This window comes from Flexivirga sp. B27, from assembly GCF_052905685.1.
Genome location: NZ_JBPYUM010000005.1, coordinates 111,618 through 168,284 on the forward strand (window position 1 = coordinate 111,618; position 56,667 = coordinate 168,284).

Annotated in this window: 54 protein-coding genes, 1 tRNA gene and 1 riboswitch (2 of these 56 running past the window's edge); of the genes, 23 read left to right on the forward strand and 32 right to left on the reverse strand. The window is 67.6% G+C overall.

The genetic code is table 11. The features are described 5' to 3' along the window. Positions 1–921, reverse strand: partial view of a serine/threonine-protein kinase gene (locus ACSZL9_RS17315; RefSeq protein ID WP_446666765.1) — the 5' portion only. The gene continues 60 nt to the left of window position 1, outside the view; the window shows 921 of its 981 coding nt (coding positions 1–921); the start codon lies at positions 919–921; its stop codon lies beyond the left edge, outside the window. Between the two features lie 122 nt (positions 922–1,043). Between ACSZL9_RS17315 and ACSZL9_RS17320 the strand changes: the two genes are divergently transcribed. Genes ACSZL9_RS17320 through ACSZL9_RS17330 form a run of 3 tightly spaced genes read left to right on the forward strand, consistent with a single transcriptional unit; the run spans position 1,044 to position 3,425 of the window. Continuing rightward, positions 1,044–1,349, forward strand: a complete 306-nt coding sequence (locus ACSZL9_RS17320; RefSeq protein WP_446666766.1) for a hypothetical protein — start codon at positions 1,044–1,046, stop codon at positions 1,347–1,349. Then, a complete protein-coding gene (locus tag ACSZL9_RS17325) occupies positions 1,340–1,978 on the forward strand; it encodes a hypothetical protein (RefSeq protein WP_446666767.1) in 639 nt (212 codons plus the stop codon). The genes ACSZL9_RS17320 and ACSZL9_RS17325 overlap by 10 nt, the downstream gene beginning before the upstream one ends. After that, positions 1,971–3,425 (forward strand): PGAP1-like alpha/beta domain-containing protein, encoded by a 1,455-nt coding sequence (locus ACSZL9_RS17330; protein WP_446666768.1) that lies wholly within the window; start codon positions 1,971–1,973, stop codon positions 3,423–3,425. Before ACSZL9_RS17325 ends, ACSZL9_RS17330 begins: the two co-directional genes overlap by 8 nt. 31 nt (positions 3,426–3,456) lie before the next feature. Here the strand turns inward: ACSZL9_RS17330 and ACSZL9_RS17335 are convergent, their stop codons facing one another. The 9 genes from ACSZL9_RS17335 to dcd all read right to left on the reverse strand — a co-directional run bounded on the left by ACSZL9_RS17335 (position 3,457) and on the right by dcd (position 12,692). Continuing rightward, positions 3,457–5,445, reverse strand: a complete 1,989-nt coding sequence (locus ACSZL9_RS17335; RefSeq protein WP_446666769.1) for an ABC transporter ATP-binding protein — start codon at positions 5,443–5,445, stop codon at positions 3,457–3,459. Then, complete coding sequence (locus ACSZL9_RS17340; RefSeq protein ID WP_446666770.1) at positions 5,445–7,181, reverse strand: ABC transporter ATP-binding protein; 1,737 nt, start codon at positions 7,179–7,181, stop codon at positions 5,445–5,447. Before ACSZL9_RS17340 ends, ACSZL9_RS17335 begins: the two co-directional genes overlap by 1 nt. Continuing rightward, entirely contained in the window at positions 7,182–7,856 is a 675-nt protein-coding gene (locus tag ACSZL9_RS17345; RefSeq protein WP_446666771.1) for a TetR/AcrR family transcriptional regulator, read from the reverse strand. It abuts the gene before it with no gap. Between the two features lie 64 nt (positions 7,857–7,920). Continuing rightward, positions 7,921–8,850 (reverse strand): ABC transporter substrate-binding protein, encoded by a 930-nt coding sequence (locus ACSZL9_RS17350; protein ID WP_446666772.1) that lies wholly within the window; start codon positions 8,848–8,850, stop codon positions 7,921–7,923. After that, entirely contained in the window at positions 8,847–9,611 is a 765-nt protein-coding gene (locus tag ACSZL9_RS17355; protein WP_446666773.1) for an ABC transporter permease, read from the reverse strand. Before ACSZL9_RS17355 ends, ACSZL9_RS17350 begins: the two co-directional genes overlap by 4 nt. Next, positions 9,608–10,252 carry an ABC transporter permease gene (locus ACSZL9_RS17360; RefSeq protein ID WP_446666922.1) on the reverse strand — a complete coding sequence of 215 codons (645 nt, stop codon included), beginning with the start codon at positions 10,250–10,252 and terminating at the stop codon, positions 9,608–9,610. Before ACSZL9_RS17360 ends, ACSZL9_RS17355 begins: the two co-directional genes overlap by 4 nt. An 11-nt stretch (positions 10,253–10,263) precedes the next feature. Beyond that, positions 10,264–11,409 carry an ABC transporter ATP-binding protein gene (locus tag ACSZL9_RS17365; RefSeq protein WP_446666774.1) on the reverse strand — a complete coding sequence of 382 codons (1,146 nt, stop codon included), beginning with the start codon at positions 11,407–11,409 and terminating at the stop codon, positions 10,264–10,266. Between the two features lie 57 nt (positions 11,410–11,466). Next, a complete protein-coding gene (locus ACSZL9_RS17370; RefSeq protein WP_446666775.1) occupies positions 11,467–12,120 on the reverse strand; it encodes an alpha/beta hydrolase in 654 nt (217 codons plus the stop codon). Continuing rightward, positions 12,117–12,692, reverse strand: coding sequence for a dCTP deaminase (gene dcd / locus ACSZL9_RS17375; protein ID WP_446666776.1), 576 nt, complete (start codon positions 12,690–12,692; stop codon positions 12,117–12,119). Before dcd ends, ACSZL9_RS17370 begins: the two co-directional genes overlap by 4 nt. Positions 12,693–12,807: 115 nt before the next feature. Between dcd and ACSZL9_RS17380 the strand changes: the two genes are divergently transcribed. Beyond that, positions 12,808–12,878: transfer RNA gene (locus ACSZL9_RS17380), tRNA-Gly, on the forward strand. 92 nt (positions 12,879–12,970) lie between these two features. Here the strand turns inward: ACSZL9_RS17380 and ACSZL9_RS17385 are convergent. Together ACSZL9_RS17385 and ACSZL9_RS17390 are read right to left on the reverse strand one after the other, a co-directional pair. Next, positions 12,971–13,270 carry a GIY-YIG nuclease family protein gene (locus ACSZL9_RS17385; RefSeq protein WP_446666777.1) on the reverse strand — a complete coding sequence of 100 codons (300 nt, stop codon included), beginning with the start codon at positions 13,268–13,270 and terminating at the stop codon, positions 12,971–12,973. 711 nt (positions 13,271–13,981) lie between these two features. Next, positions 13,982–14,791 (reverse strand): phage tail tip lysozyme, encoded by an 810-nt coding sequence (locus tag ACSZL9_RS17390; RefSeq protein ID WP_446666778.1) that lies wholly within the window; start codon positions 14,789–14,791, stop codon positions 13,982–13,984. 260 nt (positions 14,792–15,051) lie between these two features. Next, positions 15,052–15,250, forward strand: a riboswitch (cobalamin riboswitch). 128 nt (positions 15,251–15,378) lie between these two features. Between ACSZL9_RS17390 and ACSZL9_RS17395 the strand changes: the two genes are divergently transcribed. The 5 genes from ACSZL9_RS17395 to ACSZL9_RS17415 all read left to right on the forward strand — a co-directional run bounded on the left by ACSZL9_RS17395 (position 15,379) and on the right by ACSZL9_RS17415 (position 21,693). Further along, complete coding sequence (locus ACSZL9_RS17395) at positions 15,379–17,943, forward strand: ribonucleoside-diphosphate reductase subunit alpha (RefSeq protein ID WP_446666779.1); 2,565 nt, start codon at positions 15,379–15,381, stop codon at positions 17,941–17,943. Beyond that, the gene (locus ACSZL9_RS17400; protein WP_446666780.1) at positions 17,940–18,959 is read left to right on the forward strand and encodes a ribonucleotide-diphosphate reductase subunit beta; all 1,020 of its coding nucleotides are present in this window, start codon (positions 17,940–17,942) and stop codon (positions 18,957–18,959) included. Before ACSZL9_RS17395 ends, ACSZL9_RS17400 begins: the two co-directional genes overlap by 4 nt. An 11-nt stretch (positions 18,960–18,970) precedes the next feature. Then, positions 18,971–20,209 (forward strand): Nramp family divalent metal transporter, encoded by a 1,239-nt coding sequence (locus ACSZL9_RS17405; protein ID WP_446666781.1) that lies wholly within the window; start codon positions 18,971–18,973, stop codon positions 20,207–20,209. Positions 20,210–20,440: 231 nt separating this feature from the next. Continuing rightward, positions 20,441–21,046: a hypothetical protein gene (locus ACSZL9_RS17410; RefSeq protein WP_446666782.1), complete on the forward strand. Its 606-nt coding sequence runs from the start codon at positions 20,441–20,443 to the stop codon at positions 21,044–21,046. A gap of 32 nt (positions 21,047–21,078) precedes the next feature. After that, positions 21,079–21,693 (forward strand): TetR/AcrR family transcriptional regulator, encoded by a 615-nt coding sequence (locus tag ACSZL9_RS17415; protein WP_446666783.1) that lies wholly within the window; start codon positions 21,079–21,081, stop codon positions 21,691–21,693. A gap of 10 nt (positions 21,694–21,703) precedes the next feature. On the opposite strand, the gene ACSZL9_RS17420 is transcribed toward ACSZL9_RS17415, so the two are convergent. Next, complete coding sequence (locus tag ACSZL9_RS17420) at positions 21,704–22,618, reverse strand: LysR substrate-binding domain-containing protein (protein WP_446666784.1); 915 nt, start codon at positions 22,616–22,618, stop codon at positions 21,704–21,706. A 112-nt stretch (positions 22,619–22,730) separates the two neighbouring features. On the opposite strand from ACSZL9_RS17420, the gene ACSZL9_RS17425 reads away from it, so the two are divergent. Then, positions 22,731–26,168: a bifunctional proline dehydrogenase/L-glutamate gamma-semialdehyde dehydrogenase gene (locus ACSZL9_RS17425; RefSeq protein ID WP_446666785.1), complete on the forward strand. Its 3,438-nt coding sequence runs from the start codon at positions 22,731–22,733 to the stop codon at positions 26,166–26,168. A gap of 63 nt (positions 26,169–26,231) precedes the next feature. On the opposite strand, the gene ACSZL9_RS17430 is transcribed toward ACSZL9_RS17425, so the two are convergent. The 8 genes from ACSZL9_RS17430 to paaA are packed head-to-tail and all read right to left on the reverse strand — an operon-like array spanning position 26,232 to position 33,045. After that, positions 26,232–27,077, reverse strand: coding sequence for a 3-hydroxyacyl-CoA dehydrogenase family protein (locus ACSZL9_RS17430; RefSeq protein ID WP_446666786.1), 846 nt, complete (start codon positions 27,075–27,077; stop codon positions 26,232–26,234). 49 nt (positions 27,078–27,126) lie between these two features. Continuing rightward, entirely contained in the window at positions 27,127–27,933 is an 807-nt protein-coding gene (locus ACSZL9_RS17435) for an enoyl-CoA hydratase/isomerase family protein (protein ID WP_446666923.1), read from the reverse strand. Next, a complete protein-coding gene (locus ACSZL9_RS17440) occupies positions 27,906–29,072 on the reverse strand; it encodes a thiolase family protein (RefSeq protein ID WP_446666787.1) in 1,167 nt (388 codons plus the stop codon). The genes ACSZL9_RS17435 and ACSZL9_RS17440 overlap by 28 nt, the downstream gene beginning before the upstream one ends. Before the next feature lie 60 nt (positions 29,073–29,132). Continuing rightward, positions 29,133–30,224 carry a 1,2-phenylacetyl-CoA epoxidase subunit PaaE gene (gene paaE / locus ACSZL9_RS17445; protein WP_446666788.1) on the reverse strand — a complete coding sequence of 364 codons (1,092 nt, stop codon included), beginning with the start codon at positions 30,222–30,224 and terminating at the stop codon, positions 29,133–29,135. A gap of 1 nt (position 30,225) precedes the next feature. Next, a complete protein-coding gene (gene paaD, locus ACSZL9_RS17450) occupies positions 30,226–30,741 on the reverse strand; it encodes a 1,2-phenylacetyl-CoA epoxidase subunit PaaD (protein ID WP_446666789.1) in 516 nt (171 codons plus the stop codon). Positions 30,742–30,743: 2 nt separating this feature from the next. Next, positions 30,744–31,667: a 1,2-phenylacetyl-CoA epoxidase subunit PaaC gene (paaC, locus tag ACSZL9_RS17455; RefSeq protein WP_446666790.1), complete on the reverse strand. Its 924-nt coding sequence runs from the start codon at positions 31,665–31,667 to the stop codon at positions 30,744–30,746. Between the two features lie 42 nt (positions 31,668–31,709). Next, positions 31,710–32,012 carry a 1,2-phenylacetyl-CoA epoxidase subunit PaaB gene (paaB, locus tag ACSZL9_RS17460; RefSeq protein WP_446666791.1) on the reverse strand — a complete coding sequence of 101 codons (303 nt, stop codon included), beginning with the start codon at positions 32,010–32,012 and terminating at the stop codon, positions 31,710–31,712. Then, positions 32,005–33,045, reverse strand: a complete 1,041-nt coding sequence (gene paaA, locus ACSZL9_RS17465; protein ID WP_446666792.1) for a 1,2-phenylacetyl-CoA epoxidase subunit PaaA — start codon at positions 33,043–33,045, stop codon at positions 32,005–32,007. Before paaA ends, paaB begins: the two co-directional genes overlap by 8 nt. A 107-nt stretch (positions 33,046–33,152) precedes the next feature. Here paaA and paaZ point away from each other — a divergent pair, with 107 nt between their 5' ends. Next, positions 33,153–35,165, forward strand: coding sequence for a phenylacetic acid degradation bifunctional protein PaaZ (gene paaZ, locus ACSZL9_RS17470; protein ID WP_446666924.1), 2,013 nt, complete (start codon positions 33,153–33,155; stop codon positions 35,163–35,165). 71 nt (positions 35,166–35,236) lie between these two features. On the opposite strand, the gene ACSZL9_RS17475 is transcribed toward paaZ, so the two are convergent. Next, positions 35,237–35,701 carry a Fur family transcriptional regulator gene (locus tag ACSZL9_RS17475; protein ID WP_446666793.1) on the reverse strand — a complete coding sequence of 155 codons (465 nt, stop codon included), beginning with the start codon at positions 35,699–35,701 and terminating at the stop codon, positions 35,237–35,239. Between the two features lie 160 nt (positions 35,702–35,861). Here ACSZL9_RS17475 and ACSZL9_RS17480 point away from each other — a divergent pair, with 160 nt between their 5' ends. Both ACSZL9_RS17480 and ACSZL9_RS17485 read left to right on the forward strand, forming a co-directional pair. Further along, the gene (locus tag ACSZL9_RS17480) at positions 35,862–37,721 is read left to right on the forward strand and encodes an acyl-CoA dehydrogenase (RefSeq protein WP_446666794.1); all 1,860 of its coding nucleotides are present in this window, start codon (positions 35,862–35,864) and stop codon (positions 37,719–37,721) included. A gap of 405 nt (positions 37,722–38,126) precedes the next feature. Further along, positions 38,127–40,199: a neutral/alkaline ceramidase gene (locus ACSZL9_RS17485; RefSeq protein WP_446666795.1), complete on the forward strand. Its 2,073-nt coding sequence runs from the start codon at positions 38,127–38,129 to the stop codon at positions 40,197–40,199. Here the strand turns inward: ACSZL9_RS17485 and aroQ are convergent. From aroQ to ACSZL9_RS17500, 3 genes are all read right to left on the reverse strand, one after another. Beyond that, positions 40,192–40,629 carry a type II 3-dehydroquinate dehydratase gene (gene aroQ / locus ACSZL9_RS17490; protein WP_446666796.1) on the reverse strand — a complete coding sequence of 146 codons (438 nt, stop codon included), beginning with the start codon at positions 40,627–40,629 and terminating at the stop codon, positions 40,192–40,194. The genes ACSZL9_RS17485 and aroQ overlap by 8 nt on opposite strands. 17 nt (positions 40,630–40,646) lie before the next feature. After that, entirely contained in the window at positions 40,647–41,177 is a 531-nt protein-coding gene (locus ACSZL9_RS17495; protein ID WP_446666797.1) for a hypothetical protein, read from the reverse strand. A gap of 128 nt (positions 41,178–41,305) precedes the next feature. Beyond that, the gene (locus tag ACSZL9_RS17500) at positions 41,306–43,129 is read right to left on the reverse strand and encodes an NHL domain-containing thioredoxin family protein (protein ID WP_446666798.1); all 1,824 of its coding nucleotides are present in this window, start codon (positions 43,127–43,129) and stop codon (positions 41,306–41,308) included. A 630-nt stretch (positions 43,130–43,759) separates the two neighbouring features. Between ACSZL9_RS17500 and ACSZL9_RS17505 the strand changes: the two genes are divergently transcribed. The 8 genes from ACSZL9_RS17505 to ACSZL9_RS17540 all read left to right on the forward strand — a co-directional run bounded on the left by ACSZL9_RS17505 (position 43,760) and on the right by ACSZL9_RS17540 (position 48,856). Further along, positions 43,760–44,611, forward strand: a complete 852-nt coding sequence (locus tag ACSZL9_RS17505) for a hypothetical protein (RefSeq protein WP_446666799.1) — start codon at positions 43,760–43,762, stop codon at positions 44,609–44,611. A 164-nt stretch (positions 44,612–44,775) separates the two neighbouring features. After that, entirely contained in the window at positions 44,776–45,225 is a 450-nt protein-coding gene (locus ACSZL9_RS17510) for an HNH endonuclease (protein WP_446666800.1), read from the forward strand. Between the two features lie 634 nt (positions 45,226–45,859). Then, positions 45,860–46,090, forward strand: coding sequence for a hypothetical protein (locus tag ACSZL9_RS17515; RefSeq protein WP_446666801.1), 231 nt, complete (start codon positions 45,860–45,862; stop codon positions 46,088–46,090). After that, complete coding sequence (locus ACSZL9_RS17520) at positions 46,087–46,440, forward strand: hypothetical protein (RefSeq protein WP_446666802.1); 354 nt, start codon at positions 46,087–46,089, stop codon at positions 46,438–46,440. The genes ACSZL9_RS17515 and ACSZL9_RS17520 overlap by 4 nt, the downstream gene beginning before the upstream one ends. Continuing rightward, on the forward strand, positions 46,437–46,613 hold the full coding sequence (locus ACSZL9_RS17525; RefSeq protein ID WP_446666803.1) for a hypothetical protein: 177 nt from the start codon (positions 46,437–46,439) through the stop codon (positions 46,611–46,613). The genes ACSZL9_RS17520 and ACSZL9_RS17525 overlap by 4 nt, the downstream gene beginning before the upstream one ends. Before the next feature lie 214 nt (positions 46,614–46,827). Beyond that, positions 46,828–46,977 carry a hypothetical protein gene (locus ACSZL9_RS17530; protein ID WP_446666804.1) on the forward strand — a complete coding sequence of 50 codons (150 nt, stop codon included), beginning with the start codon at positions 46,828–46,830 and terminating at the stop codon, positions 46,975–46,977. A 185-nt stretch (positions 46,978–47,162) separates the two neighbouring features. Next, complete coding sequence (locus ACSZL9_RS17535; RefSeq protein ID WP_446666805.1) at positions 47,163–47,498, forward strand: hypothetical protein; 336 nt, start codon at positions 47,163–47,165, stop codon at positions 47,496–47,498. Then, a complete protein-coding gene (locus ACSZL9_RS17540; RefSeq protein WP_446666806.1) occupies positions 47,495–48,856 on the forward strand; it encodes an AAA family ATPase in 1,362 nt (453 codons plus the stop codon). The genes ACSZL9_RS17535 and ACSZL9_RS17540 overlap by 4 nt, the downstream gene beginning before the upstream one ends. A gap of 728 nt (positions 48,857–49,584) precedes the next feature. Here the strand turns inward: ACSZL9_RS17540 and ACSZL9_RS17545 are convergent. From ACSZL9_RS17545 to ACSZL9_RS17560, 4 genes are all read right to left on the reverse strand, one after another. After that, complete coding sequence (locus ACSZL9_RS17545; protein ID WP_446666807.1) at positions 49,585–50,091, reverse strand: HIRAN domain-containing protein; 507 nt, start codon at positions 50,089–50,091, stop codon at positions 49,585–49,587. 113 nt (positions 50,092–50,204) lie between these two features. Then, positions 50,205–50,960, reverse strand: coding sequence for a translation initiation factor IF-2 N-terminal domain-containing protein (locus ACSZL9_RS17550; protein WP_446666808.1), 756 nt, complete (start codon positions 50,958–50,960; stop codon positions 50,205–50,207). Continuing rightward, the gene (locus ACSZL9_RS17555) at positions 50,906–51,157 is read right to left on the reverse strand and encodes a hypothetical protein (RefSeq protein WP_446666809.1); all 252 of its coding nucleotides are present in this window, start codon (positions 51,155–51,157) and stop codon (positions 50,906–50,908) included. The genes ACSZL9_RS17550 and ACSZL9_RS17555 overlap by 55 nt, the downstream gene beginning before the upstream one ends. A 251-nt stretch (positions 51,158–51,408) precedes the next feature. Then, complete coding sequence (locus tag ACSZL9_RS17560; protein WP_446666925.1) at positions 51,409–53,058, reverse strand: recombinase family protein; 1,650 nt, start codon at positions 53,056–53,058, stop codon at positions 51,409–51,411. Positions 53,059–53,287: 229 nt separating this feature from the next. Between ACSZL9_RS17560 and ACSZL9_RS17565 the strand changes: the two genes are divergently transcribed. Further along, on the forward strand, positions 53,288–53,578 hold the full coding sequence (locus ACSZL9_RS17565; RefSeq protein WP_446666810.1) for a YrhK family protein: 291 nt from the start codon (positions 53,288–53,290) through the stop codon (positions 53,576–53,578). 48 nt (positions 53,579–53,626) lie between these two features. Here the strand turns inward: ACSZL9_RS17565 and egtD are convergent, their stop codons facing one another. The 3 genes from egtD to ACSZL9_RS17580 form a co-directional block, all read right to left on the reverse strand. Next, positions 53,627–54,613 carry an L-histidine N(alpha)-methyltransferase gene (egtD, locus tag ACSZL9_RS17570; RefSeq protein ID WP_446666811.1) on the reverse strand — a complete coding sequence of 329 codons (987 nt, stop codon included), beginning with the start codon at positions 54,611–54,613 and terminating at the stop codon, positions 53,627–53,629. Further along, positions 54,610–55,905 (reverse strand): ergothioneine biosynthesis protein EgtB, encoded by a 1,296-nt coding sequence (gene egtB / locus ACSZL9_RS17575; RefSeq protein WP_446666812.1) that lies wholly within the window; start codon positions 55,903–55,905, stop codon positions 54,610–54,612. Before egtB ends, egtD begins: the two co-directional genes overlap by 4 nt. 162 nt (positions 55,906–56,067) lie before the next feature. After that, positions 56,068–56,490, reverse strand: coding sequence for a hypothetical protein (locus ACSZL9_RS17580; RefSeq protein WP_446666813.1), 423 nt, complete (start codon positions 56,488–56,490; stop codon positions 56,068–56,070). Positions 56,491–56,627: 137 nt separating this feature from the next. On the opposite strand from ACSZL9_RS17580, the gene ACSZL9_RS17585 reads away from it, so the two are divergent. Then, positions 56,628–56,667: the start of a LysE family translocator gene (locus ACSZL9_RS17585; protein ID WP_446666814.1), read on the forward strand. It continues 584 nt past the right edge of the window; the window shows 40 of its 624 coding nt (coding positions 1–40); it begins with the start codon at positions 56,628–56,630; its stop codon lies beyond the right edge, outside the window.

Below are 56,667 nucleotides of genomic sequence, written 5' to 3' on the forward strand. Positions count from 1 at the left end.
GGCCATCACCACGGTCAGGGTGCGCCGGCCGGCCGAGCCGTCGGCACTGCGCGCGGCCGGATCGTGGTCGGGCTGGGTCGGCGGGTTGCCGACCTGGGTCTGTGGGCCGGACGCAACGTCCGGCGGGGCGATCTGCTCGAAGACGTATGGCGGCTCCGGCTCGGCCAGCCACGGTGTGCCCGGCGGCACGAACGGCGCCAGCAGTCGTCGCACCTCCTGCGCGGTCGGTCGCCGCGCCGGATCAGGGTCGCTCAGCTGCTGCAGCAGCGGCCACAGCGCCGAATTCCCTTGCGGCGGAAGATGTTCGGCGTTCATGCCGGAGAGCAGCACCCGACCGAGCACGCCGACCGAGTAGATGTCCACTGACGGGGCCGGATCGGCCGTGGCCGTCTCGGGAGCGACGAAACCCGGTGTGCCGACACGGTGTCCGCGCTGGGTCAGCCGGGGTTCGCCTGCTCGTGCGGCCAGGCCGAAATCCGCCAATCGCACGAACGGCCGCTCGCTGCCGGTGGGTTCGAGCAGCAGGTTGGCCGGCTTCACATCGCGGTGCACCACACCCGCCCGGTGGATCGCGGCCAGTCCGTCGAGCAACTGGTCCAGGAGGACGGCGACATAGGTCTCGGGCAACGGGCCGTGGTCGCCGAGGAGGGTCTCCACCGACCCGCCCGGGACGAGGTCCATGGACAGTGCGATGTGCTCGTCGTCGGCGGCCCAGCCCTGCGGCGCCACCACGTGCGGGTGCTGCACCCGCAGCGACTGCTCGCGCACGAATCGCAGCAACGTGCCCGCCTCGGACTGCGTCAGCACCTTCACCGCAACCCAGCGGTCGTGCTTGCGGTCGTACGCGCGCCATACCGAACCCGTGCCGCCTGTGCCGATCTGCTGCTCCAGGTCGTAGCGCCCTGCGAACGGTGGTGGCATGTCGGCACCCTACTTCGCGAGCGGCCGGGTCGTCGTGCACATCTCGGCGCGGACGCCCGGTTGTCCACAGGCAGACCTCTCGAGCCAGCACGGGAGCCGTCGAAATGCCTACTGTCATCGACATGTCCGACGACCCAGAACAGATCCGAGCCCAAGCGCGGCGCGCTGCCCGGCTGGCGACAGACGCACGTGGTGCGGCCACCTCGGTGACCGGTAACCACTCCGTGAAGTGGCACAGCCAGGGTGCCGAGCGTTTCCGCAAGAAGCTGACCGCCCGGGCGACCGAGTTCCGCGACCGCGCCGACGATCTCGATCACCTCAGCCGACTGCTCAACAGCCACGCCCGGCACGTCGCCGATCACGAGAGCACGCTGAAGGACATCGTCCACTCCGTCGTGCCCGGCTCGAGGCTGCTGCCATGGCCGTGACAAGGGAGCTCACCGAAAGGGCCGTGCCGCCCGCCGAGTTCGAGGAGGTCACCCGGCGCCTGACGTCGGGTCCGCACGCGACGATCGGCGCGAGCACAAGGGGCCGGGAGCTGAACGTCCTCGCCCGGATCAGCGGCGACGCGTTCGAGATGCTCCTGCCGGCCCCGTCCGTATGGCGCCTGATCTCAGGGCCGGTCGATCGGCTGGCCGGCCAGCTCGTCGGGCTGGTGACCATGTTGGAGCAGACCACCGGGGTGACCCCGGCGACGGAGCCACCGCCGACCATCGACATACCGCCGCTCGCTCCGGGTGAATTGCTCGCCCTGTCGGAGGTGATCCGCGAGGGCGATCCCGAGCGACTCGACGCCGCGCTCGAGGAGCTGTCGATGGCCGGGATTCCTTGGTGGGTCACACAATTCGCTTGGGGAGCCGAGGCGATCCTGACGCTGCAACTCGTCGGCGGCGAGGGGGACGGCTACGCGACGATGCTGCACCTGCTCACCGACAGCTGGGGTCACCTGGCCGCGGATGCGGACGACGACCTGACCTTCTCACCCATGACGCCGATGGAGGTGCAGGCGCGCGTCAGCGCCTTCGCCGCGCTACTTCAGGAGAGCTCCGATGACTGACCCAGCCCCGCCCCCGCAGTGCACGGTCACCGGAGGATCCGGGTCGACCGAGGCCTATTTCCTCGACATGCGGATGACCGCGACCCGCCTGGACCGCTCCGGGGACGATGCGAGCAACCTGTGCAAAGGGGTGGTGTCGATCGGCGTGGCGCTGCCGAAGAAGAGCGCAATACTCTCCCCCGGGTCGGCGGCGAGCATCGCCACCGAGATCACCTCGCTGACGGTCAAGCTCGGCGGGCTGTCGCTGCGGATGGAGTTCGTGGCACGCCAGCTGCGCTGGAGTGCCACTGCATACGAAGTGGCCGACGCGACGCAGCGAGCGTTCTTCGCGGCGATCAACGTCGCCACGACGCCGACACGGCTGCAGGCCGCCGTCGTGAAGTCCGCAGCCAAGGCGGTGGCGACGACGAAGCTGCCGCAGGACGGGCCGTATGTCGGCAGCGACCTGGCCAGCTACGCCAAAGCGCTCGGCGGCAACTTCGCCGACGGGTTCCAGAAGGAGGTCGAGGACGATCCAGCACTGGTCGACGGTGCGATCGCGTGGACGCAGCTCTTCGTCACCACCGAGAGCTGGGCGCCGGGACCGGTCCGCTGGATCTTCGGCCCGTCACCGTCGCCCACGGACTACGAGGGCCAGATCGGGTGGCTGCTCGCCAGCGGTCGGCGTCTCGGCTGGTTCAAGGACTCCAAACCGTTGAGCGTCAAGCAAACCCATCGGACCAATCACGCGACCCACCGCCGGGCGCTGGGCACCATCGTCGGTGACGCGGCGGCCGCCGAGCACGAGTCGAACGGTGACCATTCGGTGGTGCACGTGCGCCGGATCGTCGGCGCCGACGGCAAGGGCTCCTGGGTGGTGTCCATCCCCGGCACCACTCACTGGAATCTCCACAGCGACCACGGGCCGTCGTCGACGGCAGCCAACCTGGCGAGCATGGCCGGCCAGAAGTCCAGCCTCTATCCGGCGATCGACAAGGCCATGAGCGCGGCCATGAAGGAGGCCGGGGTCCGGCCTGGCAGCGAGCCGGTGATGCTCGCCGGGCACAGCCAGGGTGGCATCGTCGCCGCCCGGCTGGCCGCGGACCAGCACTTCCGGGAGAAGTTCGACGTCAAGGAGATCGTCACCGCAGGCTCACCGATCGGGCGGGTCGCCCTGCCCAAGAGTGTCAACGCGATGTCCATCGAGAACATCCACGATCCGGTGCCACGCGCGGATGGTGTCCCCAACCCGGACAAGGTCAACCGGACCACCGCCGTGTGCGAGACCCCGAAGGGCGAGCACCTCGACAGCATCCTCGATGCACACGACGCGTCGCGCTACACCCGGACGGCGGGCGAGCTGACACCGGATCGGGCCGAGGGGCAGGTCAAGGAGTGGTATGCCCGCAACCACGGGTTCCTGAACGGGAAGGAGACCGACTTCGTCTTCCAGCTGCGCAGGCCGTGACCCTCGGAGATCACCTCGAGGATGTGCTCGGTCAGGCCGGGTTCAGCGCATTCGGGTCGGTCTCGGTCATCGCTCCCTCGAACTGCGACATGTAGAGCCGGTGGTAGGCACCCTCCGCGGCGAGCAGGCTGTCGTGATCACCCTGCTCGACGATGTGCCCGTCCTCCATCACCAGGATCGTGTCGGCGTCACGGATCGTCGAAAGCCGATGTGCGATCACGAAACTCGTGCGATCGGAGCGCAGCGCCGCCATCGCCTCCTGCAGCAACACCTCGGTGCGGGTGTCGACCGAGGAGGTGGCCTCGTCGAGGATCAGCATCGCCGGGTCGGCGAGGAACGCCCTGGCGATGGTGATCAGCTGCCGCTCACCCGCGGACACCCCCGTGCCCTCCTCGTCGATCACGGTGTCGTATCCGTCCGGCAACGACTTCACGAAACGATCCACGAAGGTCGCCTCGGCCGCTGCGTGGATCTGCTCCTCGGTCGCATCCATCCGCCCGTAGGCGATGTTCTCCCGGATCGTGCCGTGGAAGAGCCACGCGTCCTGCAGCACCATGCCTATCCGCGAGCGCAGGTCCTGCCTGCTGATCGTCGTGATGTCCTGCCCGTCGATGCGAATGCTGCCGGAGTCGATCTCGTAGAAGCGCATGATCAGGTTGACCAACGTCGTCTTGCCCGCACCGGTCGGGCCGACGATCGCGACGGTCTGCCCGGGCTCGACGGCCAGGGACAGGTCCTCGATCAGCGGCTGGTCCGGGGTGTAGCCGAAGTCGACCCGGTCGAACTCCACCGCGCCGCGGGTCGGCGCCATCGGCGCGTTCTCCTCCGGTCGCTGCTCCGGAGCGTCGAGCACCTCGAAGACCCGCTCCGCGCTGGCCACGCCCGACTGCATGAGGTTGACCATCGAGGCCATCTGCGTCAGCGGCTGGGTGAACTGGCGCGAATACTGCACGAACGCAGTCACATTGCCCAGGGTCATCGAGCCGTTCGCGACCTGCAGGCCGCCGAGCACACAGACCACGACGTATTGCAGGTTGCCGACCAGCATCATGATCGGCATGACCAGACCGCTGACGAACTGCGCCTTCCAGCTGACCGTGGTCAGCTCTTCGTTCGTGGTGTCGAAGGCCTCGTCGACCTCGTGCTGACGACCGAAGACCTTGACGAGGTCGTGGCCGCTGAAGGTCTCCTCGATCTGACCGTTGAGGGCGCCGGTGTGGCTCCACTGCGCGATGAAGAGCTTCTGGGAGCGCTTCATCACCTGACCGGTCACCAGGACCACGATCGGTATGGCGATCATCGCGACCAGGGTCAGCCACCACGAGATCGTCAGCATCATCACCACGACCCCGATGACCGTCAGCCCGTTGACCAGCAGCTGGCTGATCGACTGCTGCATCGACTGGCCGATGTTGTCGATGTCGTTGGTGACCCGCGACAGCAGCTCACCGCGCGGCTGACCGTCGAGGTAGCTGAGCGGGACCTTGTTGATCTTCGCCTCAACGTCCTTGCGCAGGGTGTTCATGGTCTCCTGCACGACCTTGTTGAGCATCCGCGCCTGGATGAACTGGAAGACACCGGCGCACAGGTAGAGGCACAGCACCGTCAGCAGGATGCGACCGAGCGTGCCGAAGTCGATGCCGACACCGGGCACCAGGTCCATGCCCGACACCATGTCGGCGAGCGTGTTGTCGCCGCGGTCGCGCAGCGCCTGCACCACCTGTTGCTTGCTCGGGCCGCTCGGCAGCTGCGCGCCGACCGCACCCGAGTAGATCTGGTCGACGGCCTTGCCGAGCACCTTCGGGCCGATGACGTTCAGCCCCACCGCGACGACCGTCAGCACCATGATCGTGATCAGTGCGGGGCGGTGCGGGCTCAGCCGGCCGACCAGGCGCTTGGCCGACCCGCGGAAGTCCTTGGACTTCTCCGCCATACCGACACCCATCTGCGGGCCGCGCTGCTGGCGCGCGGGCTTGCCGGCCGGTGCGGACGCGCTCTGCGGTGCGTTCTTCTTCGTCATCACGCGACCTCCTGCCCGGCGCCGCCCTGGGACGCGACGATCTCGCGGTATTCCTCGCAGGACATCAACAACTCGTCGTGGGTGCCCGACCCGACCACGTGCCCGTCGTCGAGCACCAGGATCATGTCAGCGCTGCGGATGGTCGAAACTCGTTGCGCCACAATGAAAACGGTCGATTGCCGCACGTGCGGGACCAGGGCCTCGCGCAACCGCCGGTCGGTCGCGAGGTCGAGCGCGGAGAACGAGTCGTCGAAGAGATAGATCCGCGGCCTCGCCACCAGTGCTCGGGCTATGCACAGACGCTGCCGCTGCCCACCGGAGACGTTGGTGCCGCCCTGGGTGACCGCGGCGTCGAGGCCGCCGTCCATCCGCTCGACGAAGTCGCGGGCCTGTGCGACCTCCAACGCCTCCCACAGCTGCTCGTCGGTGGCATCCGGGTTGCCGTAGCGCAGGTTGGTGGCGACCGTCCCGGAGAAGAGATAGGCCTTCTGCGGGACGATGCCGGTGTGCCCCCACAGCAACTGCGGGTCGAGGTCGCGCACGTCCACGCCGTCGATGCTGACCCGGCCGGACGTGGTGTCGAAGAGCCGCGCGATGAGTGACAGCAGGGTCGACTTGCCCGATCCGGTGGACCCGATGATCGCCACCGTCTGACCGGGCTCGGCCCGCAACGTGACGTCCCGGAGCACGGGGTCGTCGGCACCCGGGTACTGCATCGTCGCGCCGTCCAGCTCGACGACGCCGCGGACCCCGGCCGGCGTGACCGGCTCCGACGGCGGCTGCACCGACGGCTCGGTCCGCACAACCTCGGTGATCCGCTCGGCCGCAACGGACGCTCGCGGGATCATCATGAACATGAAGGTCGCCATCATGACCGACATCAGGATCTGGATCAGATAGGTCATGTATGCCGACAGCGACCCGATCTCCACGTCGCCGTTCGCGATCTGGTGTGCACCGAACCACCAGACACCGATCGTCGAGAGGTTCATGACGGTGATGACCGTCGGGAACATCATCATCATCAGGCTGCCGACCCGGGTGGAGATCTCGGTCAGGCTGTCGGTCGCGTCGTCGAAGCGACGCTCCTCGTAGCGCTCACGAGTGAAGGCCCGAATGACGCGGACACCCGAAAGGTGCTCCCGCATCACGCGATTGACGATGTCGATCCGCTTCTGCACGAGGCGGAAACCGGGCACCATCTTGCGCACCACCGAGCCGACCGCGACGCCGAGCACGATCACCGCGACCAGCACCAGCCAGGACAGGGCGGCGTCTTGTCGCAGCGCCATGATGACGCCGCCGACCATCATGATCGGTGCACCGACCATCAGCGTGCAGCTCATCAGCACCAGCATCTGCACCTGCTGGACATCGTTGGTGCTGCGGGTGATCAGCGACGGCGCACCGAACTCATTCATCTCGCGGGCCGAGAAGCGACCCACCGCGCGGAAGATCGATGCACGGGTGTCCCGGCCGAAGGACATCGCGATCCGCGCCCCGCAGAAGGCAGCGCCGATCGACCCGACCACCTGGATGAAGGAGACCGCGAGCATCAGCCCGCCGGTGCTCCAGATGACGCCAGTGTCTCCCTTGGTCACACCCTTGTCGATGATGTCGGCGTTCAGCGTCGGCAGATAGAGGTTCGCGCCGACATTGACCAACTGCAGGAGCACCAGCCCGAGGAGCAGCCCGCTGTATGGCGCGAGCCGATCCCGGATGAGCCTGAAGAGCATCTACTTTCCCCGAATCTGCTGTGTCTTTGAGTCTTTTCGCGCACTGGTGCGGTGCGGCTTCGCCGGGCTGCCGGACGGCTCTGCCACGCCGTAGAGGATCGTCCGGACGATCTCGTCGGCCGGCAGGATCTCCCCGTCGTTGATCAGCGCGTGGCTGCCGCTGAAGGTCAGCAGTCGCATCATCCGTGCGACGCGTTCGACCGGGAAGCAGAACTGATCGGCATACGGCTCGAGCAGCGCGAGCACCATGTCCGAGCCCTTGCGCTCCTGGCGGGCCTGCGTCTTGGGGTCGCGGAAGCGCTCCGGCGGGCCGATCAAGCTGAACGCGCCCATGATGTCGAAGACCTCCAGGAACCGTGCTTGCAGAACACGCACGATCTCGATCATCACCTCGTCCAGGCCCGCGTCGCCATCGATTTTTGCCAGGCGCGCGAAGAAGGACTCGGCGTCGAAGGTGCGCTCCAGCACGGCGTCGAAAAGCTCGTCCTTGGTCGCGAAGACACGGAAGATCGTGCCCTCGGCGACGCCGGCGGCGGTGGCGATCTCCCGCGTCGTCGGGAGCTTGTGCTGCTCACGGATCAACGCAATAGCCGTGTCCATCAACGCTTCCCGGCGCTCCTCCGGAGGCAGGGGCGCCGCCCGACGACCGGTCGCGGCGGCCCGTGCAACATTCATGTCGAGCACCGTAACACGAATGAGTGAGTGCTCACTCATTCGTCCTGCGATTGATTCGACGAGTTCAGCTCAGGTGCTGTTTGACGAACGCCTTGGCCACTGCCTTCGGGTCCTTCTTGTCGACGACCACCTGCTTGACCATGCTGCCCAGATTGTCGGTGGTGAGCTTGGCGGACACGGCGTTGAGGGTGACCTGCACCTTCGGCGTGGCGGCCGACCGGGCGATGAGTGGCACGACGTTGTCGGAGCCGAAGAGATGCTTGTCATCGCGTAGGACCACGAAGTTGTTCTGCTTGATCGACGGGTCGGTGGAGAAGATGTTGGCGGCCTGCGCCTGGTTGTTCTTCAACGCAGACACGATGGCCGGTGTCGCCGACAGCGGCAGGAAGCTCTTGGGGGTGAGGTGGTAGATCTTCTTCAGCCCGACCAGCCCCTGATCCCGGCCGCGGAACTCCGGCGGTGCGGCGATCTTGATCTCGCTGGCGTGCTTGGCCAGGTCGCTCACGGTCTGCAGATGCCACTTGTCGGCGGTCTTCTTGGTGACGACCATGGCATTGCTGTCCTGGGCCGCGGACGGGTCGAGCGCCAGCTGGCTGCACGGGATGGTGGTCAGCAGGGCGGCATAGACCTCGTCGGGCAGCTTCTGGGTGGCCTTCTGGTCCAGGTAGGTCAGCAGGGAGCCGGTGTATTCGGGGACCAGCTGGATGGACCCGTCGTCCAGGGCCTTGAGGTAGGCCTCGCGAGCGCCGATCGGGTCGGTGGTCTTGGTCTTGATCCCCTTGGCGCGCAACGCTTCCGAGTAGATGTCAGCGAGCAGCTGCGACTCGGGGAAGTTGGCCGATCCGATGGTGACGGTGCCGGCCTTGGGCTTGTCGGTGGAGCACGATCCGCCGCCGCCGGACTCCAGTGCATCACCCGACAACCCACAGGCCGCGAGGGACGGCACCGTGAACGCTGCCGCGACGAGGACGGCGGTCGACCTACGAAAATTCATGACGCTGTCGCTTCTTCCGGGTCGGTGACGACGGACGGGTCGAGGTTGCCGGTGGCGCGGCCGCCGGAGCGGCCACGGGTGCGGCGGCCGCTCAGGCCGGGCGACACGGCGTAGCGCTGGACCAGCCCGAAGAGCAGGTCGATGACCAGTGCGAGCAGTGCCACCAGCACGGATCCGCCGATCATCACTTGGTATTCGCCGCTCGCCTGACCGTCCAGCAGGTATCGGCCGAGGCCGCCGATGCCGAGGAACGCCGCGATCGTCGCGGTGGCAATCACCTGCAGGCAGGCGCTGCGCAGCCCGGAGAAGATCAGCGGCAGGGCGCACGGCAGCTCGACCTTGCCGAAGACCTGTGCGCCCGTCATACCCATGCCCTTGGCGGCGTCGCGGGCGGCCGGATCGACTTCGGAGACACCGGAATGTGCACCGGCGAGCAGCGGCGGGATCGCGAGCACGACGAGCACGACGATGCTCGGACCAGTGAGGGCGAGGTCACCGCTGACCCGCCCCGAGGCCCACATGCCGATGACGCACAGCAGGCCCAGGCTCGGTATGGCGCGCAACGCGTTGGCGATGCTGACCAGCCACCCGCCGCGGCCGGAGTGCGCGATCCACGCGCCGAGTGGGAGCGCGATCAGGGATGCGATCAGCAGCGTGATGATCGTGTAGAGGACGTGCTCCTCGATGCGGTGCAGGATGCCGTTGGCGCCGGTCCAGTGCGAGCCGTCGATCAGCCACTGCCAGGTCTGCGAGATGATCATGCGGCAGCCCTCGCGCGCAGCCACGGCGTCAGTGCCCTGGCGAGCAGCTGTATCACGACGTCGAAGATCAGCGCCAGCACGAGACAGCCGATCACGCCGACCCAGACCTCGATCCAGTAGCTGCGTTGGTAGCCATTGGTCAGGTAGTAGCCCAGCTGGCTGACCCCGAGCAACGACGCAACGCTGACGATCGACACATTGCTCACCGCGGCCACCCGCAGGCCGCCGGCGATGACCGGAACGGCCAGCGGCAGGTCGACGGAGAAGAAGCGTCTGAGCGGACTGAAACCCATTGCCGTTGCTGCTTGTGCGACATCTTCAGGGACAGCGCTCAACCCGTCGGCGACGGTGCGCACCAACAGCGCGAGGGTGTAGAGCGCCATCGCGACGATGACGTTGAGCGGACTGAGGATCTTGGTGCCCAGGATCACCGGCATGACGACGAAGAGCGCGAGCGACGGGATGGTGTAGAGCAGGCCGGACCCGCCCAGCAGCACCGGGCGGGCGGTGACCGAGCGGCGCGCCCACCAGCCGAGCGGGATCGCGATCACCAAGCCGACGAGCAGCGGGATGCCGGCAAGCAGCGCGTGCTGCCAGGCGCGGTGCAGGATGTCCGACCAGTTGTCGGACACGTAACTCAGATCGACCGACGTCACGGCGTCTCACCCGAAACCGTCTGCGAGGCCGGGGCGATGTCCTCCTCGTGCACCTCGGGACGATCGACCTCCTCGATCGCCGACAGCACCTGATGCGCGCGGACCGTGCCCAGCAACTGCCCGTCGGCATCGACGATGACCCCGCGCCGACTCGGCGAGGACAACGCTGCGTCGAGAGCGGCGCGCAACGGCCCGTCGGCTGCGGCGACGGTGCCGCCGCGGTGCAGCATGGAGGCTTCGATCGGCGCGGTGATGCGCTCGGGCTCGATCCAGCCCTGCGGCCGCCCGTCGTCGAGCACCAGCAACCAGCGGCCATCGGTCGCCCGGCGGGCTTCGTCGACACTCGCCCCGAGGTCGACGGTCGGCTCCTTCGCCAGCGGCAGGTCCGGCGCCTGCGCGAAGGCCAGTGCGCGGTAGCCGCGGTCGCGGCCGACGAAATCGGCGACGAAGTCGTCGATCGGGTGCGCCAGCAGGTAGGACGGCTCGGCGATCTGGGCGAGCTTGCCGCCCACTCGCATCACCGCGACCTGGTCGCCGAGCTTCATGGCTTCGTCGATGTCGTGCGTGACGAAGACGATCGTCTTGCCGATCTCGCGCTGCAGGCGCAGGAACTCGTCCTGCAGTTGGTCACGCACCACCGGGTCGACCGCGCTGAACGGCTCGTCCATCAACATGACGGGTGGATCCGCGGCGAGCGCCCGTGCGACACCGACCCGCTGCTGCTGACCTCCGGACAGCTGCGACGGATAGCGATCGGCGAAATCGCCTGGCAGTCCGACGAGTTCGAGGACTTCTCGGGCACGCTTGCGTGCCGCGGCCTTGGACTCACCGAGCAGCAGCGGCACCGTGGCGACGTTGTCGACCACCTTGCGGTGCGGGAAGAGCCCCGCATGCTGGATGACATAACCGATGCCGCGCCGCAGCTTGGCCGCATTGACCGACTGGACGTCCTCGTCGTCGATGAGGATCTGCCCGCTGGTCGGCTCGATCATCCGATTGATCATCCGCAGCGACGTCGTCTTGCCACACCCCGACGGGCCCACCAGGACGGTGATCTGGCCGGTCGGGGCCTCGAAGGAGAGGTTGTCGACGGCCGTCGCGCCGTCGGCATACTGTTTGACCACCTGCTCGAAGCGGATCATGGTCCCCCAACGTAGTGCAGGCCACCGACACGCGTCGCCCCTGAGGCGCCGCAAACTTCAGTGCAGCAGTGTCTGCTCCAGGAAGTCGGTCGTATGCCGATGCCACAGCCGAGCCTTCAGCAGCATCGCGTGCGAGTCCATCAACTGCACGCTGCGGGCGTCACCGCCCACTCGGCTGATCAGTTCGACCTGGCGTGCGCTCTTGCGCGGATCGGTGATGACGTCCTTGCGGCCGTGCAGGATCAAGGTGTGCCGGTCGAGAAACGGCTCGGCGGCATACTGGCTCGGGATCCAGGGGGCCATGCCGACGATGCTGACGACGCCGTCCTCCCCCGCGAGCTCGAGCGCGACCCGGCCGCCCATCGAGTGCCCGACGAGCGCGATCGGGGTATCCGGGTAGAGCGAGCGCAACCGTGTGAGGGCCCACCGCGCATCATGGACCGGCGAACGCGCTTCGTCGTTGTAGCCGCGCACCGCATCGCGCAACAGTGCGGTGGCGATGCGGCCGCCTGCCGCGCGCTCGATGCTGCGGGCGACAGCGACCATCCGCAGCACCGGCGGGCTCAGCTTGGTCGTCCGCCCGAAACCGTGCTCGGCGCCACCGTGCAACAGCAGCGCGACAGCCTCCGGGTGGGAGCGTCCGTCCGGGAGAGTGAGGAAGGGATACGCGCCGTCGTGCGCCGGCCCGACCTCGAAGCGCCCGGGCGTCATACCTGCGAGCGGTGGAAGTTGTCGTAGGAGCGACTCGCCGTCGGCCCGCGCTGCCCCTGGTAGTGCGAGCCGGACTTCTTACTGCCATAAGGGCTTTCGGCCGGGCTGCTGAGCTGGAAGAAGCACAGCTGGCCGATCTTCATGCCCGGCCACAGCTTGATCGGCAGGGTCGCGACATTGGACAGCTCGAGCGTCACGTGTCCGGAGAAACCCGGGTCGACGAAGCCGGCGGTCGCGTGGGTCAGCAGCCCGAGGCGGCCCAGGCTGGACTTGCCCTCGACGCGCGCGGCGACGTCGTCGGGCAGCGTCACCTGCTCGTATGTCGAGCCGAGCACGAACTCACCCGGGTGCAGCACGAAGGACTCACCAGGGTCGGTCTCGATCAGCCGGGTCAGCTCGTCCTGCTCCGCCGACGGGTCGATGTAGGGGTATTTGTGGTTGTCGAAGAGCCGGAAGTAGCGGTCCAGCCGGAAGTCGATGCTCGACGGCTGGATCATCGACTCGTCGTAGGGGTCGAGGCGCACGCGCCCGGCGTCGATCTGGGCGCGGATATCGCGGTCGGAGAGCAGCACGGAGGTCACGCTACCCGGCGGCCGGTTGCCGCGCTGGCACTGTGCGTGGGTTAGACTCCTGCCGGTCCGAGATCGAGGGCTGCCGGCGCGGTCGGCAGCGCGCGATTCGCGGCACGCGAGTGTAGTTCAATGGTAGAACATCAGCTTCCCAAGCTGAATACGCGAGTTCGATTCTCGTCACTCGCTCTTCGCCTTTTCATGGTCGAATATCGATACCCAAACACCCAAGCTGGTCGAGTAGCGGCGAGGAACGAGCCGCGTATCGAGACCCACACTTGCTAGTCGCGCTGCTCGCGCTCCCAGCTGCGCTTCTTCGAGAGCGCCGGGAGACGGTCGAACTCCCCTGCGATCAACGCCTCCCGCTTCGCCCGGCTCCACCCTTGGATCTTCTTCTCGAAGGCATACGCGTCCCCGATGTCGGCGAACTCCTGCGCCCACACGAGCGTCACCGGCATACGTCCGCGCGTGTATGCCGAGCCGAGCCCCGTGTAGTGCTGCGTCATACGGTGCTCGAGGTTGCGGGCGCTGCCGACGTAGTAGGAGCCGTCACCGCACCGGAGGATGTAGGTCCATGCCATGTCCTCAGCTTGCGCAGCGGTAGGTCGACACCCGAACAGGGTTGGCCCGACTGTGGACGACGGACGATGTTGCCCCGGGATGGGGATGGAGGTCTCGATACACCTCCCCCGCTTCGCTCCTCCGGCACTCGACCACCTTCCTCAAGCTGGTCGAGTAGCGGCGAGGACCGAGCCGCGTATCGAGACCCGCGACGCACCAAGCAGGTCTCGATACACCTCCCCCGCTTCGCTCCTCCGGCACTCGACCACCTTCCTCAAGCTGGTCGAGTAGCGGCGAGGAACGAGCCGCGTATCGAGACCCGCGCCGCACCAAGCAGGTCTCGATACACCTCCCCCGCTTCGCTCCTCCGGCACTCGACCACCTTCCTCAAGCTGGTCGAGTAGCGGCGAGGACCGAGCCGCGTATCGAGACCCGCGACGCACCAAGCCGGTCTCGATACACCTCCCCCGCTTCGCTCCTCCGGCACTCGACCACCTTCCTCAAGCTGGTCGAGTAGCGGCGAGGAACGAGCCGCGTATCGAGACCCGCGACGCACCAAGCAGGTCTCGATACACCTCCCCCGCTTCGCTCCTCCGGCACTCGACCACCTTCCTCAAGCTGGTCGAGTAGCGGCGAGGACCGAGCCGCGTATCGAGACCCGCGACGCACCAAGCCGGTCTCGATACACCTCCCCCGCTTCGCTCCTCCGGCACTCGACCAGCTTCCCCAACTCAGCTGCCGTAGGCGTCGAAGACCTGGTTGGCGTAGGCCTCGCGCTGTGGAGTGTTGCAGTCGCCGCAGCCCTCGAAGTAGTCCTGGAACGCGACGGTGCCGTCGTGGATCGTGGTCGACGCGACCAACGGGCCCTTGCCGTAGTAGCTGTAGGTGTCGAGCTCGTACTGGATGAAGCGCAGCTGCAGCTCGAGGGACCAGGGCGACATACCGAGCTTGTTCGCGTACCAGACCACGTTGTCGTTGGCGTAGGTGTCCCAGCGACCGCCGACGCTCCACTGCGCGATGCCACGACCCGGGCCACCGGACTGCGTCGCGTTCGGATTGACGCTCGGTCCGGACTCCTGCATCAGGTTGCCGACGACGCCGGACGCCTGCTTGCTGGTGTAACCGATCGAGACCAGGAAGTTGTATGCCGCCTGCTGGTTGTTCGTCTGGGCCGTCTTCGCCAGCAGGACCGAGTTGATCGGCGTGAGGTCGACGTCGGCATACCAACCCGGCTCGCGGGCCGTGCCGCAACCGCCACCGTTGTATGCCGTGCAGAGCTGGACGACCGCACCATCGGTCTGGTTGTTGAAGACCCGATGGCTGCCGTACTGCCCCGAAAGGTTCTGCGCCCCGTAGTCATAGAACTTCAACGAAGGTGAGTCGTTGTTCCACGACGCGTCGGGGTAGATGCACACGTAGCCGGACGGGCAGCCGTGCGTCGTCTCGGCGTGCGCAGCCGGCGCCGCGAACCCGATCGAAGCGAGGGCGAGAGCGCCACCACCGATGGACGTGACAATGAGGTTCCGAGCACGAATTCGCACGAGTCATCGCTCCTTACGGGCCGACCGCAGCACGCCCGCGGCGACTTGTCGACGGCGCCCGTGGCAGCACGCTACGGGCGGCCGCACCCGCACGGAAACCATTTTCACGTCTAGATTTCGTATGTAATTCTTCAACAAGTGGCGCCATTCCGCCGATTTGACATCGCTGAAACTACGCGCATGCAACTACATCATGTTGGGGCTTGGCAAAGCAGCCACCACTAGATAATGTGATGCACGCAGCTGGTTCGAGCACCACGATCACCGCTTCCAGCGGAGATCCACGGTGCCCGAGGAAAGAGGGAAGCCGGTGAAATTCCGGCACTGCCCCCGCAGCGGTGAGTGAGGACGAACATCGTCAACGCACTGGGCACGAGCCTGGGAAGCGACGACCAGTAGGTGTGCGCACCGGCGCACGGAGTCACGAGTCCGAAGACCTGCCACTGCCCCGCCCACGCACCCGTGGACGGGTCCGAGCGCAGCCCGCGCGGGAAGGGCTGACGAACGAGCAGTCGGCTCATGTGCCGGTGCTGCCCGCTCGCCGTCCCCTCGCCGGCCACTGCGAGGACAGACGGGAGACACCGCACGTGGCCATTCATGTCACCAAGCGCGACGGCACTCGTGAGCCGTATGACGCAGACCGCATCAACCGAGCGATCGAGCGAGCCGCGGCCGGCTTGCCGAACGCCATGTCGATGACCATGCAGATCGCCTCGGAGCTGGCGATCACGCTCTTCGACGGCATCACCACCGAGCAGCTCGACGAGGCTGCCATCTCCGTCGCGGTCCAGAACGGCAAGGACGACCCGGACTTCGACGTCATCGCGTCCCAGCTGCTGCTGAAGACCATCTACAAGAAGGTGCTCGGCGACTTCGAGACCCAGTCCGAGCTCGCGCTGCTGCACCAGGCCCGCTTCCCCGGCTATGTCCGCGAGGCGGTTGAGGACGGCCTCTTCGACCCGCGGCTCGCGTCGGCCTTCAACCTCGAGCAGTTGGCCGCCGCGCTGGACCACCGGCTGGACGACGGGCTGCGCTACATCGGCATCATCACCCTCAAGAACCGTTACATGGCAACGGATTCCAACCGTCGTCCGCTCGAGGTCCCGGCATACTTCTGGATGCGCGTCGCGATGGGTATGTCGGTGAACGAGAAGGATCCGACGCAGGCTGCGATCGGTTTCTACCGCAAGATGGCGTCGCTGGACTACCTCGCCGCGGGCTCGACTCTGGTCAATGCCGGCACCATCACTCCCCAGCTGTCCAACTGCTTCGTGATGCAGATGGACGACGACATCGAGCACATCGCGAAGTCGATGCGTGACGTCATGTGGCTGACCAAAGGCACTGGAGGTATTGGCCTTTCGGTGTCCAAGCTGCGCTCCGAGGGTAGCCCGATCCGCAGCAACAACACCGCCTCCACCGGGCCGATCCCCTTCATGCACACCATCGACTCCATCCTGCGCGCCGTCTCCCGCGGCGGGAAGAAGTTCGGTGCGCTCTGCTTCTACATGGAGAACTGGCACCTGGACTTCCCGCAGTTCCTCGACCTGCGGCAGAACGCCGGCGACCCCTACCGCCGCACCCGCACCGCCAACATCGCGGTCTGGTTGTCCGACGAGTTCATGAAGCGGGTCGTCGCCGACGACGACTGGTATCTCTTCGACCCGCTCGAGACACCGGACCTGGTCGAGCTGGTCGGTGACGACTTCTCCCGGCGGTATGCCGAGTACATCGCCCAGGCCGAGTCCGGGAAGCTGCGCTCCTTCAAGAAGATTCGTGCTCGCGCGCAGTGGAAGTCGATCCTCGTCTCGTTGCAGACGACGTCGCACCCCTGGCTGACCTGGAAGGACACGATCAACCAGCGCGCCCTCAACGACAACACCGGCACGATCCACCTGTCGAACCTGTGCACCGAGATCACCCTGCCGCAGGACCGCGACAACGTGTCCGTCTGCAACCTCGCGTCGATCAACCTCTCCCGGCACCTCGATGACGAGGGCAACTGGGACTGGGACCGGCTGGCCGAGTCGGCACGCTTCGCGGTGCGCCAGCTCGACAACCTGATCGACATCACCCGTTCCTCGGTGCCCGAGTCGGAGCACTCCAACGACCAGAACCGCGCAATCGGCCTGGGATTCATGGGATTCACCGATGTCGTGGAGAAGCTCGGTCTGTCCTACGCCTCCGAGGAAGCTGCGGACCTGATCGACAAGTTGGCTGAGTTCATCAGCTGGCACGCCATCGACGCGTCCTGCGATCTGGCTCAGGAGCGCGGCGCCTACCCGAACTTCGCCGGCTCCGGCTGGTCCCGTGGCATGGTCCCGATCGACACCCTCGAGGTGCTGCAGCAGCGCCGCGGCGTCGAGGTCGACGTGCCGCGCACGACCCGCATGGACTGGGACGCGCTGCGCGATCGGGTCAAGGACGGTGTGCGCAACGCAACGCTGATGGCCATCGCGCCGACCGCGTCCATCGGGCTCGTCGCCGGGACGACACCGGGCCTGGATCCACAGTTCTCCCAGCTGTTCTCACGGACGACGTCCTCGGGCAAGTTCCTGGAGGTCAATCGCAACCTGGTCGCTGCGCTGCAGGAGCGCGGCCTCTGGGATCCGATGCGCGAGGACCTGCTGCGCTCCCGCGGTGACTTGTCCGCAGTCCCGGACGTCCCGGACGACCTGCTCGAGATCTTCCAGACGTCGTTCCAGCTACCGCCCACGGCATACCTCACCGTGGCGTCCCGCGCGCAGAAGTGGATCGACCAGGCGATCAGCCGCAACATCTACCTCGAGTCGCGCGACATCGGCGGCATGAACGACCTGTATGTCGATGCCTGGCGCAAGGGTGTCAAGACGACCTACTACCTGCACGTCAAGCCACGGCACCGGGCCGAGCAGTCCACCGTCAAGGTGAACAAGGCCGCCGAAAGCGGCCGGGCCGGAAGCGGATTCGGGTTTGCTCGACGTGCCGCAGCTGCGCCTGTCGTTGCGGATGAGAGCGGGCTTCGAGACGCTCCTCCGCTCAGCTCCCCCGCTCCTCAGCCAGCTCAAGTGGAGGCCGCAGCTCCTCAGCCAGCTCAAGAGGCCGAATTCGAAGAAGGCTTCACCTGCCCCACCGATCCCCAGGAACTGTTGAACTGCGAGGCGTGCCAATGACATCCAGCACTGAGTCCACTGCAACCACCAAGAGCTCGATCCTCGGCGCGGGCATCGACGACGCACTGCTGCTGAAACCGATCCGCTACCAGTGGGCCTACGACCTCTACAACCAGGCGGTCGCCAACACCTGGTTCCCGCACGAGATCCAGCTCGGCGAGGACCTGGCCGACTTCGAGCGGATGACCGACGAGGAACGCCACGCGGTCACCTTCCTGATGAGCTACTTCAACCCCAACGAACTGCTTGTCAACAAGGCCCTCGCGTTCGGCGTCTACCCCTATGTCGGGTCGGCGGAGGCGCACCTCTACCTGGCGAAGCAGATGTGGGAGGAGGCCAACCACTGCATGGCGTTCGAATACGTCCTCGAGACGTTCCCGATCGACCGTGCCGAGGCGTATGCCGCGCACGTCGACATACCGTCGATGGCCGCCAAGGAGGAGTTCGAGGTCCGCTACATCCAGCGGATGGCCGAGCAGACCCTCGACATCACCACCACCGAGGGCAAGCGCGACTTCGTCCGCAACCTGGTCGCGTACAACGTTGTGCTGGAAGGGATCTGGTTCTACAGCGGCTTCATGGTCGCGCTGAGCTTCCGGCAGCGGAACCTGCTGCGCAACTTCGGATCGCTGATCGACTGGATCGTGCGCGACGAGTCGCTGCACCTGAAATTCGGGATGAACCTCATCCTCACCGTGCTCGAGGAGAACCCCGACCTGCAGACCCAGGAGTTCGCCGACGAGATCCAGCAGATGATCTTCGACGCGGTCGAGATGGAGGAGCAGTACAACCGCGACCTGCTCCCCCGCGGCATCCTTGGCCTCAACGCCGACTACATCAACACCTACGTGCGCTACCTGGCCGACCGACGCCTCGATGAGCTCGGCTTCGGACCGCACTGGGGCGTGAGCAACCCGGCGAAGTGGATGGCCACCGCGAACGACACGCTGGAGTTGGTCAACTTCTTCGAGTCGATCAACACCAGCTACGAGGTGGACGCGCAAGCGGGTTCATAGTTGTGCGAGTGGTGACGGATCGTTCGACGCAGCGCGCGGAGCAGTCGCCCCGCGCGCTGCGCCGTGCGGACGGACCCGGCGCACGGCTGTTGCGGCTCGGCCCGGCGTTCGTCGCCGCCATCGCGTATGTCGACCCGGGCAACATCGCCACCAACACGACTGCCGGCTCGCGCTACGGCTTCGGGCTGCTGTGGGTCGTCCTGCTCGCGGTCGCCGCGGCCGGTCCTGTGCAATACCTGTCGGCGAAACTCGGTGCGGTCACCGGGAAGTCGATGGCACTGGTGCTCAGCACCCGGCTGAGCAGACCGTCGCGCACGCTGTATTGGTTGCAGGCCGAAGGTGTCGCCGTCGCCACCGACCTCGCCGAGGTGGTCGGGGCGTCGATCGCCCTCCACCTGCTGCTCGGTATTCCGATGTGGTGCGGCGCGATCGTCACCGCGGTCGCCGGAGGCGCACTGATGGTGCTCCGCGACCGGGTCGGCGAGCGCTCCTTCCAGATCGTCATGGTGCTCGGGTTGGCAGTCATCGGAGCGGGTTTCGTGCTCGGCGTGCTCCTCGGCCCGGCGCCGGCCGGGCTCGACATACGTCCGCAACTGCACGACCAGCAGATGGTCCTGCTCGCGACCGGGATCGTGGGCGCGACGGTCATGCCGCACGCGATCTATCTGCACTCGGCGTTGACGACCAGCCAGCTGGGCGGGATCCGGCGACGACTGCGCGACAACCGGCTCGACGTCACGCTCGCGATGCTGCTCGCCGGCACGATCAACGTGTCCATGCTGGTCCTGGGCGCGACCGCGCTGCGCGGGCATCACGACGAGGACTTCGGCGCCCTCGCGCACGCTCTCGGTGACCGGGTCGGCGACGGCGCACGGGTCGGCTTCATCGTCGCGCTGCTGGTGAGCGGCGTGACGTCCACCGCGGTCGGCATCCGGTCCGGCGAGGTCGTCATGGCCGGGCTGCTGCGCCGGCGCGTGCCGATGCTCGTCCGGCGGGTCGTCGTGGTGACACCCGCCGTCGTGTTGCTGGCCCTGCAGATCCCGGCGGTCGACCTGCTGGTGTGGTCACAGGTCGCGCTGGCGCTCGGCCTGCCGTTGGCGCTGATACCGCTGGTGCTGCTCACCTCGTCGGCGTCACTGATGGGCGACAACGTCAATCGGCGGGCCCTGACGATCGCCTGCTGGATCATCACGATCTCGGTTGTCGCACTCGACCTGGCGTTGCTCGTCATACCGCTCATCAGCGACTGAAAACCATTGGTAACGCTGGCATGGAGTGTGGATCATGGTCACCGTGAAGGCGCTCTCGATGCTGCAACCCGCCCCCGCCGACGCGGGCGAGTGGGCTCTGTCGCGGATGCGCGGCAGGGACGGTGCCGCGCTGATCGTGCCCGACGCCTTTCCGGCTGTGGTGCGGGTCATGCACGAACTGGCAGAGGACATCGGGCCCGACGACGGCGAATACGTCCCGCGGCCGGTGCGGTGGCCCTGCCCGCACTCCTGGCGCGCGAGGCGAGTCCGTGGATCGACGAGGAGGATCTCGGCAGCCTCAACACCATGCCTGGCGTGCTCGACCGGAGCATCATCGCGCAGCTCATGCCGCTGCTCTCCGCAGCGACGAACACGCCACGGGAGAGCTTCTTCGGACTATGGGGTGGCCATGGCGGACTGCACAGCGGCTCGGTCGGGGTCTACTGGCCGGCGGACGAGGAACCGTCCGCCGCGGAGATCCGCGCGGCCCGCGAGGAGCTTCAGAGGGAGTTGGACCGCCGCACCGCCGAGACGACCGCCGTGTTGGAACGCTGCCCGGAGGTCCCGTGGTGGGGCGGCAGAGATGCCTACCTGATGCAAGGACCGCTCGCCGCGATCGACTGCCTCGGGGCAGCCGCCTCCTTCGTCGACGACGAAACCGAGCCACTCGGCCCGATGTGGTGGTGGCCGCAGGATCGAGCATGGTTCATCGGCAACGAGATCGACGACCCCTGGAGCTATCTGGCCGGCCCGCAGTCGCTGATCGACCAGGTGTTGGCGCTGTCGACCGACGGTGCGCTGGAGGCATACCCCGTTGCCTTCGACTCGCCGTGGTGACTGTGCTGCGCGGCATGTGAAAGTCTCGGGACATGACGACTGCAGCCGAAGAGCCCGCCCCGCGCCGCCGCGGACGACCTGGCAAGGACCAGGCCACCGTGCTGCGCGAGGCCATCGAACTCTTCAACCTGCAGGGGTATGACGCCACCAGCATGGGAGACCTCGCCAGTCGCCTCGGGTTCACCAAATCCGCTCTCTACCACCATGTTCCGAGCAAGGAACACCTCCTGCAGCAAGCGCTGGACGAAGCGCTGGACAACCTGTCAGCGGCCGTCGCGGAGGCACAGGCGGATCAATCGACCACCGCTCTGGAGCGCCTGCGTCGGGTCATCCGCGGCAGCGTCGACGTGCTGATCGCACACCTGCCGGCGGTGACCCTGCTGCTGCGGGTCCGTGGCAACAGCCCGGCCGAGGTGGCCGCTCTCAAACGCCGGCGGGAGCTGGACGCCCAACTCGCACAACTGGTGACCGACGCAGCCGCGGAGGGCGGCATACGCACCGACATACCGCCGGACCTGATCAGCCGACTGCTCTTCGGGATGGTCAACTCGTTGACCGAGTGGGTGCGGCCCAGCGGGCGGATCAGCCCGGACACGATCGCGGATGCGTTGACCGCCATAGCATTCGAAGGGCTGCTCGCCGACTGAGCCGGCCAGCTCAGTCGGGGTCCAGCTCCACGGTGGCCGGGAAGACCTCGGCCAACGCCTCCCGGCAGGCACGGACCCCGGGAGTGTCCACGCTCGAGGTCCGGACCGAAGTGAAGACCGACCTGCGCGGCGCTCCGGGCAGGTCGATCAACCGGACCTGCGGGCGACGACGCACCAGCATCAGATCGGGGACGACCGCAACGGCGCTGCCCGCCTCGATCAGCGCGATGTGCGCCTCGAGATCGTCGGTCTCGAAGCGCACGTCCGGCTCGAATCCTGATTGGCGGCAGAGCTGCTCGGCCCAATGCCGCGACGCAGCGCCGTGCGGCTCCATCACCCACGGCAGGCCGCCGACATCGGCGATCGTGCGGACCGCCTCCCACCGCGCACCCGACGGAGGCACGGCCAGCCGCAGCGCGTCCGTGGTGAGCGGGACCCGGTCGAGCGCGGGATAGCGAGGAGCGGCGTGGTTGGGGTATTGCTCGGCGATGACCAGGTCGAACTCGTGCGCGGCGGTCTCCCGCAGGCCCTCCTCGGGCTCGCGCTGCGACATGGTGACGCGCAGCCGCGGGTGCGCGGTCGCCAGCTCGGCGAGCAGCCGTGGCATGAATGCGACCGCCGCAGACTGGAAGACGGCGATCCGCAGCGTCCCGGATGCCTCACCCGACACCCCGATCGCAGCACTCTCGGCCTCCTCCAGCTGGCTGAGGATGCGCTCGGTGTGCTCGACCAGGACCTCCGCAGCAGGCGTGAGCTCCAGGCGTCGACCCGACTTCCGCAGCAGCGTCACGCCGACCTCGCGCTCCAGCTGGCTCAGCTGCTGGGAGATCGACGACGGGCTGAGATGCAGCACCTCGGACACTGCGGCGATGGTGCCGCGGCCACTCAGCTCGCGCAGCAGGCGCAGTCGTCGGACGTCAAGCATGCTTCACCTTAACCGAACGATAACCCTTGGAAAACGTCGCTTTACCTGAAGCTATGCCGGGCCCGATACTCGAAGTCGGACTATCCAGACTTCTCCGAGGTGATCACCGACCATGCAAGACCTGCCCGGCATCGACCCGCAACTGGTGACCGACGTCGAGTCCCAGGTGAAGGCATGGCTCGACGCATCCGCCGCGAAGCCGGTTCATGCGTCGGCGAAGCGGCTCGCCGAGGTGCTGAAGGACCCCAGCGGACTGCAGTTCACCGTCGGCTTCGTCGACCGGGTCATCCGCCCGGAGGACTCCGAAGTCGCCGCGCAGGCGTTGCGCGAGATCGTCGCGGACACCCCCGACTTCCTGCCGTGGTATCAACGCGCCGCGCTGCGCGCCGGTGGTCCGTTGTCGTCCGCAGCGCCGGGAGTCGTCATACCCATTGCGCGAAAAGTGTTGCGGCGCATGGTCGGTCACCTGCTCATCGACGCCACGGACTCCAAGCTCGGCAGTCAGATCGAGCGCATCAAGAAGCGCGGCGTCAACCTCAACATCAACCTTCTCGGCGAAGCGGTCCTCGGCGAGGCCGAGGCCGGCAGCCGGTATGACGGGACGCGCCGCCTGCTCGAGCGCCCCGACGTCGACTACGTCTCGATCAAGGCGTCCTCCCCGGTGGCCCCGCACTCCCCCTGGTCGCACGACCAGGCGGTCGACCACGTCGTGGAGCGGCTGCTGCCGCTCTACCAGTACGCAGCGACCCAAAGCGCCTCCGGCACAGCAAAGTTCATCAACCTGGACATGGAGGAGTATCACGACCTCGACATCACCGTCGACGTCTTCACCAAGCTCCTCGACCGCCCCGAGCTGCTCGACCTCGAGGCCGGCATCGTCCTGCAGGCCTACCTGCCGGACGCACTCGGCGAGATGATCAAGCTCCAGGAGTGGGCCGCTGCACGCCGGGCCCGCGGCGGTGCGCCGATCAAGGTGCGGCTGGTCAAGGGTGCCAACCTCCCGATGGAGCGTGCGCAGGCGTCGCTCTTCGGCTGGCCGCTGGCGACGTGGGGCAGCAAGCAGGAGACCGACACGTCATACCTCAGCGTGCTCAACTACGCACTCCAGCCGGAGCACGCGGCGAACGTGCGCATCGGCGTCGCAGGACACAACCTCTTCGATGTTGCCTACGCGTGGATCCTCTCCGGTCGCAACGGTGTTCGCGATCACGTCGACTTCGAGATGTTGCTCGGCATGGCCGAGGGTCAGGCCGAGGCGGTGCGCGAGACCGTCGGCAAGTTGCTGCTCTACGTGCCGGTCGTCCACCCCAAGGACTTCGACGTCGCGATCTCCTACCTCGTGCGCAGGCTCGAGGAGGGCGCCAGCCAGGACAACTTCATGTCGGCGGTCTTCGAGCTGCACGACAGCACCGCGCTCTACCAGCGCGAGAAGGATCGTTTCGTCGCGTCGTTGGCTGCGGTGACCGACACGGTCCCGACACCCAACCGCGTCCAGGACCGACGAAAGCCGGTCGACACGGAGCCACTCACCAAGTTCGCGAACACCCCCGACACCGACCCGTCCCTGCTCGGCAACCGCCTGTGGGGTGCGCAGATCATCGAGCGCGTCGCCACCTCGACTCTCGGAAACGACCTGGTTGCAGCGCATTCCGTCGACGACACGTCTGCCGTCGAGTCGATCGTCGACGACACCCGGGCCGCCGGCGCGGCGTGGAGCTCGCGATCCGCTACGGAGCGGGCGCGCGTGCTGCGCACTGCCGCGGTGGAGTTCGAGAAGCGCCGGGCCGAGCTGCTGGAGGTCGCCGCGTCGGAATGCGGCAAGACTCTCGACCAGGCCGACCCCGAGGTCTCCGAAGCGATCGACTTCCTCAACTTCTACGCGGACCAGGCCGAGTCCCTCGAGACGGTCGACGGCGCGAAGCCACAGCCCGTCCAGCTGACGTTGGTCGTGCCGCCGTGGAACTTCCCGCTCGCCATACCGACCGGTGGCATGGCGGCCGCCCTGGCTGCCGGCTCCGCGGTGATCGTCAAGCCCGCACCGCAGGCGGCTCGCTGCGGATCCGTGCTGGTCGAAACCCTGTGGGCTGCAGGCGTTCCCAAGGATGTGCTGCGCCTGGTGCATGTCCCGGAGAACGAAGTCGGCCGCGCGCTGGTCTCCTCGCCGAAGGTGGGCCGGCTCATCCTGACCGGTGCGTTCGACACCGCCGCCCTCTTCCGCAGCTTCCGTCCGGACCTGCCGCTGTTGGCCGAGACATCGGGCAAGAACTCGTTGATCGTCTCGCCAAACGCCGACCTCGATCTGGCGGTGAAGGACCTGGTCAACTCCGCCTTCGGGCACGCCGGCCAGAAGTGCTCGGCGGCATCGCTCGGCATCCTGGTCGGGTCCGTGGCGACGTCGGACCGCTTCCGCACCCAGCTGATAGACGCGGTCACCTCACTCAAGGTGGGCCTGCCGAGCGATCCGACGACGCAGATGGGCCCGATCATCGAGCCGGCTGCTGGAAAGCTGAAAAAGGCTCTGACCACACTGGATCCGGGTGAATCGTGGCTGGTCGAGCCGCGACAGCTGGACGACGAGGGGCGCCTGTGGTCACCGGGTGTGAAGACCGGTGTCAAGCGCGGCTCGGAATATCACCTGACCGAATACTTCGGCCCCGTCCTCGGCCTGATCGCAGCCTCCGACCTGGACGAAGCCATCGCCATACAGAACGAGACGGACTACGGGCTGACCGCCGGACTGCACTCGCTGGAGCGCAGCGAGCTGGAGACCTGGATCGAGCGGGTCGAGGCGGGCAATGCCTACGTCAACCGCACCACGGTCGGAGCGATCGTCCGCCGGCAGCCGTTCGGTGGCTGGAAGAAGTCGGCCGTCGGCGCAGGCACCAAGGCCGGTGGCCCCAATTACCTGGTCGGCCTCACCGACTGGTCGTCGGAGCTGGCGACCGCGGCCGCACCGATCTCGGCCAAGGTCCAACGACTACTCGACACGACGGGACTGACCGGCGAGGACACCGACTACCTGCGCCGTGCCGCCGGGTCGGACGCGCTCGCCTGGCGGGACGAATTCGGCACTGCCAAGGACGTTTCCGGACTGCTGGCGGAGAAGAACGTCTTTCGCTACAAGCCGGTCCCCGTCACCGTGCGTGTCGAGGCGGACGAGCCGGTCCAGCTGGTCCGGATCGCCGCAGCAGGCATCGCTGCGGGCGCGCCGATGACGGTGTCGCTCGGTGCTGACGTCGAGGTCGACCAGGCGATCCGGTCGGCACTCACCTCGGCCGGCGTGGCGGTCCGTCAAGACGACACTGCCGCGTGGACGTCGCTGTTGCAGGGTGCCGATGCACCGCACCGGGTGCGCCTGATCGGTGGCACCCGCGCCGGATTCGCGACAGCAAGTGACGGCCGCGCCGACATCGCGCTCTACGCCCAGCCGGTGCTCGAGGCGGGTCGGGTCGAGATGCTGACGTTCCTGCACGAGCAGGCAGTCGCCGTCACCGCGCACCGCTTCGGCTCGCCGACACCGCTCGCGGAGGGTCTCTTCCAGGACGCGTGAACCACCTTCGGTCCTGCAGAAAGTGCTGTAAGGCGCACTCTCTGCAGGACCGAACTATTGGTGCTACTTCTCCGTGCTCCAGTCGTAGAAGCCCTGGCCGGTCTTGCGACCGAGGTGACCGGCGGCGACCTTGTCGCGCAGGACCTGCGGCGGTGCGAAGCGCGGACCGAGCTCGCGCTCCAGATGCTCGGCGATCGCCAGCCGCACGTCGAGACCGACGAAATCGGTCGTCTTCAACGGGCCCACCGGGTGCCGGTAGCCGAGCTCCATCGCAGCGTCGATGTCCTGCACACTGGCGACGCCCTCGTCGACCATCCGCATGGCCTCCAGCGCGATCATCACACCGAGACGACTGCTGGCGAATCCGGGCGAATCCTGCACGGTCACAGCGGTTTTGCCGATCGCGGCGACCCAGCCCTGAGCTGCAGCGGTCAACTCGTCCGCCGTCGTCGGGGACACCACGATCTCGACCAGCGAGCTGCTGGGGACCGGGTTGAAGAAATGCAGGCCGATCAGCCGCTCCGGCTGTGGCAGCCGCGCCGCGAGATCGGTCACCGACAGCGAACTGGTGTTGGTTCCGAGCCACGCGTCGGGGGCGATGCCGGCGATCTCGGTCAGCACCTCGGCCTTCAGGTCGGCATCCTCCGGCACGGCCTCGACGACCAGACCGCAACCGGCGAGCGCCTGTCGGTCGGTGGTCATGGTGACCGCACCGTGCTCGCTCTGACCGCGCTCGGCAGACTTCGCCAGGCTCCGCTCGATCCGCTCCTGGCCCGCGGCAGCCGCCTCCGGCGAGCTCTCGACGACGACCACGTCGGCGCCTCCGAGCAGGAATGCGTGCGCGATGCCGGCGCCCATCCGGCCGGCGCCGATCACGCCAATGCGTTGGGGCAGCGCGTTTTTCGTCACTTCTTGCGGTCCTTTCGAGTCTCATCCAACACAGGCAGTAACCACGGCGTCAGCGACGAGACCTCGGGCCGCTAGGCCCGGTGGTCTTGGCGGCTGAACCCGTGGCTTTACGCTCCAGGAAAGCAGTCATCCGGTCGTATTTCTCCTCGGTCTCGAAGAGCACCGCCTGGGCGATGTCGTCGATCAGCGGGTGCGCCTCACGCGGCGCGTGGAACACCGACTTGGTGAGCCGCACCGCTTGCGGAGCCTGCCGCGCGATGCGGTCGGCGAGCGCCATACCCGCGGCGTCGAGCTCGTCCGGCTCGACGATGTCGTTGAGCAGACGACAACTCAATGCCTCCTCCGCAGTCAGCACCCGGCCGGCCAGCAGGATCTCCTTGGCCAGCGGCTCACCGACGAGCTCGGCCAGCCGCCACGAAGCACCAGCAGCAGCGAGTATGCCGAGGCCAGGCTCCGGGTTGCCGATCTTCACGGTCGGTGTGCCGAGCCGGAAGTCGCACGCGTAGGCCAGCTCGGCTCCGCCGCCGAGGGCATAGCCGTCGATCAGCGCGATCACCGGCATCGGCAGCTTGCGGATCCGGTCGAAGATGCCCGAGTTGATCCCGCGCAGAGCGTCGTCCCGACGGCGCTCGCGCAGTTGGCCGATGTCGGCGCCTGCGGCGAAGATGCCTCCGCTGCCGGTGATCAGCGCGATCCGCGGGTCGCGCTCCAGCAGCTCGCACGCCTCGTGCAACGCGGCGACCGTGTCGGCGTCGATCGCGTTGCGGACCTCCGGTCGGTTCAGGCGTATGACGACCCGGTCCTCACCGGGCTCCAACTCGACGGCGCTCACAGCGTCTCCAGGAGAAGAGCAGATCCCTGGCCGACACCCACACACATGGTGGCGAGCCCGCGCTTGCCGCCGGTGTCGCGCATCCGGCGCAGCAGCGTCACGACCAGCCGGGTGCCGGAGCAACCGAGCGGGTGCCCCAAGGCGATCGCACCGCCGTCGGAGTTGACGATGTCGGCGTCCAACTCCAGGTCGCGGATGCATGCGATCGACTGAGACGCAAAGGCTTCGTTGAGCTCGATCGCGTCCAGTGAATCGGTCTGCCAACCGGCGCGATCCATCGCCTTGCGGGTGGCCGGCACCGGACCGATGCCCATGATCTCGGGCGGGACGCCGGCACTCGCACCGGCGACGATCCGCGCCTTCGGCTGCAAGCCGCTCTCAGCAAGGAACTTCTCCGAGACGACCACGACAGCGGCGGCGCCGTCGTTCAGGGATGATGCGTTGCCTGCGGTGATGAGCCCGTCGGGCTTGTTGACCGGCCGCAGTTTGGCGAGCTTCTCCGCAGTGGTGTCGGGGCGTGGCCCCTCGTCCCTCTTCACGTCATCGACCGCGATGATCTCGTCGTCGAACCGGCCGGCGTCACGGGCACTGACCGCGCGCTGGTGTGACTTCAGTGCGAAGGCATCCATCTCCTCGCGAGTGAGTTTCCACTGCTCGGCGACGCGCTCGGCGGTCTGCGGCATCGACAACGTGGTGTCCGCCTCGAACTGCGGGTTGGTGAATCGCCAGCCGATCGAGGTGTCGAAGCTTGCGCCCGGCTTGGCCCACGGGCGTGCCGGTTTCGCCTGCACCCACGGTGCGCGGGTCATGGACTCGACGCCGCCGGCAACGACGATGTCGGCGTCGCCCGCGGCGATCATCGCTCGCGCAAGGGTGATCGACGTCAGCCCGGACGCGCACAACCGGTTGACGGTGAATCCCGGGATGCTCTGCGGCAATCCGGCCAGGAGCAGCGCCATACGGGCGACGTTGCGGTTGTCCTCGCCGGCCTGGTTCGCGGCGCCGAGGATGACTTCGTCGATGCGCTCGGGGTCGACGCCCGAGCGTCGGACGACCTCGCCCACGACCAACGCCGCCAGGTCGTCGGGACGATGTCCGGCGAGGGCACCGCCATACCGCCCGATCGGTGTGCGGATCGCGTCGAGGACGAAAGCCTCCGGCATTGCTGCTCCTTGTGGTTCGGTCGGGCTGATTGATCGGGCAGGTTGATCGTGCTCGCTCGATCAGGCGTCGAAGTCGACGGTGACCTCGTCGCTGATCGGGAAGCTCTGGCAGGTGACGACGAAGCCCTGCTCGACCTCGGCGTCCTCCAGCGCGTAGTTGCGGACCATCTCGACCTCACCGCAAGTGACCTTGGCTCGACAGGTGCCGCAGACCCCGCCCTTGCAAGCGAACGGCATGTCGGGGCGCTTCTGCTGCGCCGAGTCGAGCACCGTCGTGGTCTTCGACACCGGGGTCGTGGTGCTGCGGCCGTCGAGAACTACTGTCAGATCAGAGGTTTCGCCCTCGACGATCGTGTCCGCGTGCCGCAGCTGCGGAGGCGGCGCATCGACGTAAAACAACTCGTAGTGGATGCGGTCCTTGCCGACACCCAGCTCCTCCAGGATCGTGCGCGCCTCGGTGAGCATCTCCATCGGGCCGCACAACCAGACGTGGTCGATCAGGTCCAGCGGGACCAGCTCGCGCAGGATGGTGCGCAACCGGTCACCCTCGAGCCGCCCGGAGAAGAGCTCGACGTCGCGTGGCTCACGCGACAGCACATGGATCAGGTCGAAGCGCTGATGGTTGGCGTTCTTGAGGTCGGCAAGCTCCTCGGCGAACATCACCGTGTTGGTGGAGCGGTTGCCATAGAGCATCGTCACCGTCGAGCCCGGATGTGTCACAACGGAGCTCGCGATCGACAACATCGGCGTGATGCCGGAGCCGGCTGCGATGCACAGGTGTCGAGCGGGTTGGCCCGGGTCGGCGCGGAAGTTGCCACTCGGCCCCTGCACCTCGACGGTGTCACCCGGGCGAATGTCCCGGACGAGCCATCGCGAGAAGAGACCGTCGGGGATCTCCCGGACGCCGATGCGCGGCAGACTGCCGACGGGCGAGCTGATCGAGTAGGTGCGACGGTGCTCGACACCATCGACGGTCCGGCGCAGCGTCAGCGCCTGCCCTGCGGCGAAAGCGAATTCGTCGCGCAACTCCTCCGGCACGTCGAAGGTGACCGCGACGGCGTCGTCGGTCAGCTGCTCGACATCATGCACCACGAGCTTCCGGAACGGCGCCGTGCGGGAGTTGATGTCACTTTCGGGAGACAGCGTCGTCACTTCAGATTTCCTTCACGTGGTCGAAGGGTTCACCGCACACAAGGCACCGATAGAGCGCTTTGCAGGCAGTGCTGCCGAACTCGCTGGTCACCTCGGTGTCGTCGGACCCGCACTGCGGACACTGTATGACGCGCCGGGTCGGCATCAGCTGCAGTCTGACCGGCCCGCGCGGGGCCTTCCCAGGTGGCGAGATGCCGTTGTCGGACAAGGCTTTTCGGCCGCTCTCGGAGATCCAGTCGGAAGTCCACGGCGGACTGAGCTGCACGCTGACCCGTGCCGAGGTGAAGCCGGCCTCCTGCAGGCGACGCACCAGGTCGTCACGCATGGTCGCCATTGCGGGGCAGCCGGAATAGGTCGGCGTGATCGCCACGACGATCTCGCCGTCGTCGTCCTGCCGGACGTCGCGCAGCACCCCCAGGTCGGCGAGGGTCAGCATCGGCAGCTCCGGGTCGGTGACCTCGGAAGCGACCTGCCACGCACGCTCGACGACGGTGGGCTGCACCGTTGCGGTCGTCATCGTCACCACCGCCCCATCGGGTGCTCACGGGCGACCACCTGCATCTCCGCCAGTAACAGGGACAGCGCTTCGGAGTGCATGCCGTGCCGCCCGGTCCGCCCCTGGACACCCGCGAGCGCCGGGGTGTCCGGTGTGGGCACACCCGCGACGGCAAGCACCTGGCCGAGCACGACGTCGATCTCGTCGGCGAGCGACGCCGGGTCGACGCCGACTCGCGACTCCACCTCGGTCGAGGTCTCCAGCTCGGGGAGCAACGGCCACACCGAAGCCATCGCGTCGGTCAGCCGGCGGTGTGACTCCTGCGTGCCCTTGGCCAGTGTCACGAACCAACGACCCGCGTAATCACGGTGGTAGGCAAGCTCTTTGACGCCCTTGGCGGCGATGGCGGCGACGACCGCGTCGGGGTGGTCGACCAGCCGCTGCAGGATCGCCAACCGCCAGGTGGACATCACCAGCAACCGTGCAATCAGCTCGGCGAAGTCGCCGTTCGGTTGCTCGGCGAGTCGCACGTTGCGGAACTGGTCGGCGCTGCGGAAGTAGGCGAGGCGGTCCTCGTCGGGCACCGGGGAGCCCTCCGGCAGCGCCGGCACCACCGACTGGTCGGCTGCAGCCGCACGCGCGAGCAGCAGCCGCGCCTGGCCGACGAGGTCCAGCGCGATGTTGGCTATCGCGATGTCCTCCTCGAGGTCGGGAGCGCGGCTGGTCCACTCCGACAACCGCTGTGCGTAGACCAAGGCGTCGTCGCCGAGCATCAAGCAGTACTGCGCCAATTCGCCGGCGTCCACGCCGTCCGGGATCGTCGTGTCGACACCGGCCAGCGGGTCCTCGAAGTCGGTCCCGAACGCCCAGTGGGCGTCGTTGCCCAGCAGCCCGGCATAGGCGTTGTCGTGCTCGCCCTCGGTGGGCTCGGTGATGTGTTCGCTCATCGGAACTGTTTCCTTCTGGTCACTGACTGTTCGCCGAGTGGGCTACATGTGCGGGACGTTGTCGGGGATCTCGTAGAACGTCGGGTGGCGGTAGACCTTGTCGCCGCTCGGTGCGAAGAGCGGATCCTTCTCCTGCGGGCTGGACGCGGTGATGTCCGCCGACCGCGCGACCCAGATCGACACACCCTCGTTGCGCCGTGTGTAGACGTCACGGGCATGCATCAGGGCCATGTCCGCGTCCGGCGCGTGCAGCGACCCGACGTGCACGTGATTGAGTCCGCGCTTGCTGCGGATGAAGACCTCGTAGAGCGGCCACTCGGCCGAATTCGATGTGTTGTCAGTCATTTTGAGTTCCCGTAATCTCGCCCTCTTGCATGGTTTCGACGCGCCCGTCGCTGCCTCGCAGGCTCGGCCGCGGGGCTTGCTCAACCCGCGCCTGCGACGCCTCCGCTTCGTTCCTCGCGGCGGCTGCAGACGCGGCGTCCCTCACCCACGCGCCGTCGTCGTATGCCGCCTTGCGGTGTGCGAGACGCTGCGCGTTGCACGGACCGTTGCCCTTGACCACGGCCCAGAACTCGTCCCAGTCCGGCTCGCCGTAGTCGTAGGAGCCACGCTCGTCGTTCCACTTCAGCTCCGGGTCCGGGAAGGTGACACCCAGCGCCTCCGCCTGCGGCATCGACATGTCGACGAAACGCTGCCGCAGCTCGTCATTCGTATGCCGCTTGATGCCCCACTCCATCGACTGCGCGGTGTTGGGCGAGTCGCCGTCCGGCGGGCCGAACATCATCAGCGCCGGCCACCAGAAGCGGTTGACCGACTCCTGCACCATCTCGCGCTGCTCGTCGGACCCGCGCATCATCGTCATCAGCAGCTCGTAGCCCTGCCGCTGGTGGAAGGACTCCTCCTTGCAGATGCGGATCATCGCCCGGCCGTAGGGGCCGTAGGAGGTGCGACACAGCGGCACCTGGTTGCAGATCGCCGCGCCGTCCACGAGCCAGCCGATCGTGCCGACATCGGCATACGTGAGCGTCGGGTAGTTGAAGATCGAGGAGTACTTCTGCTTGCCGGAGATCAACCGGCGGGTCAGCTCATCGCGCGACACCCCGAGCGTCTCGGTCGCGGAATAGAGATAGAGGCCGTGGCCGGCCTCGTCCTGAACCTTCGCCAGCAGCACGGCCTTGCGGCGCAGTGACGGCGCGCGGCTGATCCAGTTGCCCTCGGGCTGCATCCCGATGATCTCCGAGTGCGCGTGCTGCGCAACCTGCCGGATCAGCGTCTGGCGATATTTCTCCGGCATCCAGTCACGCGGCTCGATGCGGTCGTTGCCGGCGATGGTCGCCTGGAAGGCGTCCTCCAACGGTGCCTGGTCAACCTGCACGATCTCCTCCTGCGGTATTTACAGACCGAGTGGTCAGTTATTAGTCTGGCATGCAACCGCCGCAGTTGGCAACGACCTGAAGGAGCCACCCCGTGACAGACGCACGCATGCTCGAGAGCTACGCCGCAGGATCGTGGTTCCGCTCCGACGCCGAAGGCGACCTGCTGCTGGACGCCACGACGAGTGAACCCGTTGCCCGGATCAGCAGCAGCGGGGTCGACCTGGGCGCCATGGTCCGGCACGCCCGGCAGGTCGGCGGCCCGGCCGTCCGCGAGTTGACCTTCCACCAGCGCGCGATGCTGATGAAGGACGTCGCACTGCTGCTGTCCAAGCCCGAGGTCAAGGACGAGCTGTATGACGCTTCGTTCAAAACCGGTGCCACCAAACGGGATTCGTGGGTGGACATCGACGGCGGCATCGGCACCGTCTTCAGCTACTCCAGCAAGGCTCGCCGCGAGCTGCCCAATACGACGATCGCGCCGGACGGGCCGCTCGAGCAGCTGAGCAAGGGCGGCAGCTTCGTCGGCCAGCACGTTTTCACCTCGCGCCCGGGCGTCGCGGTCGAGATCAACGCGTTCAACTTCCCGGTGTGGGGCATGCTCGAGAAGCTCGCCCCCGCCTTCATCGCCGGCCTGCCGAGCATCGTCAAGCCGGCCAGCCAGACGGCATACCTCACCGAGCTCGCCGTCCGCCGGATCATCGAGGCCGGCATCCTGCCCGAGGGCAGCCTGCAACTGCTGGCCGGCAGCGCCGGCACGCTGCTCGACGAGCTGTCCGTCCAGGACTCCGTCGCCTTCACCGGGTCGGCGCACACGGCGGGCATCCTGCGCCGGCACGAGTCCGTGCTGCACGACGGCGTTTCCCTTGGTGTCGAAGCCGATTCGCTGAACTGCTCCGTGCTCGGCACCGACGTGACGACCGACGATCCGGAGTTCGACCTCTTCGTCAAGGGCGTCGTCACCGAGATGACGGTCAAGGCCGGACAGAAGTGCACCGCCATCCGCCGGGTGATCGTGCCGGACGGCATGATCGACCCGGTCATCGAGGCGATCAGCGCCCGCCTCGAGAAGTCCGCCGTCGGAGACCCGCGCGACGAGGCGACCCGAGTCGGCCCGCTCGCGTCGCTCGCACAGCGCGACGAGGTGCGCAAGGCGATCGAGGCGCTGCGCTCCGCCGCCGACGTCGTGTATGGCGACCCCGACGCCTCCGTCGGCGACGAGCGCGGCGCCTTCATCCAGCCGGTGCTGCTGCGCGCGCACGCCGACTCCACCCAGGTGCACGACGTCGAGCCCTTCGGCCCCGTCGCATCGGTCATCGGCTACGGATCCGCCTCCGACGCAGTGCAATTGGCCGCCCGGGGCAAGGGCAGCCTGGTCGGCTCGGTCGTCACCAACGACGCCGACGTCGCACGCGAGATCGTGCAGGGCGTCGCACCCTGGCATGGCCGCATCCTGGTGCTCAACCGCGACGACGCGAAGGAGTCGACCGGTCACGGCTCACCCCTGCCCGTGCTGGTCCACGGCGGCCCCGGCCGCGCCGGCGGCGGCGAGGAGCTCGGCGGCGTCCGCGGCATCCTGCACCACATGCAGCGCACCGCCATCCAGGGCTCGCCGGACATGCTGACCGCCATCACCGGCCGCTGGACGACCGGCTCCGCGCGCGACACCTCCGACACACATCCGTTCCGGAAGTCGTTGGCGCAGTTGCAGATCGGCGACACCATCGAGACCGGCAGCCGCACGATCACCGGTGCGGACATCGACGAGTTCGCCGCCAGGACCGGCGACACGTTCTATGCACACACCGACCCGGAAGCCGCCGCGCAGAACCCGATCTTCGGCGGCATCGTGGCGCACGGCTACCTCATCGTGTCGCTCGCGGCCGGCCTGTTCGTCGAGCCCAACCCGGGTCCGGTGCTGGCCAACTTCGGCGTCGACAACCTGCGCTTCCTGACCCCGGTCAAGGCCGGCGACTCGATCAGCGTGCAGCTGACCGCGAAGCAGATCACGCCGCGGCAGACCGCCGACTACGGCGAGGTGCGCTGGGACTGCCTGGTGACGAACCAGGACGGCGAAGCCGTTGCGACATACGACGTGCTGACGCTGGTCGCCAAGGAGTAGGCCTCCACGCCGAGTGACGCATTTGACGGCGGGTGACGCATTTGCAAATGCGTCACTCGCCGTGTGTTGCGTCAGTCGGCGAAGTGGTCGCGGCATTCGGCGCAGGTGCCCAGCAGCGCCGCATGCTGGGCGTCCAACTCGAAACCGAGCTCATCACGCAGTCGCTCGGCGAGCGGTGCCAACCAGTCGGTCGGCACATCGAAGAACCCTTCGCAGGTCGTGCACTGCAGGTGCGCGTGCGCGTGCTGAGCAGCGGCGGAGTGCTTCAGGTGGTAGATCGTCGCGCTTCCGGGCACGTGAGTGTGCGCGACGATGCCGAGCTCGGTCAGCGACTGCAACGACCGGTAGACCGTCGCCCGGTGCACGCCCGGCTCGGCGGCGTCGACCCGACCGGCGATGTCCTCGGCGCACAGGTGACCGCTCGCGCCGTCGAGGACCTGCAGCACGGCTCGCCGCGCAGCGGTCACCCGCTCACCCTTCTCGCGCAACAGTGCCAGGGCCTCGGTCACGGCCGGCGCTTCCTCGGTATGCCGCATCACGCACCTCCTGCTGCGATTGTCCCCCACCAGCGGCGGCCCGTGCAGGCAGCGCGCTCGCACGCTCGGCCGGCACGACATACCCACCCCCGGGTTTGCTTGCTCTACCGACGAGTAGCACAATGAAGTTACTGACGAGTAGGGCCATTCTGGAGGAACCGTGTCCCATTACAAGAGCAATGTCCGAGACCTGGAGTTCAATCTCTTCGAGGTCCTCGGCCGCGGCGACGTCCTCGGCTCGGGCCCGTATGACGAGGTCGACGCCGACACCGCACGCGAAATGATCAAGGAGCTCGCGCGCCTGGCCGAGAACGAGCTGGGCGACAGCCTGCTCGACTCCGACCGCAACCCGCCGGTCTACGACCCGCAGACCAAGTCCGCGCAGCTTCCGGAGAGCTTCAAGAAGTCCTACCAGGCCTACCTCGACTCGGGCTTCCAGGCAGTCGACCTGCCCAAGGAGTTCGACGGCACGGTTGTGCCGCCCTCGCTGAAGTGGGCGATGAACGAGCTCGTGCTCGGCTCCAACCCGGCGATCGGCATGTATGCCGCAACGTTCGCCTTCAGCCGGCTGCTCTACATCTTGGGCACCGACGACCAGAAGAAGATGGCCAAGTGGATCGCCAAGGGTTCCTGGGGCGCCACGATGGTGCTCACCGAGCCCGATGCGGGCTCGGACGTCGGCGCCGGCCGCACCAAGGCCGTGCAGCAGCCCGACGGCACCTGGCACATCACCGGCGTGAAGCGCTTCATCACCTCCGCCGAGCAGGACATGAGCGACAACATCGTGCACTTCGTGCTGGCCCGCCCCGAGGGCGCGGGTCCGGGCACCAAGGGCCTGTCGCTGTTCATCGTGCCGAAATACCACGTGGACCTCGAGACCGGTGAGCTCGGCGAGCGCAACGGTGTCTACACCACCAACGTCGAGCACAAGATGGGCCTGAAGGTCTCCACGACCTGCGAGCTCACCTTCGGCGACGGCGAGCCGGCCGTCGGCACGCTTCTCGGCGACGTGCACGACGGCATCGCGCAGATGTTCCGCGTCATCGAACACGCGCGAATGCTGGTGGGCACCAAGGCGATCGCCACCCTGTCGACCGGCTACCTCAACGCGCTCGACTACGCCAAGCAGCGTGTCCAGGGCGCCGACATGACCACGCCGGCCAAGGACGCCCCGCGCGTCACCATCACCCACCACCCGGACGTGCGCCGCAGCCTGATGCTGCAGAAGGCGTATGCCGAGGGCCTGCGCTCGCTGGTGCTCTACACAGCCAGCCAGCAGGACATCGTCGACCAGGAGTTCCAGCGCACCGGCTCCGAGCAGCCCGAGGCCGGCTCGCCCGCCGAAATGGCCAGCAAGCTCAACGACCTGCTGCTGCCGATCGTCAAGGGTGTCGGCTCCGAGCGTGCCTGGGTGCTGCTGGGCACGGAGTCACTGCAGACCTTCGGTGGCTCCGGCTTCCTGCAGGACTACCCGGTCGAGCAGTACGTCCGTGACGCCAAGATCGACACGCTCTATGAGGGCACCACGGCGATCCAGGGCCAGGACTTCTTCTTCCGCAAGATCGTCAAGGACCAGTTCGCGTCGCTGATGCACCTGGCCGGTCTGATCACCGAGACGGTCAAGGGCGGCGACGGGCACGACGGTCTGCAGGACGAGCGCGAACTGCTCGGCACCGCGCTCGCCGACGTGCAGGGCATCGCCGAATGGCTTGCCACGACTGCGATGTCGGCGCTCGAGGAGGGCAAGGCCAAGGAGATCTACAAGGTCGGCCTGAACACCTCGCGCTTCCTGCTGGCCGCCGGCGACCTGGTCATCGGCTGGCTGCTGCTGCGCGGCGCGGAGGTTGCGCAGGCCCGCTTGGACGCGGGCGACGCCGGCTCGGACGAGGCGTTCTACCGCGGCAAGGTCGCGGCGGCGAAGTTCTTCGCCGCCAACGTGCTGCCGAAGATCGCAGCCGAGCGCGCCATCGCCGAGGCCACCGGCCTCGACCTGATGGAGCTGCCGGAGGAGTCCTTCTGATCCTCCGATACTGAGCCCACCCCGGCACCCCCCTTTCGCCGAGAGGCTCAGAAACGCACCGAGAGGCCCAGGAAATCGCCCGTTCGCGGGGCGGTTTTCTGGGCCTCTCGGCGTTTGGTGAGCCTCTCGGCATTTCACGTCCTGACAGACCGACCGTCGGCACTTCGGGACGCCATACACGCGCCAACCCGCCCTAACCCTCGACCGTCGGCACTTCGGGACGCCATACCCACCCCAACCCCTCCCTAACCCTCGACCGTCGAAGGTTGTGACGCTGTCGCCTCCTGAAAAGTGGTCGTGCGTCCAGATTTCTTGGTCACTTGTCCACATTCGCGATGTGATCCCTGCCATAGTCGATCTCGTCAGCGTGGTTACGCGCGCGTAAGGACCCCGAAGGAGACGGCCATGGCGATGTATGACGAAACGGGACCCACCCGCCGGAACGTGTTGCGCGGCGGCGCGGCACTGGGTGTCGGCGGTGCACTCGCGGCGACGGCGGTCGGCAGTGCACCCGCGGCGGACGCGGCCGAGGCGAGTGGCGACTCGGCATACCTCGTCGGCCGCGGCATCGGCGACACGACCGGAGCGTGCGCCGAGAACGGCATGATGGGCTACTCGATGCCGCAGCAGATCGACAACGGCATCTCGATGCGGCTGCGCGCACGTGCCTTCGTCGTGGTCGATCAAGCGACTGGCAAGCGGATCGCGTGGTGTGTCGCCGACCAGGCACTCATCCCGGTGGCGGCCCACGCGGCGATCGTCGCGAAGCTGATGGCGAAGTACCCGGGCACCTACGACTACACGAATGTCTGTGTCACTGCTACACATTCGCACTCCACCCCCGGCGGCTGCTCGCACGACTTCATCTACAACCTGGCGATCCTCGGCTTCCAGCAGCAGACCTTCGACGCCATGGTCGACGGGTTCGTCGACGCCATCAGCGCCGCACACGAGGACCTCAAGCCGGGCAGCATCAGCGTCGGTCACACGACACTCGACGACGCCAGCCGCAACCGCTCACAGAAGGCGTTCGACCTCAACCCGGACTCCGACAAGCAGCATTTCCCGGAGTCGATCGACCCGCACATGATCGTCTGGCGCTTCAAGCAGGGCAGCAAGGACGTCGGCGCGATCTCGTGGTTCCCGACGCACGGGACGTCGCTGCCGAACACGAATCTCCTTGTCAGCGGTGACAACAAGGGGTATGCCGCATGGTCGTGGGAGCGTGAGCAGCTCGGCCAGGACTACCTTGCCGGGCAGCCGGACTTCGTCGCGGCGTTCGCGCAGTCGGCCGCCGGCGACATGTCCCCCAACCTCGAGCTGAAGCCGGGCACCGGGCCGACCGACGACCCGTGGCAGAACATCGCGATCATCGGAGACCGGCAGAAGACCGCCATGCAGCAGGCCTGGAAGTCGGCAACGACGCCGATCACCGGATCGATCGGGAGCATCGCGACATACATCAATATCGGTGACATCGCTATCGATTCGAAGTGGACGCCGGACGGCAAGGAGCACCACACGACTCCCGCGGTCATCGGCGCATCGATGCTGGCCGGCAGCGTCGAGGACGGACCCGGGCTGGGCTACCCGGAGGGCTGGACGGGTCCGCTGGCGAAGTTGTGGGCGATGCTGCCGTCGATGCCGCCGGCGCCGGGCTGGATGCTCGCCGAGCAGCAGCCGAAGCTGTGCACGCTGCCCGTCGGCCTGATCGACGCCGCACCGGACAGAGTGCTGATCCAGGTACTGAAGATCGGACAGTTCCACATCGTCTGCACCCCGTGCGAGGTGACGATCGTGGCCGGGCTTCGGATCCGACGGTCGGTCGCGTCGGAGCTCGGCGTGCCGATCGACCAGGTGATGATCCAGTCCTACTCCAACGGGTATGCCGAATACGTCACGACACCAGAGGAGTACGCGTCGCAGCAGTACGAAGGAGGGTCGACTCTTTACGGCCGCTACGAGCTGTGCGCCTACCAGCAGGAGCTGTCGTCCCTGGCCAAGAAGCTGCAGGACGGCGACTCCGTGCCGGTCGGCAGCGCCGGCGCACCGTCACCGCTCGGGATGATCAACCTGGTGCCGGGCGTGGTCTACGACAACCCGCCGCTGGGCAAGAAGTTCGGTCAGGTGACCAGCCAACCGAAGGCGTCATACAGCCGCGGGACGCAGGCGAAGGCGGTCTTCGTGACCGGACACCCGAAGAACAATCTGCGGCGTGGCGGGACGTTCCTGGAGGTGCAGCGCAAGGTCGGCTCGTTGTGGAAGCGGGTGCAGGACGACGGTGACTTCGCCACGAAATTCACCTGGAAGCGCACCGACGTGATTCTTGGCGCGTCGACCGCGACCGTCACCTGGGACATCCCGAGCGACGCCACGAAGGGAAGCTATCGGATCGTGCACCACGGCGCGTCGAAGGCGCCGCTGACCGGGAAGATCTCCGAATTTACCGGCACTTCAGCGGAATTCACCGTCAGCTGATGAGGGAGGCGAGGCGCCGGAGGGCCAGCTCATAACCGTCGACGCCGCAGCCCACGATGACGCCGGCGGCGATGTCGGACAGGTAGGAGCGATGCCGGAAGTCCTCTCGGGCAAAGACATTCGAGATGTGCACCTCGACGAACGGCACCTGCACCGCCGCCAGCGCATCGCGGATGGCTACGGACGTGTGGGTGTAGGCACCCGCGTTGAGGACGATGCCGGCGTTGTCGCGGCGCGCCTGGATCTCGTCGACCAGCGCTCCCTCGTCGTTGCTCTGGAAGAACTCCACGTCTGCGTCGAGCTCGGCTGCAACCTTCTCGCACCGCTGCTGTATGTCGGAAAGGCCTTCTGCGCCATACAGATCGGGCTCGCGGATGCCGAGCAGGTTGAGATTGGGGCCGTTCAGGACAGCGAACGTCGGGCGGGTCATGCCTCAAGTATGACGGCTCACCCCGCGCCGGCGTCCGATGCCGGGCCCTCGTCGCGCACTTCGTAGACGGCGGACACCGCTTCGCGCAGCCGGCTGATCCACTCGTCCTCGTGCTGGCCGACCAGCCGCACGCACCACGCGAGCGCTTCGGAGCGGGATCGCGCCACGTTCGCGTCGACCAGCGTGTCGAGCACCCGGCGCTCCGGCTGACGCAGCCGGGTCATCACCGGCACCGACAGATTGGTGAAGAGCTCGCGGGTATCGCCGCAGACCGCGCCCCACGCGACCTTCGCGCCGAAGCGCCGCTGGGCCTCGTCCGCGATGCGCATCCGCTTGCCGCGGGTGTCCTCGCGCCAGCGCTTGATGCGGCCACTCTCGGCTGCGCGGGCGCCGTCGGTGTCCTCGGCGTCACCTTTCTCGCCACCGACCTCGGGCGCGGGCAGCGTGCCGACGACCACGATCTCGTCGCGGTCGACCGTCACCTCGGGCGTGCCTTCGAACCAGTCGTCGGGCAGCCGCCCGGCGAACCATCCTTCGATCGTGTTCATCTCTTGATTACACACTTACATGATTACAACGTCAAGGGCGGATCTCGATACACTCCTCCGCTTCGCTCCCCCGCTACTCGATCGGCGTGTTGCTCGCCGCTCGCTCCCCGCTACTCGATCGACGTTGTCTACGTTGCGCGCAGGCCGAGCGACAACTCCGCCGGAGCACCATCGACCAGGCGGACCGGGATGCCCCAATCCTGTTGGTACACATGGCAAGCGGCGTGCTCGGGCAACTCACCGGTGATCGGGTCGCCGTCGCACGCTGCGGCCCGGACCGACACATGCAGCACGCCCTCAGTGAGGCCGTCAACGAACTCGAGGGTCCGCTCCAGCCCCTGCGCGGCGCCTTCGCCCGAGCGGAGCAGGCCCTCCGGGCTGGCGGACACGGTGAGCTGGGTGGGGTCGCCATACCGCTTGTCGAGCTTCTGGCCGGTGGGCGGGACGAAGTCGACCGACAACCGGAGCTGCCCAGGCGCGATGTCGGTCACTGACCGCTGAGTGCGTAGCGCGTCACCCGAAACCCGTGCAGCCGCAACGGGTATGGCGACCCGGGCGATCCGGTGTGCGTTGGACTCGACGACCAGCAGGCGGGCGCCCGACTCGTCGGCCTCGACCAGCACATCACTCGGCTCCGCGAGCTCCGACGCGAGAGTCGACACCTCACCCGTCGCCGGGTCGAAGCGACGGATCGCGCCGTTGTAGGTGTCCGCCACCGCGACGCTGCCGTCGGGAAGCTCGGTCAGGCCGAGCGGGTGCTGCAGCAGGGCATCCGCCGCTGGTCCGTCGACGTGCCCGAAGTCGAAGAGCCCCTTGCCGACATACGACTCGAGCTGGAATCCGCTGTCGGACAACGAGATCGAGCGCAATACGGACGTCTCGGAGTCGGCGATCCAAACCTTGCCACCGTCGGCGGAGGTCGCGAGTCCGGAGGGCTGCGCCAGCCAGGCGTCGTGTGCGGCACCGTCGCGCAGCCCTTCGTTGCTGGTGCCGGCAAGCACCGCCACGGAGTTGTCCTTCGGGTCGGTGGCCAGGTGCAGCGCCCACAGCTGGTGTGTGCCGGCCATCGCGATCACGACCCGGTCGATCCACCAGGCGAGGTCCCAGGGTGTCGACAGCGGCTGCTGCAGCGCGGCACCGCTGCCGGACCGCTCACGCAGCTGCTCTCCGGTGCCGGCCTGCACGCGAATCTCCCCGTCCGACAGACGGATCGAGAAGATCTGATGGCGGACCGTGTCCGCGACGAGCACGTCATACCCGAGGCGGTCGGCGGCATCGGGCGGCAGGACGAGCACGCCCTGCGGCGAATCCAGGACGCCGCTGCCGTAGCGCGCCCGCTCGGTCTCGAGGTCTGCCTCCAGGTGCACGACCTCGTGGTGAGCGGTGTCGGAGACCAAGTAGCTGCCGTCGCCGAGTGCGGCCAGCTTCCCCGGGAAGCGCAGCGCGGTCTCGGGTGGCTCGGGCGCGACATACGGACCGTCGCCGGTGCGCAGCGTGCCTTTGGCGCGATGCTCCTCGAGCAGCTCGCGGACCAGGACGGTCAAGCCGTGCGCGTGACCCTCCCCGGAGAACTGCCCGACGACATAGCCCTCGGGGTCGATCACGACGAGCGTCGGCCACGCCCGCGCGGTGTAGGCGTCCCAGGTGGTCAGCTCGGGGTCGTCGAGCACGGGGTGGTGCACGGCGTAGCGCTCGACCGCCTGCTCCAACGCCACCGGGTCGGCCTCGTGCTCGAACTTCGGCGAGTGCACGCCGATGAGCACCAGCTGATCGGCGAATTCGCGCTCCAGCGGGCGCAATTCGTCCAGTACGTGCAGACAATTCACACAGCAGAAGGTCCAGAAATCTAGCACACAAAAACGACCTCGTAGATCGCGCAGCGTCAAAGCGCGCCCACCAGTGTTCAACCAACCGCGCCCGGATAGCTCCGGCGCCCGCACCCGTAATGCCATAGGTCAATCGTGGCACTCGCCGACGCCGAGCACCGCCGGGCTCCTGGCCGTGCTCCTTGGGTGCGGCTTGGGCAAACCATCATCGGCGACAGGTCTACTAATCGGGCCGCACGGAAGACGGCTCGACCGACCGACCGACCGGAAGCCGCCGCCATGAACGACACTCGACGATGCGCTATCTGTGCTGCCTCGCTTGCTGACCTTCGCGCCGACGCGAAGACCTGCAGCGCAACATGCCGCAGCGCACTACGCCGCCGCAATACCGCGGCACAACTCGCGGCATACCGCGCGCTTATTGCAAGCCGCGACCACTAACAACGGCTCGACCGAGCCGACGACGCAGGTAGGGAGTTCATAGGGCCCGTCGTCGGCCCGGTCGAGCTGTAGAACAGCCGCCTACGACCAACCTTTCCGTAGGCGGCCGTGCCTGCCCGGTAGGCCTTCTCCTAGCCATGTGGGCCGGACAGCACACCCCCAGCGGGTCGCCTCGATCTCCGCGACATACACCCGTCGCGCTGAAGGTCGGGGCGGCCCGCTCCTTACTTCACCGGGCCCGTTGTGAGGTCGGGCCCGGCTTATTAACCTCACGAACCGTCGCGAATCCTCACGCGCGACAAGGAGATTCACACTATGACTGCAGTTCTCGAAGCGTCCACACGCCCTGCGCTCTCCCCCGATGACCCGCGTCTCGCTGCGATAGGCGACGGCCGCCGTCGGCACTACCGACCGACGCTCCCTTACACGATGCCCCTGGCCGCGAGTGTCGGCGAGCACGCGCGCAGGCAGGCGGGATGGATCACACAGGCTGCCGCGCTCCTCGGCGAGCCGGTGCCCGCGCTGCCTACCCTGGTACGTGACTGGCGCAGGCGCGCGACCGCACGAGAGACACCGCGAGTCATCGCCTACGACATTGCTCACCGCTTCGCCAACGGCGACGAGCCCGCCGTCGAGCTTCTGGCCGAAGCACAGGCACGCACGGCGGCCTCCGCGGCCGATGTTGACCTGGTGAGCGATGCCCTCGCTGAGATCGAATTCTCCCGCGTCGGCGACCTCGTCGACGAGCTGGTCGAGAAGATCGGTCCGGCGTTCGACGCGGCCGTCTCGAAGCTGCAGGAGGCCGCTGCCGAAATGGTCGATCCGTGGACCACGAAGCCACGCGGCATGATGGCGCTCGGGCAGGGTGGCGAAACGCCCGCGTGGTTCGACGTGTCGCCGCTCGGCGCGGCGGCCCGTGCGGAGCGTGGTGCGTCGGGTCGGATCTTCGACGCGCTCGACGCAATCGAGGATCTATCCGTGCTCGCACTTCGCCGCAGCGGATCTCACGCTTACGACGAGATCATCGCAATCGACGATGCCGCGCCGACGAAGGCCGACGATCTGGTCCGCCTCGGCGTGTATGCCGATGCTGACGAGCCCGAGCTCGCGCTCGTGGCCGTTGCTGGCGGGTGGCTGCCGAGTATGTCGCTGAGGCTGCAGCGGTGAGCGCCGCGACCGCCGAGAAGGCGTGCACGAAGTGCGGCGTCGTGAAACCGCTAGGCGCGTTTGTCCGTGACAACCGCCGCCCTGACGGGTGCGGGTCCGAGTGCCGGGTATGCAAGCGCCGCAGCGACCGCGCCTGGCGTGCGGGCTCGAAGGGTAAGGCCTACATGGACGGTTACAACGCCGCTCGCCGCGAGCCGAACCGCGAGCGCCTGGCCGCACGCCGCAAGAATCCCAAGTATCGCGACGCCGACCTCGCCCGCCTGGCCGCCCGCCGCGAGGCGATGCCGCATGAAGCATGGGAACACAGCTACCGCGCCCGCGCCCACCGCTACGGCTTCGAGCCGATCGTCGAGAGCTTCACCCGCGACGAGCTGATCGAGGCCTACGGCGCCCACTGCTGGCACTGCACCGCCGGTGCCTTCGAGGAGCTGGACCACTACCCGGTGCCTGTCTCCCGTGGAGGAGCACACCGGCTGGACAACGTCCGGCCGTCCTGCCTGAAGTGCAACCGGGCATCGTGGCGAGACACCCCGGCGCCCATCGCCGAGGAGCCCCCGGCACTGGCAAGGACAGGGGAGGCTATCGACCGGGCAGGCCTGGCCCTGGCCGTGTAGGTGCCCCTGCCATACCCGGCCAGGGTCGCCCTCGGCGTACCGCCGTCCCTCGCGTGGGCCACTGCACCACCGCACACAACCGCATACAGCTCGCCACCATCGGCCACGTTGCCGCGCTCCTCACCGAGTGCAGCAGCGTGGCCGATGCAGTGCTGGTGCAGTGCTGGTGCTGCAGCTCCTCGGCTCTCGGCCTCGCGCCTCGACCTCACGACCGACGCCGCGCTCCTGGTCGACGAGCTCATGGTCGCGGCTCGGTCGTCGAGCTCGTGGTCGTGCCGATGCCGTTGCGGTCGTCGGTCGATGTGATCGAAGGCGAAGTGCATCGAATGCATGACGCGATCGAGTGCAAGGCGAGCGCCGAAGGCGCATTGCAGCCTCGCGCGAAGGCACCTTCGCGGCCTCGACGTACGGAATGCGCCTAAGCCATCCTCCCGGCCTCCCAGGAGTGCCGACGAGATCCACCTAGGGAGCGTCGCCGAACGCCCGGCAGCGTCGACGAGAGACCCCGGGGGTGGACCCCTCGCCCGCCCGGAGCCGCGCGGCAAGGGCTCAGCGAGGCGTCCGCATCGCCCCGGCTGCCACACGTCGAGTAAGTCACACAAAACCCCGCAAAACCGTAAAGGAGTCACAACCCATGCCACCGCCTAAGCGCCCGATGGGCCGCCCGAAGACATACACCGCACCACCTGAACCCGACTTCGCCGAGGCCGTCGAGGCCGGGCACGAGTCGACGCTCCTCGCCTGCCGCGGCGTGCTCTCCCGGCGCCTCGACGCTGGTGTGCCCGCTCGCGAAGTCGCTGCCCTGGTCAGCGTCGCGTCGTTGGTCGAGAAGGAGCTCCACAAGCTGCAGGAGGGTCGCCGATGACCACACCGACGCCCGATCTCGACGAGCTCCTCGCCCTCCGCGACGTGTGCTCCCAACAGATCGCCGCGGGCCTCGACGCGCACTCTCTCGCTGCCATCATGCGGCAGCTCGTCGGCGTCTCTGCCGAGATCGCCGAGCGCGCGCCCTCGACGACCGAGACCTACGTCGAATGGATGCAGCGACGCCGCGCAGCGATGCGCGTGACGACCGCCGAAGGCCTCACCGCTCCACGCTTCACCGACGACGCCGAGGCCGACGCCTTCCTCGCCGAGTGGACGGCCGCAAACCCAGCGCCCGAACGGCCGATACCCCGATTCCGCCCGCAGACCTCCGAGGAGATCTCAGAATGACCAAGCGCCACACCCATCCCGACGGCCGCCGCAATCACACGCCCGGCCCCGTCTTCAACAACCTCCGCGGCCACCTCGATGCCTTGACCGCACGCGCCCGAGGCGAAGCGTCGCCCGAGGCGCCCGAGCGCCGTCCGCGCGGCGGGCGAGCAGTCCGCGAGCGTCGGCCGTGATCGGCAACGCGCCCGAAGGCACGCGAGAAGCGGGCCGCTATGTCCGGTGTCCGCACAGCTACCGACCGCGCGCCGAGCCGGTGCTCACGCGTGCATTCGACGCCGTCCTCGTCCCGATGCGTTGCACAACGTGCAGCCACCGAAAGGACGTCGAGCTGACAATCGCCGAAGCTGCCGCCTTCGTGCCGTGGACCCGTCCGGCGAAGGCCGCGGCGTGAGCGACGACGACGACCTCCGCGCCGAGCGCCTGGCCGCCCACGACCGCACGAAGGCAGCCGCACGCGAGCCCATGACGGCCGCCGAGGCGCGGCAATGGTTCGCCGAGCTGGCCGCGGTCGCTGAGGACAGTCGACAGCGGCGCTAGGCGCCGAGGACTTCGAGTTAGCGATCTAGCTAGTGACGGGCGCGAGCCCGTGAGCGGCCGGAGCCTTTCGAGGCTCCGGCCGCTTTGCCACACCCCCACGACATACGCCCGCCGCGAGCGCATCGCGGCACCGCGCCACCGAGACGCACTCTCGGTTCACAGCACAACCCCGAAAGGCACCACCTATGCAACCCGCATACGACCCCGACACACCCCGCGCTATCACCGTCTCGAAGATCCACATATCGAGCGGTGCGCGAACTTGCTACATCGGCCCCGGCCTGAAGTTCGGCCTCGGCGCTGTAGGGGAAGAAATTCGCCCGTACCTCGACCACCGGCACACCCTCGAATCGGGCGTGCTGCTATTCCTGCCCGACGACGTTCGCAAGATCCGCGTTTACGAGATCCTGTGGCGCGCAACGCCGAACGCCGACGGTAAGCACCCGGTGATCCGGCGCCCGTTGTCCGCGCTCGAAGCGGCAGACCTGCAGCTCCCGGCCGCCGAGGAGGCCGCGAAGTGAGCGCGCAAGACCGATGCCCCGACGACCGTCTCGCGGTCGAGGTCGACGCCCCGGCGTTCGCCGATCGTGACCGGCAGATATCGGCGCACCTCTTCGGCTGGCACGCGACCATGACGCGCGACGAGTACGTCGCCGCGTGCAAGGCCGCCAGCGAGCGCACAGGCGAGGCGATCGAGCCGCGGCCCGAGGTGCTCGCCGAGCTGCCACCCGAAGAGCCTCACGCGGCCCGTCTGGCGCGTGCGATCGAGAAGGCGGGATCGACGGACACCGCGCCCGAGATCGCCCGCGAGGACGCCGCAGACGACGCCCCCGCGCGCCCTTCGCTCGCCTCTCAGCTCCTCTCGCGCTCCGAGCTTCGATCGCTGCCCGAGCCCGAGCCGCTCATTGCGGACACGCTCGACAAGCACGCCGTGATGATGCTGTCGGGCTACTACGGCACCGGCAAGAGTTTCGTTGCGCTCGATTGGGCCGCGAGCATCGCCACCGGCCGGCCGTGGCTCGGCAGAACATCGGAGCGGGCCCGCGTGCTCTACGTCCTCGGCGAAGGCGCCTACGGGATCCATGCCCGCCTTCGATCGTGGGAGGAGCACCACGGCGCCGCGATCGCCGACGGATGGCTCGACGTCCTCCCCGTCGCCGCACAGGTCGCCGGGCAGGATCTCGGCGAGGTCGTCGCCCTGGTCGGCGCCCGCGGTTACGGCCTGGTCGTGATCGACACGCTCGCCCGGGCCGCCGTCGGCCTCGAAGAGAACAGCGCCCGCGATATGGGCGTCTTCGTGGCCGCGCTCGACGAGATCCGCCGCGCGACCGATAACGGCTCGGTCTTGGTCGTCCACCACAGCGGCAAGGGCGACAAGGGCGACAGCCGCGGATCCTCGGCGATCGGCGGAGCTATGGACGTCGTCTATCAGGTCAAGGGCGACGGCCGCGGGACGTTGGAGCTCTCGCGCACGAAGCGCAAGGAAGGCCCCACCGAGGACCGTCTATCGCTCGCGCTGCAGGAGCGCGGCTCCTCGGTCGTGGTCGCCGAGGCCGAGAACAGCGGCCCGAGCAAGCGCGACCGCATCGCCGAGCGGATCCGCGAGGAGCTGCACAAGGCGGGCGCGATCGAGCCGTCCGGCGTCTACATGAACGCCGACGAGCTCAACGAGCGAGTAGGCGGCCGAGCTGCAGACGTGCGCAGCGTCCGCGCCGCGCTCCTCCGCGCCGACTTCATCGCCCACGCCAGCCGCAAGGGCTACGCACTGCCCGAGGTCACGCCGCTAGTCGGTGGCACGCCTGGCGAGCCTGGCGCCACCACTGGCGACGGCCCCGAGCCGCTGCCGCCCGGCTGGGACGTCGAGCTCGACGCGGCATAGCAGGAGATCCACCACACCGCCCCCGGCGGCCTCGCGAGAGGTTGCCGGGGGCTTTTCCTCATGCCCGCACCGATCGCCCCGCAGGAGCCCGCAGGCGAGCCCATCCGCCGCGCCCGTGCAAGGTAGCGCCGGGATGCGCACGGAGCGCGGGAGGAGGGCGCAGAGACGCCGAGGAGCTGCCACCGGCACCCGACCCCCGCCCCGTTGCTAACCGCCTCCGGCGGCCTCCTGGCGCTGCCCTGGCGCTGCCCTGCACCGGCCGCCCCCGAGCCTGGACGCGGGCCGTGGTGGGCTCCTGGCGACGGCCTGACGCCGGCCTGGCGACGGCCTGGCGATCGCCGGGGCCGAGCCGAGGTGCGCGCGGAGCGCGGGAGGAAGGCAGGCGAAGGGGCGCGGGAGCTCGAAACACGCCGGGATGCACAACTACACGCCGCGGTCATTCCGTCCCGTCCCCGTCTAGAAAGACGGGGGGACGGACGGGATGGAGGTATGACGGCAAACTCATCCCGTCCCACCATCGGGACGGGATAGAACCGCAGAATGGCGCGGATATTCGAGGCTCCGAAGCTATCCCGTCCCAAACCGTCCGGGGGTCGGGACGGGATACGAGAGGTCTATCCCGTCCCGGGGTCGGGACGGGATAACTTCCACGATGCGGAAACTACATCAGCTTCTCCTCCTCGGTCCTCCCGGCGTCGCTCGGCTGAGTAATGCCGAGGTCGCCGCGCCTACGCCCAGTGCGCAGGCTTCGCCGCGGTTGCTGGCCGCGGCCCGAAAACGTGCTCAACGAGCCGAGGTTCGGCGATGAGCACGATCACGCGCCCGGCCTCACCTGGCGGATCCCCCTCGATCGACACTGCGCGAAGGTCCGCACCGCCAGCGTCGAGGACTGGTGCGAAACGCTTCGCCGCTTGCCGATTGAAGAATCCGACGACCGCCCGCGACCCCTCGGCCGCGACCGCAATGGCGTTCGGATCGAACTCGTTTGATGGTTGCCGCATGAGGCGCACAGGTTGGCCGGGCGAGAAGTCGCCAGCCTTGTTCGCCCGTTGGTAGTGACTGAGACCGCGCAGCTCGATCGCCCACAAGCCGACCTTGCGCAACCGCGTGTCCGTCGCCGTCGTCAACCGGCCTGTCCCGTCATGGCAGAACCGCAGGATCGTTCGACCCCCTGTGACGTGCTCGACGAGATGCACCGCAGGCAGCCCCGTTGCTAGATCCTCGAAGGTCGCCACCGACCCCGGCCCAGTACGGGGGAGGTACAGCTCCGAGGACGGCCGATCGTTCTGTGGGTGCGGCATGGTCAGAACGTAACGCGCAGCCCGTCGATGCGGCGTCACATCCGAGATCACCACCCGTCGAGTTCGTTCTCCAGCTCGCCTGGCGGCAAGGCAGCGAGCTGCTCAACCTGTCGATGGAGTCCCTTGTTGACTTGCTCTAGGCGCTGCCACGTCCGGCACGGGTAGATGCCGCCACACCAGCACTCGCCGCTGCCGTCGTCGAGCGGCTCGTGGTCGAGGACAACCCGGACGAGAGCAGCGCGCCACCGGTTGCGGGCCGCGTAGGCGTCCGCCTTCTCCTTGTAGCTGTCCGCGACCTGCTTGTGTGCCTTCTCGCGATCGTCTCTGTAAAGCCGCGCATGGCTCGTCTCGCGGGCGAGCGTCCGCTCGATCTCCTCTGCGTCCTTCGCGTAGTGACTCCGGCAAGATATGCACAGCGGTTCGGCTTCGTCCGCGGGCGACCGGCACAGCCAACGGCGCTCGCAGCATTGGCAGACGTTCGCCTGGCTGGCTTGGCGCTGCACCGGCTCTGATGGCGTCATGGTGCCTGCCTTCTTCTGCTTCGCGCGCTGCTGCTCCCACTGGCGTAGACGTCGCGTGTGCGCGGCGCGCTGGCTCACGTTGTGTTCGCGGATCTTGTCGGCTTGTACGGCGGGCAGCGTCGCCGACATTTTGCGGGCCGAGAGGCCAAGCTCGATCAACTGCTTGTAGATCTCCTGTTGGCCGAGCCCTAGCTCCTTTGCCAACGCCGCGACCGTTATACGTTCTGTCACTGCCCCAACGTCGGCAAGGGCCGCCCGCTCCGATCGTGCTCGGCCGCGCACAGGTAGCCGAGCATCGAGTTTTGATCTCGCTGCAGCGCGACGAGTTGCGACAGTAGGCCGATGATGCGGTCGTTCTGGTTTAGACCTTCGATCGCCCGGTTTGCTGAGACCTGGTCGCGCTTCTTCTCTGACGAGCCAGCTAGTCCAGTGAATGCAAACCGTTCGCTGTGGTGTAGCCCGCGCGTGTTCTTACCCATGCGCTGAGTATGGCGACCACGACGTCGGCAGGGACCGCAAACGCGCGAAATGCCCGCCGACTTCCGAAGAGATCGACGGGCATCGCTGCTGCCGTACTACGCGCCGCGTTCAACCTCCGCGGAGGCCGCGTCGACTGCAGCCGCGAGGAGTGCCTCGCCCTCGGCCTGTAGCTCTTCGTGTCGAGCCTGGCGCATGACTTCGATTTGTAGATCGAGAACGGTCTCTAGTGCCGCATCGTAGAGCCCATCGTTTAACAGCCGCGCGGCTGTCGTGAGGTGGTCGGAGATGTCGCGTGCGTTCGTCGCTGCACCCGCCCCTTCGCCCCGGCGGCTGTCCTGGTTCCGTCGTGCCACACCACGGTCAACCGTTCACCGGGGAAGAACCGTTGGCCCCGGTATCCCGCCTTCGTAGCCTCGACCCGGTCAATCGCTAGTGAGAGATAGTCGCGTCGTGCATCGACCCCCGCGGCCTCCCACGCCTCCTGAGACTGCACGAGATCAAGCAACGGCGCGAGGTCTGCCTCGGGCGCGGGGAGCGCGTCCAGTGCTGCCACCGCCGCGTCATGAGCTGCCCGCGCGCGCTCGACGCGCTCTTTCAGTCGGTCACCGCTGAGGATGCCGGTCTCGGCGAGGTCGAGGAGACCCTCTAGCGCAGCTTCCCGGGCGACGACAGCGTCGGCGAGGTGCTGACGTTCGGTGCCATGCTCCGGTGTCTCCCTGGCGATCCATCGCTCGGCGATAGCGGACAAGAGCGCCGCGTCGGCCTCGTCTTCGGGATCAAGCAGCGACAGGCGACGCAGGAAGGCATCCGCGACGGCCGCGTCGGTGGCGGGCTCGGGCACTGAGAAGCCGTCGCAGGTGCGCAAGCCTTGCTTGTAGTTGGCGCAGACGTAGGACCGACCGGGGAACACACCGGAGATCGAACCCCGCCCACCGCATACGGCACAGTGCAGGAGCCCGCGCAGAAGTGTCGGCACCTTCGCGCCTCGTGCGCCGCGACGTGTGCCGTCGGCGCTGACCCTCGTCCGGCCAACGGTCGCGGCGAGGATCTTGGCACGCTCGGCCTCGGTAATGACGCCTTCGCCCACCGACACCGGACGGTCGTCAGCGTCGAGGTAGACCGAGCCGATCGCGGCCCACGCACGCCCCTCCTCGGGCTTCTCGCGGATCGAGGCCAACCCCGCGAACCCTGGCGCCCGCAGGAGGGCGCGGACTGACGAGGTGCGCCATTCGGTCCCGCGTGAGGCCGCGATGCCCTCGTCGTTCAGCGCCTTAGCGATCCGGTACGGCGTCAGCCCCGCGAGCGCGTCGTCGGCGATACGACGAGCGACAGCGTAAGTCTCGGGGTCGTGCTCGATCTTCCCATCGGGGCGACGTCGCAGACCGTAAGGAGGTGCCCCCGACTGCCATACACCTTCAGCGCGGGCATATCGGCGTGCGCGGCTGACTCGCTCGCTGAGCTTGTCGGCTTCCTCCTTGGCGATCTCGCCTCGGATGATGAGACCGAGGCGCTGACTTGTGTCGCCGGTGTCGGTGCCGTCGATACCGAGGATCTTCCGACCGGTGCCCGCATGGCGTTTCAGGAGTTGGGCGATGTGTTCGGCGCCGCGTCGCTCGGCACGGTCGAGGGACCACACGAGCAGCGTGTGGAAGCGCCCGCCGTCGTCGAGATCGTCAAGTGCCTTCTTCCACACCGGGCGCGGCTTACGCGAGTGGTCGCTCGCTCCGGTGCCCTCCTTCTCTTGGTAGACCTCGACAACGTCGAGCCCGAGGCGCTTGGCGAGATCGCGACAGTCGGCCTCTTGTTGCTTCTGGCTACGCCCGCGCTTGTCGGACCCTTCAGCGCTCGACGCTGACCGGCGTGTGTAGATCGCGCAGTGTTGCGCGGCGTTGGATGGCATGGCGGCCCCTTCTTGGACTAGGCAATCTTTGCGTCTACTACGTCCAAAAATCCAACACGACAACTTTGCCGCGCAGGTCGGCCAGGTGGACCTGCTCACCGCCGGTGTTGAGCCATCCCCGACCGATCAGCTCCGGGGCCCGCACGCGCATTCTCGTCATACCGTCAATGATCGCGCGTGGCGAAGGCGGCAGGTGCAGGGGCATCCTGGAGGCCATGGGAAACGAAGCATGAGCAACGGTCACGACCTGGAGATTCGGATCGGTCGCGACGAACTACAGATCCGGCAACGATACGAGACGTTGTCGATCCTCAACGACATCGTCACCGGCCTGCTCTTCCTCGTGGGCAGCGTGTTGTTCTTCGGCGACTCCACGGCATACACCGGCACCTGGCTCTTCGTGCTCGGGTCAGTACTGATGCTGATCCGCCCCTGCATCCGGCTCACCCGGCGGCTACATCTACAGCGCATCCACCCGGGGGACGAGGGCGCGGCACACGAGAGCTCGATGGACTTCTGACGGCGCCGGGCACACACCGACCGTCGGCTGACAGAGCGCCGCTGCCGCTCACCGGGCCGGTTTGCCGGCCAGCAACACCGCGAAGTCGCCCTCCCGATCGGTCCACACCTGCCGCACTGCGAGCCCGACCTCCTCCAGCTCGGCACTGATGCCGCTGACCCGGAACTTCGTCGAGATCTCCACGCGCACCTCTTCCCCGCAGGCGAGCGTGAAGTCCAGCTCCGCTCCCGGCAGTCGCACCCGCTGTGGCATCTCGGCACGCAACCGCAGGTCCATCCGCTCCATCTGCGGGTCCCAGAACGGCACGTAGGAGAACCCGCCGGGGTCGATCTCCCCGCCCAGCTCACGGTTGAGGACGTGCAGCACGTTGCGGACGAAGTCCTCGGTGACCCCGTCCCGGTCGTGATAGGCGGCGATCAACCGGTCGACGCTCTTGACCAGGTCGACACCGAGCAACAGCGAATCGCCAGGCAGCAGAACATCGCTCAGCGCTCCGAGGAACGCCGCGCGCTCCTCACGGTAGAGGTTGCCGATCGTGCTGCCGAGGAACGCGATCGTGCGACAGTCGCCTCCGGGAAGTTGCGCGAGATGGAGGGTGAAGTCGCCGACGACGGCCTCGACCTGCAGACCCGGATAGCGCTCGGCGAGCGCCTCGGTGGCCTGCCGCAGCGTCGCCTCGGACACGTCCACCGGGCTGAACCGCTGCAATCGGCCGGTGGCGGTGAAGGCGTCGAGCAGGATCCGGCTCTTCTCGCTGGTGCCGCTGCCCAGCTCGATCAGCGTGCTCGCTCCGCTCGCGGCGGCGATCTCGTCGGCGTGCTCGGAGAGGATCTCGTGCTCCGCTGCGAAGGGGTAGTAGTCGGGCAGCTTGGTGATCTGGTCGAACAGCTCCGAGCCGCGGTCGTCATACAGCCACTTGGGCGAGAGCGTGCGCGGGTGACTGCCGAGTCCGCGGCGCACGTCGTCGATCAGGCTGTCCCCGGCGCGGTCCGGGTCGAGCAGCACCGACACCACCGGCTCCGGCGCGGCGTTCATCGCACACCACCGTCGGCCAGCCGCAGCCCGGTCATCGGCCAGCGAGCGCCGGCCGGGAAGAAGTTGCGGTATGACGCCCGCGCGTGTCCGGGCGGGGTCAGCGCGCACCCGCCGCGCAGCACCATCTGACCGGACATGAACTTGCCGTTGTATTCGCCGATCGCGCCCTCCGCCGGGTGGAACCCCGGGTAGGCGAGGTATGCCGAGGAGGTCCACTCCCAGCAGTCGCCGTACATCTGCCGCAGCCCACCGGTGGCTGCGGGCGCCGAACGTGCGTGGTAACTCTGCGAATCGGCAAGATTGGCGGTGCCGTCCGGCTCACCGAGCAGGGTGCGCGCGGCGTGTTCCCACTCCTGCTCCGTCGGCAGCCGCTTGCCCGCCCAGGACGCGTAGGCGTCGGCCTCGTAGTGGCTCAGATGCGTCACCGGCAGCCCCGGATTGACCGGGAAGGTGCCGTGCAGCGTGTGCTCGAACCACACCCCGTCGAGTTGCTGCCAGTAGAACGGCGCGCGCCACTCCTCGCGCTGCACCCGGCCCCACCCGTCGGACAACCAGAACTCGGCCCGGTCGTAGCCGCCGTCGGCCATGAACTCCAGCCACTCACCGTTGGTGATCAGCCGGTCGGCGAGGCGGAACGGCTCCAGATAGACGCGGTGCGGCGGCAGCTCGTTGTCGAAGCAGAAGCCGCCGCCCTCGTGGCCGATCTCCACCAGCCCGCCCTCGACGTCGACCCAGCCGAGCTGATCGGGCTCGCTGACCGGCGCGGGCGCCCCGGCATACACCGGCTGGAGGGGGTTGGCGGACAGGACGTGCTTGATGTCCATGAGCAGCAGCTCCTGGTGCTGCTGCTCGTGGTTGAAGCCCAGCTCGATGGTCGACGTGAGCCGTCCCAGCGCGCCCTCGTCGAGGGTGTCGATCAGGTCGCGCATGCGGGCGTCGACGTTGCCGCGATACGTGCCGACGTCGTGCGCACCCGGCCGGCTGATGTGCCCGCGCTCGGCCCGGGCGTAGCGCGGCCCGACGGCCTCGTAGTAGCTGTTGAACAGGAACCAGTACTTGTCCTGGTATGGCGCGAAGTCGCGCTCCTGCTCGGCCAGCACGAACGTCTCGAAGAACCAGGTCACGTGCGCGCGGTGCCACTTGGTCGGCGAGACGTCGGGCATCGACTGGACCGTCTGGTCCTCCGGGGACAGCGGTGCCGCGAGCCGCTCGGTATAGGAGCGGACTTCGTCATACCGCGACAGGAGTGCGTCGGCGGTCCAGCTGTCGGTGGGAACGGAAAGAGTGGTCACGTCGGACACCTCCGACCCGGCCGGTCATCGACGGCGCTCGCCGTGTGCGAGCGCCGGGCCAGGCTGACCCACACCAGCCTAGGTGCCGCGTCCGACAACCCGTCGTGATGAGAGTGACCGGAAGGTGAGCTGCGGGTTGCGAGCGGGTATGCCGCGTCGGACCTACCGTTGGCGCGGCGGGGCCGTCGCCGACTCCGGCGCGACGATCTGCTCGACGGTACCTGCCTCGATCACCTTCGCGAGCCGGCGAATCCGGTCGCGCGACGCACGCCAGCCCTTGACCTTCTCGGCAGCGACCAGCCGCCGCTTGTGACTCACCTCGATCGTCCACGGCGTGCCGAAGACGGCTCGAGCGATCATCACCAGCGGGAAGATCAGCAGCAGGAGCAGGAACTCGCCCAGGAAGATCATCAGGATCACGATCAGCGGCAGCAGGATGATGCCGAAGATGATCAAGCTGATCGGATCGTCACCCAGGTCGGGGATGTCGAACCAGTCCATGTCCTTGGCCCTGGCCTTGCGGCGCCAGGGCAGCCACTTCCGGCGCACGCGATATCTCTCGCCGGTCGGTGTGACGGCCTTCATCGATGTCCCTCCCTCGTGACGTGGTGGCAGGGTACTGACGACCGGTGCATCAGCTTCGTTCCGGGCGGCACGCAACCCCTGACCACCTGCCGGACACGTCACGACCGACCGGCGCGCGCGGTCCTACCATTTTTCGTATGACGCAGTACCTGTCCTTCGTGGCGCTCGCGCTGCTGC

Excerpts from the sequence above, each read along its gene's own strand:
- ACSZL9_RS17320 (WP_446666766.1), top strand. The coding sequence starts at position 1,044 with ATGTCCGACGACCCAGAACAGATCCGAGCCCAAGCGCGGCGCGCTGCC.
- ACSZL9_RS17325 (WP_446666767.1), top strand. The coding sequence starts at position 1,340 with ATGGCCGTGACAAGGGAGCTCACCGAAAGGGCCGTGCCGCCCGCCGAG.
- ACSZL9_RS17330 (WP_446666768.1), top strand. The coding sequence starts at position 1,971 with ATGACTGACCCAGCCCCGCCCCCGCAGTGCACGGTCACCGGAGGATCC.
- ACSZL9_RS17335 (WP_446666769.1), bottom strand. The coding sequence starts at position 5,445 with ATGACGAAGAAGAACGCACCGCAGAGCGCGTCCGCACCGGCCGGCAAG.
- ACSZL9_RS17340 (WP_446666770.1), bottom strand. The coding sequence starts at position 7,181 with ATGCTCTTCAGGCTCATCCGGGATCGGCTCGCGCCATACAGCGGGCTG.
- ACSZL9_RS17345 (WP_446666771.1), bottom strand. The coding sequence starts at position 7,856 with ATGAATGTTGCACGGGCCGCCGCGACCGGTCGTCGGGCGGCGCCCCTG.
- ACSZL9_RS17350 (WP_446666772.1), bottom strand. The coding sequence starts at position 8,850 with ATGAATTTTCGTAGGTCGACCGCCGTCCTCGTCGCGGCAGCGTTCACG.
- ACSZL9_RS17355 (WP_446666773.1), bottom strand. The coding sequence starts at position 9,611 with ATGATCATCTCGCAGACCTGGCAGTGGCTGATCGACGGCTCGCACTGG.
- ACSZL9_RS17365 (WP_446666774.1), bottom strand. The coding sequence starts at position 11,409 with ATGATCCGCTTCGAGCAGGTGGTCAAACAGTATGCCGACGGCGCGACG.
- ACSZL9_RS17370 (WP_446666775.1), bottom strand. The coding sequence starts at position 12,120 with ATGACGCCCGGGCGCTTCGAGGTCGGGCCGGCGCACGACGGCGCGTAT.
- ACSZL9_RS17385 (WP_446666777.1), bottom strand. The coding sequence starts at position 13,270 with ATGGCATGGACCTACATCCTCCGGTGCGGTGACGGCTCCTACTACGTC.
- ACSZL9_RS17400 (WP_446666780.1), top strand. The coding sequence starts at position 17,940 with ATGACATCCAGCACTGAGTCCACTGCAACCACCAAGAGCTCGATCCTC.
- ACSZL9_RS17415 (WP_446666783.1), top strand. The coding sequence starts at position 21,079 with ATGACGACTGCAGCCGAAGAGCCCGCCCCGCGCCGCCGCGGACGACCT.
- ACSZL9_RS17420 (WP_446666784.1), bottom strand. The coding sequence starts at position 22,618 with ATGCTTGACGTCCGACGACTGCGCCTGCTGCGCGAGCTGAGTGGCCGC.
- ACSZL9_RS17425 (WP_446666785.1), top strand. The coding sequence starts at position 22,731 with ATGCAAGACCTGCCCGGCATCGACCCGCAACTGGTGACCGACGTCGAG.
- ACSZL9_RS17440 (WP_446666787.1), bottom strand. The coding sequence starts at position 29,072 with ATGCCGGAGGCTTTCGTCCTCGACGCGATCCGCACACCGATCGGGCGG.
- paaD (WP_446666789.1), bottom strand. The coding sequence starts at position 30,741 with ATGACGACCGCAACGGTGCAGCCCACCGTCGTCGAGCGTGCGTGGCAG.
- paaC (WP_446666790.1), bottom strand. The coding sequence starts at position 31,667 with ATGAGCGAACACATCACCGAGCCCACCGAGGGCGAGCACGACAACGCC.
- paaB (WP_446666791.1), bottom strand. The coding sequence starts at position 32,012 with ATGACTGACAACACATCGAATTCGGCCGAGTGGCCGCTCTACGAGGTC.
- paaZ (WP_446666924.1), top strand. The coding sequence starts at position 33,153 with ATGCTCGAGAGCTACGCCGCAGGATCGTGGTTCCGCTCCGACGCCGAA.
- ACSZL9_RS17475 (WP_446666793.1), bottom strand. The coding sequence starts at position 35,701 with ATGCGGCATACCGAGGAAGCGCCGGCCGTGACCGAGGCCCTGGCACTG.
- ACSZL9_RS17485 (WP_446666795.1), top strand. The coding sequence starts at position 38,127 with ATGGCGATGTATGACGAAACGGGACCCACCCGCCGGAACGTGTTGCGC.
- aroQ (WP_446666796.1), bottom strand. The coding sequence starts at position 40,629 with ATGACCCGCCCGACGTTCGCTGTCCTGAACGGCCCCAATCTCAACCTG.
- ACSZL9_RS17495 (WP_446666797.1), bottom strand. The coding sequence starts at position 41,177 with ATGAACACGATCGAAGGATGGTTCGCCGGGCGGCTGCCCGACGACTGG.
- ACSZL9_RS17500 (WP_446666798.1), bottom strand. The coding sequence starts at position 43,129 with ATGGCATTACGGGTGCGGGCGCCGGAGCTATCCGGGCGCGGTTGGTTG.
- ACSZL9_RS17505 (WP_446666799.1), top strand. The coding sequence starts at position 43,760 with ATGACTGCAGTTCTCGAAGCGTCCACACGCCCTGCGCTCTCCCCCGAT.
- ACSZL9_RS17510 (WP_446666800.1), top strand. The coding sequence starts at position 44,776 with ATGGACGGTTACAACGCCGCTCGCCGCGAGCCGAACCGCGAGCGCCTG.
- ACSZL9_RS17515 (WP_446666801.1), top strand. The coding sequence starts at position 45,860 with ATGCCACCGCCTAAGCGCCCGATGGGCCGCCCGAAGACATACACCGCA.
- ACSZL9_RS17520 (WP_446666802.1), top strand. The coding sequence starts at position 46,087 with ATGACCACACCGACGCCCGATCTCGACGAGCTCCTCGCCCTCCGCGAC.
- ACSZL9_RS17525 (WP_446666803.1), top strand. The coding sequence starts at position 46,437 with ATGACCAAGCGCCACACCCATCCCGACGGCCGCCGCAATCACACGCCC.
- ACSZL9_RS17535 (WP_446666805.1), top strand. The coding sequence starts at position 47,163 with ATGCAACCCGCATACGACCCCGACACACCCCGCGCTATCACCGTCTCG.
- ACSZL9_RS17555 (WP_446666809.1), bottom strand. The coding sequence starts at position 51,157 with ATGGGTAAGAACACGCGCGGGCTACACCACAGCGAACGGTTTGCATTC.
- ACSZL9_RS17560 (WP_446666925.1), bottom strand. The coding sequence starts at position 53,058 with ATGCCATCCAACGCCGCGCAACACTGCGCGATCTACACACGCCGGTCA.
- ACSZL9_RS17565 (WP_446666810.1), top strand. The coding sequence starts at position 53,288 with ATGAGCAACGGTCACGACCTGGAGATTCGGATCGGTCGCGACGAACTA.
- egtD (WP_446666811.1), bottom strand. The coding sequence starts at position 54,613 with ATGAACGCCGCGCCGGAGCCGGTGGTGTCGGTGCTGCTCGACCCGGAC.
- ACSZL9_RS17580 (WP_446666813.1), bottom strand. The coding sequence starts at position 56,490 with ATGAAGGCCGTCACACCGACCGGCGAGAGATATCGCGTGCGCCGGAAG.